The sequence below is a fragment of the Streptomyces sp. NPDC003691 genome, assembly GCF_053981115.1.
Genome location: NZ_JBSFNQ010000048.1, coordinates 1 through 57671, shown reverse-complemented (window position 1 = coordinate 57671; position 57671 = coordinate 1). Strand labels below are relative to the sequence as shown.

The 57671-nt window shown below is 73.4% G+C and carries 49 protein-coding genes; 38 read left to right on the top strand and 11 right to left on the bottom strand.

The window, feature by feature from the left end; all coding sequences use genetic code 11:
- Window positions 1–87: 87 nt before the first annotated feature.
- Window positions 88–927 (top strand): ABC transporter ATP-binding protein, encoded by an 840-nt coding sequence (locus ACWDR0_RS22305; RefSeq protein WP_456353478.1) that lies wholly within the window; start codon window positions 88–90, stop codon window positions 925–927.
- An 87-nt stretch (window positions 928–1014) separates the two neighbouring features.
- Here the strand turns inward: ACWDR0_RS22305 and ACWDR0_RS22300 are convergent, their stop codons facing one another.
- On the bottom strand, window positions 1015–1362 hold the full coding sequence (locus tag ACWDR0_RS22300) for an alkyl sulfatase C-terminal domain-containing protein (protein WP_456353477.1): 348 nt from the start codon (window positions 1360–1362) through the stop codon (window positions 1015–1017).
- Window positions 1363–1404: 42 nt separating this feature from the next.
- Here ACWDR0_RS22300 and ACWDR0_RS22295 point away from each other — a divergent pair, with 42 nt between their 5' ends.
- From ACWDR0_RS22295 to ACWDR0_RS22285, 3 genes are read left to right on the top strand one after another with little or no spacing between them, the layout of a single operon-like run.
- Window positions 1405–1791, top strand: a complete 387-nt coding sequence (locus tag ACWDR0_RS22295; protein ID WP_456353476.1) for a hypothetical protein — start codon at window positions 1405–1407, stop codon at window positions 1789–1791.
- 7 nt (window positions 1792–1798) lie between these two features.
- Entirely contained in the window at window positions 1799–2614 is an 816-nt protein-coding gene (locus tag ACWDR0_RS22290) for a TlyA family RNA methyltransferase (RefSeq protein WP_456353475.1), read from the top strand.
- The gene (locus ACWDR0_RS22285) at window positions 2611–3606 is read left to right on the top strand and encodes an NAD kinase (protein WP_456353474.1); all 996 of its coding nucleotides are present in this window, start codon (window positions 2611–2613) and stop codon (window positions 3604–3606) included. Before ACWDR0_RS22290 ends, ACWDR0_RS22285 begins: the two co-directional genes overlap by 4 nt.
- Window positions 3607–3624: 18 nt before the next feature.
- Here the strand turns inward: ACWDR0_RS22285 and ACWDR0_RS22280 are convergent, their stop codons facing one another.
- Window positions 3625–4269: a hypothetical protein gene (locus ACWDR0_RS22280; RefSeq protein WP_456353473.1), complete on the bottom strand. Its 645-nt coding sequence runs from the start codon at window positions 4267–4269 to the stop codon at window positions 3625–3627.
- Window positions 4270–4601: 332 nt separating this feature from the next.
- Between ACWDR0_RS22280 and recN the strand changes: the two genes are divergently transcribed.
- The 3 genes from recN to ACWDR0_RS22265 all read left to right on the top strand — a co-directional run bounded on the left by recN (window position 4602) and on the right by ACWDR0_RS22265 (window position 8263).
- The gene (gene recN, locus ACWDR0_RS22275) at window positions 4602–6344 is read left to right on the top strand and encodes a DNA repair protein RecN (RefSeq protein ID WP_456353472.1); all 1743 of its coding nucleotides are present in this window, start codon (window positions 4602–4604) and stop codon (window positions 6342–6344) included.
- Window positions 6341–7105 (top strand): hypothetical protein, encoded by a 765-nt coding sequence (locus ACWDR0_RS22270; protein ID WP_456353471.1) that lies wholly within the window; start codon window positions 6341–6343, stop codon window positions 7103–7105. The genes recN and ACWDR0_RS22270 overlap by 4 nt, the downstream gene beginning before the upstream one ends.
- Window positions 7106–7183: 78 nt before the next feature.
- Window positions 7184–8263, top strand: coding sequence for a glycosyltransferase family 4 protein (locus ACWDR0_RS22265; RefSeq protein WP_456353470.1), 1080 nt, complete (start codon window positions 7184–7186; stop codon window positions 8261–8263).
- A 522-nt stretch (window positions 8264–8785) separates the two neighbouring features.
- On the opposite strand, the gene ACWDR0_RS22260 is transcribed toward ACWDR0_RS22265, so the two are convergent.
- Entirely contained in the window at window positions 8786–10414 is a 1629-nt protein-coding gene (locus tag ACWDR0_RS22260) for a PucR family transcriptional regulator (RefSeq protein WP_456353469.1), read from the bottom strand.
- Window positions 10415–10427: 13 nt separating this feature from the next.
- Window positions 10428–12236 carry a glycoside hydrolase family 15 protein gene (locus tag ACWDR0_RS22255; RefSeq protein WP_456353486.1) on the bottom strand — a complete coding sequence of 603 codons (1809 nt, stop codon included), beginning with the start codon at window positions 12234–12236 and terminating at the stop codon, window positions 10428–10430.
- 562 nt (window positions 12237–12798) lie between these two features.
- Here ACWDR0_RS22255 and ACWDR0_RS22250 point away from each other — a divergent pair.
- The 13 genes from ACWDR0_RS22250 to ACWDR0_RS22190 all read left to right on the top strand — a co-directional run bounded on the left by ACWDR0_RS22250 (window position 12799) and on the right by ACWDR0_RS22190 (window position 28264).
- Window positions 12799–14448, top strand: a complete 1650-nt coding sequence (locus tag ACWDR0_RS22250) for a CTP synthase (protein WP_456353485.1) — start codon at window positions 12799–12801, stop codon at window positions 14446–14448.
- An 81-nt stretch (window positions 14449–14529) separates the two neighbouring features.
- Window positions 14530–15186, top strand: a complete 657-nt coding sequence (locus tag ACWDR0_RS22245) for an NUDIX domain-containing protein (protein ID WP_456353468.1) — start codon at window positions 14530–14532, stop codon at window positions 15184–15186.
- A 266-nt stretch (window positions 15187–15452) separates the two neighbouring features.
- Complete coding sequence (locus ACWDR0_RS22240) at window positions 15453–17645, top strand: tetratricopeptide repeat protein (protein ID WP_456353467.1); 2193 nt, start codon at window positions 15453–15455, stop codon at window positions 17643–17645.
- A 144-nt stretch (window positions 17646–17789) separates the two neighbouring features.
- Window positions 17790–18905: an alanine dehydrogenase gene (gene ald / locus ACWDR0_RS22235; protein WP_456353484.1), complete on the top strand. Its 1116-nt coding sequence runs from the start codon at window positions 17790–17792 to the stop codon at window positions 18903–18905.
- Window positions 18906–19504: 599 nt separating this feature from the next.
- Window positions 19505–20548 carry a ParA family protein gene (locus ACWDR0_RS22230; protein WP_237547993.1) on the top strand — a complete coding sequence of 348 codons (1044 nt, stop codon included), beginning with the start codon at window positions 19505–19507 and terminating at the stop codon, window positions 20546–20548.
- Window positions 20545–21102, top strand: coding sequence for a hypothetical protein (locus ACWDR0_RS22225; protein ID WP_456353483.1), 558 nt, complete (start codon window positions 20545–20547; stop codon window positions 21100–21102). The genes ACWDR0_RS22230 and ACWDR0_RS22225 overlap by 4 nt, the downstream gene beginning before the upstream one ends.
- Before the next feature lie 48 nt (window positions 21103–21150).
- A complete protein-coding gene (locus tag ACWDR0_RS22220) occupies window positions 21151–22323 on the top strand; it encodes a segregation and condensation protein A (protein WP_456353466.1) in 1173 nt (390 codons plus the stop codon).
- Window positions 22320–22979 (top strand): SMC-Scp complex subunit ScpB, encoded by a 660-nt coding sequence (scpB, locus tag ACWDR0_RS22215; protein ID WP_456353465.1) that lies wholly within the window; start codon window positions 22320–22322, stop codon window positions 22977–22979. Before ACWDR0_RS22220 ends, scpB begins: the two co-directional genes overlap by 4 nt.
- Window positions 22979–24127, top strand: a complete 1149-nt coding sequence (locus ACWDR0_RS22210) for a pseudouridine synthase (RefSeq protein ID WP_456353464.1) — start codon at window positions 22979–22981, stop codon at window positions 24125–24127. Before scpB ends, ACWDR0_RS22210 begins: the two co-directional genes overlap by 1 nt.
- A gap of 335 nt (window positions 24128–24462) precedes the next feature.
- Window positions 24463–25593: an AAA family ATPase gene (locus ACWDR0_RS22205; RefSeq protein WP_456353463.1), complete on the top strand. Its 1131-nt coding sequence runs from the start codon at window positions 24463–24465 to the stop codon at window positions 25591–25593.
- Entirely contained in the window at window positions 25593–26342 is a 750-nt protein-coding gene (locus ACWDR0_RS22200) for an NUDIX hydrolase (protein WP_456353462.1), read from the top strand. Before ACWDR0_RS22205 ends, ACWDR0_RS22200 begins: the two co-directional genes overlap by 1 nt.
- Window positions 26339–27400 carry an ADP-ribosylglycohydrolase family protein gene (locus ACWDR0_RS22195; RefSeq protein ID WP_456353461.1) on the top strand — a complete coding sequence of 354 codons (1062 nt, stop codon included), beginning with the start codon at window positions 26339–26341 and terminating at the stop codon, window positions 27398–27400. Before ACWDR0_RS22200 ends, ACWDR0_RS22195 begins: the two co-directional genes overlap by 4 nt.
- Before the next feature lie 114 nt (window positions 27401–27514).
- Window positions 27515–28264, top strand: coding sequence for a nucleotidyltransferase domain-containing protein (locus tag ACWDR0_RS22190; protein WP_456353460.1), 750 nt, complete (start codon window positions 27515–27517; stop codon window positions 28262–28264).
- On the opposite strand, the gene ACWDR0_RS22185 is transcribed toward ACWDR0_RS22190, so the two are convergent.
- Together ACWDR0_RS22185 and ACWDR0_RS22180 are read right to left on the bottom strand one after the other, a co-directional pair.
- Window positions 28211–28945, bottom strand: a complete 735-nt coding sequence (locus tag ACWDR0_RS22185; protein WP_456353459.1) for a nucleotidyltransferase domain-containing protein — start codon at window positions 28943–28945, stop codon at window positions 28211–28213. The genes ACWDR0_RS22190 and ACWDR0_RS22185 overlap by 54 nt on opposite strands.
- A gap of 44 nt (window positions 28946–28989) precedes the next feature.
- Window positions 28990–29457 carry a Rieske (2Fe-2S) protein gene (locus ACWDR0_RS22180; RefSeq protein WP_456353458.1) on the bottom strand — a complete coding sequence of 156 codons (468 nt, stop codon included), beginning with the start codon at window positions 29455–29457 and terminating at the stop codon, window positions 28990–28992.
- Window positions 29458–29993: 536 nt separating this feature from the next.
- On the opposite strand from ACWDR0_RS22180, the gene aroH reads away from it, so the two are divergent.
- The 5 genes from aroH to der all read left to right on the top strand — a co-directional run bounded on the left by aroH (window position 29994) and on the right by der (window position 34505).
- Window positions 29994–30356 carry a chorismate mutase gene (aroH, locus tag ACWDR0_RS22175; protein ID WP_456353457.1) on the top strand — a complete coding sequence of 121 codons (363 nt, stop codon included), beginning with the start codon at window positions 29994–29996 and terminating at the stop codon, window positions 30354–30356.
- On the top strand, window positions 30353–31438 hold the full coding sequence (locus ACWDR0_RS22170) for a prephenate dehydrogenase (protein WP_456353456.1): 1086 nt from the start codon (window positions 30353–30355) through the stop codon (window positions 31436–31438). The genes aroH and ACWDR0_RS22170 overlap by 4 nt, the downstream gene beginning before the upstream one ends.
- Before the next feature lie 216 nt (window positions 31439–31654).
- On the top strand, window positions 31655–32344 hold the full coding sequence (gene cmk / locus ACWDR0_RS22165) for a (d)CMP kinase (RefSeq protein ID WP_456353455.1): 690 nt from the start codon (window positions 31655–31657) through the stop codon (window positions 32342–32344).
- 53 nt (window positions 32345–32397) lie between these two features.
- Window positions 32398–32991, top strand: a complete 594-nt coding sequence (locus ACWDR0_RS22160; RefSeq protein ID WP_456353482.1) for a lysophospholipid acyltransferase family protein — start codon at window positions 32398–32400, stop codon at window positions 32989–32991.
- Between the two features lie 65 nt (window positions 32992–33056).
- Window positions 33057–34505 (top strand): ribosome biogenesis GTPase Der, encoded by a 1449-nt coding sequence (gene der, locus ACWDR0_RS22155; RefSeq protein WP_456353454.1) that lies wholly within the window; start codon window positions 33057–33059, stop codon window positions 34503–34505.
- A gap of 86 nt (window positions 34506–34591) precedes the next feature.
- Here der and ACWDR0_RS22150 read toward each other — a convergent pair whose 3' ends face one another.
- Window positions 34592–34897, bottom strand: a complete 306-nt coding sequence (locus tag ACWDR0_RS22150) for a hypothetical protein (protein WP_456353453.1) — start codon at window positions 34895–34897, stop codon at window positions 34592–34594.
- Between the two features lie 143 nt (window positions 34898–35040).
- Complete coding sequence (locus ACWDR0_RS22145; protein WP_456353481.1) at window positions 35041–35826, bottom strand: hypothetical protein; 786 nt, start codon at window positions 35824–35826, stop codon at window positions 35041–35043.
- A 231-nt stretch (window positions 35827–36057) separates the two neighbouring features.
- Between ACWDR0_RS22145 and ACWDR0_RS22140 the strand changes: the two genes are divergently transcribed.
- From ACWDR0_RS22140 to ACWDR0_RS22130, 3 genes are all read left to right on the top strand, one after another.
- The gene (locus ACWDR0_RS22140; protein WP_456353452.1) at window positions 36058–37341 is read left to right on the top strand and encodes a glycosyltransferase family 4 protein; all 1284 of its coding nucleotides are present in this window, start codon (window positions 36058–36060) and stop codon (window positions 37339–37341) included.
- 88 nt (window positions 37342–37429) lie between these two features.
- Window positions 37430–38422, top strand: coding sequence for a helix-turn-helix transcriptional regulator (locus ACWDR0_RS22135; protein WP_456353451.1), 993 nt, complete (start codon window positions 37430–37432; stop codon window positions 38420–38422).
- 500 nt (window positions 38423–38922) lie between these two features.
- Window positions 38923–39138 (top strand): I78 family peptidase inhibitor, encoded by a 216-nt coding sequence (locus ACWDR0_RS22130; protein ID WP_456353450.1) that lies wholly within the window; start codon window positions 38923–38925, stop codon window positions 39136–39138.
- A 69-nt stretch (window positions 39139–39207) separates the two neighbouring features.
- Here the strand turns inward: ACWDR0_RS22130 and ACWDR0_RS22125 are convergent, their stop codons facing one another.
- The gene (locus ACWDR0_RS22125; RefSeq protein ID WP_456353449.1) at window positions 39208–40206 is read right to left on the bottom strand and encodes a phosphatase PAP2 family protein; all 999 of its coding nucleotides are present in this window, start codon (window positions 40204–40206) and stop codon (window positions 39208–39210) included.
- A gap of 471 nt (window positions 40207–40677) precedes the next feature.
- Here ACWDR0_RS22125 and ACWDR0_RS22120 point away from each other — a divergent pair, with 471 nt between their 5' ends.
- A complete protein-coding gene (locus tag ACWDR0_RS22120) occupies window positions 40678–42345 on the top strand; it encodes an MFS transporter (RefSeq protein WP_456353448.1) in 1668 nt (555 codons plus the stop codon).
- Window positions 42346–42476: 131 nt separating this feature from the next.
- The gene (locus ACWDR0_RS22115) at window positions 42477–43667 is read left to right on the top strand and encodes an acyl-CoA dehydrogenase family protein (RefSeq protein WP_456353447.1); all 1191 of its coding nucleotides are present in this window, start codon (window positions 42477–42479) and stop codon (window positions 43665–43667) included.
- A 126-nt stretch (window positions 43668–43793) separates the two neighbouring features.
- Here ACWDR0_RS22115 and ACWDR0_RS22110 read toward each other — a convergent pair whose 3' ends face one another.
- Window positions 43794–44243: a cell division protein SepF gene (locus ACWDR0_RS22110; protein WP_456353446.1), complete on the bottom strand. Its 450-nt coding sequence runs from the start codon at window positions 44241–44243 to the stop codon at window positions 43794–43796.
- Window positions 44244–44549: 306 nt separating this feature from the next.
- Between ACWDR0_RS22110 and ACWDR0_RS22105 the strand changes: the two genes are divergently transcribed.
- From ACWDR0_RS22105 to ACWDR0_RS22095, 3 genes are all read left to right on the top strand, one after another.
- Window positions 44550–45860, top strand: a complete 1311-nt coding sequence (locus ACWDR0_RS22105; RefSeq protein WP_456353445.1) for a DUF5685 family protein — start codon at window positions 44550–44552, stop codon at window positions 45858–45860.
- A 119-nt stretch (window positions 45861–45979) separates the two neighbouring features.
- Window positions 45980–46930, top strand: coding sequence for a DUF1684 domain-containing protein (locus ACWDR0_RS22100; RefSeq protein ID WP_456353444.1), 951 nt, complete (start codon window positions 45980–45982; stop codon window positions 46928–46930).
- Between the two features lie 228 nt (window positions 46931–47158).
- On the top strand, window positions 47159–47635 hold the full coding sequence (locus ACWDR0_RS22095; RefSeq protein ID WP_456353443.1) for a hypothetical protein: 477 nt from the start codon (window positions 47159–47161) through the stop codon (window positions 47633–47635).
- Window positions 47636–47778: 143 nt separating this feature from the next.
- On the opposite strand, the gene ACWDR0_RS22090 is transcribed toward ACWDR0_RS22095, so the two are convergent.
- Window positions 47779–48708, bottom strand: a complete 930-nt coding sequence (locus ACWDR0_RS22090) for a DUF4231 domain-containing protein (protein ID WP_456353442.1) — start codon at window positions 48706–48708, stop codon at window positions 47779–47781.
- A 237-nt stretch (window positions 48709–48945) separates the two neighbouring features.
- Here ACWDR0_RS22090 and ACWDR0_RS22085 point away from each other — a divergent pair, with 237 nt between their 5' ends.
- From ACWDR0_RS22085 to fxsT, 5 genes are all read left to right on the top strand, one after another.
- The gene (locus tag ACWDR0_RS22085) at window positions 48946–49089 is read left to right on the top strand and encodes a hypothetical protein (protein ID WP_456353441.1); all 144 of its coding nucleotides are present in this window, start codon (window positions 48946–48948) and stop codon (window positions 49087–49089) included.
- 56 nt (window positions 49090–49145) lie between these two features.
- Window positions 49146–51452, top strand: coding sequence for a radical SAM/SPASM protein FxsBH, inactivated beta-hydroxylase extension form (fxsBH, locus tag ACWDR0_RS22080; protein WP_456353440.1), 2307 nt, complete (start codon window positions 49146–49148; stop codon window positions 51450–51452).
- Window positions 51445–52209, top strand: a complete 765-nt coding sequence (locus ACWDR0_RS22075) for an aminoglycoside N(3)-acetyltransferase (protein WP_456353439.1) — start codon at window positions 51445–51447, stop codon at window positions 52207–52209. The genes fxsBH and ACWDR0_RS22075 overlap by 8 nt, the downstream gene beginning before the upstream one ends.
- A gap of 112 nt (window positions 52210–52321) precedes the next feature.
- Entirely contained in the window at window positions 52322–53656 is a 1335-nt protein-coding gene (locus ACWDR0_RS22070; protein ID WP_456353438.1) for a TIR-like protein FxsC, read from the top strand.
- Window positions 53640–57581 (top strand): FxSxx-COOH system tetratricopeptide repeat protein, encoded by a 3942-nt coding sequence (gene fxsT / locus ACWDR0_RS22065; protein WP_456353437.1) that lies wholly within the window; start codon window positions 53640–53642, stop codon window positions 57579–57581. Before ACWDR0_RS22070 ends, fxsT begins: the two co-directional genes overlap by 17 nt.
- The last annotated feature ends 90 nt before the right edge of the window (window positions 57582–57671 follow it).

The window sequence follows — 57671 nt, the reverse complement described above, 5'->3', positions numbered from 1 at the left end:
TCCCGCCGCCGGTGGCGGCACGCCGGGCGGGTCCGGGCCGGCCGCCGGATCCCGAGCCCTCGGACGCGACCCAGGAGTACGACCCCCATGCAGCGACTCACCGCGGAATCGGTCACGCTCGGCTATGACCGGCGGGTGATCGCCGAGGGTCTGACGGTGGCGATTCCGGACAATTCGTTCACGGTGATCGTCGGCCCCAACGCCTGCGGCAAGTCGACCCTGTTGCGGGCCCTGGCGCGGATGCTCAAGCCCACCGAGGGGCGGGTGCTGCTCGACGGGCAGACGATCCACTCCCTGCCCGCGAAGAAGGTGGCGCGGATCCTCGGCCTGCTGCCGCAGACGTCCATCGCACCCGACGGGATCACGGTCGCCGACCTGGTCGCCCGGGGCCGCTATCCGCATCAGGGGCTGCTGCGGCAGTGGTCCCCCGAGGACGAGCGGATCGTCCGGGAGTCGATGGCCGCGACCGGGGTCGCGGAGCTGGCCGAGCGCTATGTCGACGAACTCTCCGGCGGGCAGCGGCAGCGGGTGTGGATCGCGATGGCGCTCGCCCAGCAGACCCCGCTGCTGCTGCTCGACGAGCCCACCACCTTCCTCGACATCCAGCACCAGCTGGAGGTCCTGGACCTCTGCGCCGAGCTCCACGAGACCCAGGGGCGGACGCTGGTCGCGGTGCTCCACGACCTCAACCAGGCCGCGCGGTACGCCACCCATCTGATCGCCCTGCGGGACGGCCGGGTCGTCGCCGAGGGAGCGCCGTCGGACGTGGTCACGGCGGAGCTGGTGGAGGAGGTGTTCGGGGTACGGAGCCGGGTGATCGACGATCCGGAGTCCGGGACGCCGCTGGTGGTCCCGGTGGCCCGGCGGCGCGCCGGGACGGTGCCCGCGGACCGGGCGGACCGGGCGGAGACGGCGAAGGCCCTCTGAGAGACGCCCTGTTCACCCCCCCCGCCCGCAGCCGCCCCGGTTCTTCGCCCCGGGGCCGGTCGGCCCGGGGCCGGTTCCGCGGGCCGGTCAGAGCAGGGAGCGCAGGCGCATCAGATCGCGGAAGCCGGCCTCCAGCTTCACCCGGCCCGAGGCCCAGGCCTTCCCGAAGTTCAGCCCGCCGTCGACCATCGCCACGAGATCGTCGCCGGTCATCGCCAGCCTGATCTCGGCCTTCTCGCGCGGCGGACCCTGATGGTCCCCCGCGACCTCGATCACACCCTGCCGCAGCCGCCCGGTGAACGTCACATCCAGATCCCTGATGTGGCAGCTCATGGAGCGGTCGAGCGCGGTCGCGCCGCGGACGCCGTCGTCCGCGCGCGAGAGATTGTCACTGAGTCTGCCGAGCGCCTCACGGCACTCTTCCTTCGTCGCCATCGTGATCGACCGTACCCCAGTCCTTCGGGGTAGCGTCGGGGCATGAACGACGTGATGCCCGGCCGTCCGGGCCCGGAGGCCGCTCCCGGTCACGCTGCCGACTCCGAGGGCGGCGCGGACCTCGTGGACGGAACGAGTGCCACCGGGGCCACCGGTGAGCCCGCCGGACCGGACGGGGCGGCCCCGCCGACCGCGTACGAACCGGCCGCGCCCGCGCCCCTGGGCGTGGTCCGGAACCCGACCGGGGACGCCGCGGTCGACGCCGTACTGGACCGGCTCGCCGACGCCGACCACCTGACGGCCGACGGACACCTGGACGTGTACGAGGATGTACACGAGGGCCTGCGTACGGTGCTGAGCGCGCTGGACGCGCCCGGCCCCGCCGCGCAGCACCCCCCGCACCCCGTACCGCACGACCACAGGAGCTGAACCGAACGTGGCAGGAGCCGCCCGTCGCCGTCTCGACGCAGAGCTGGTACGCCGCAGTCTCGCGCGCTCGCGCGAGCACGCGAGCCAGCTGATCGCCGCCGGGCGGGTCACCGTCGGCGGCGCCACCGCGACCAAAGCCGCCACCCAGGTCGAGACGGCTGCCGCGATCGTGGTGGCCGACGACGGCGGGGACCCGGACTACGTCTCCCGCGGCGGCCACAAGCTCGCGGGCGCGCTGGCCGCGTTCGGCCCCCTCGGGCTGGTCGTGGCGGGGCGGCGGGCGCTCGACGCCGGGGCGTCGACCGGAGGCTTCACGGATGTCCTGCTGCGGGCGGGCGCGGCCCATGTCTTCGCCGTCGACGTCGGCTACGGGCAGCTCGCCTGGTCGTTGCAGAGCGACGACCGGGTCACCGTCAAGGACCGCACCAACGTCCGCGAACTGACCCCGGAGGACCTCGGCGGCGAACGCGCCGACCTGGTCGTCGGGGATCTCTCGTTCATTCCCCTCGGGCTGGTCCTGCCCGCCCTGGTCCGCTGCACCGCCCCGGACGCGGATCTGGTGCTGATGGTGAAACCGCAGTTCGAAGTGGGCAAGGAGCGGCTCGGCAGCGGCGGTGTCGTCCGCAGCACCGAACTGCGCAAGGAGGCCGTGCGGACCGTGGCGGGACAGGCCGCGGCCCTCGGACTGGGCGTGCTGGGCGTCACCGCCAGCCCGCTGCCCGGCCCCTCCGGGAACGTCGAGTACTTCCTCTGGCTGCGGGCCGGGGCGCCCGAGCTGGACCCGGCGGACGTCGATCGAGCAGTGGCGGAGGGGCCTCGTTGACCACAGCAGGAGCGACCACAGCAGCAGCGACCGCGGCCGGAGCGGCCGGGACGGACCCGGCAGCGGCGGGGACGGCCGGGCCCGCGGCCCCCGCCGAACGGACCGTCTTCCTCCTCGCGCACACCGGCCGCAAGGCCGCCGTCCGCAGCGCCGAACTCGTCGTCGAGGGCCTGCTCCGCAGCGGGCTCCGGGTCCGGGTGCTGGAGGCGGAGGCGGCCGATCTGCCGCTGCCCCCGGCCGTCGAGACCGTCCCCGAGGCCACCCCGTGCGCCCTCGACGGCTGCGAACTGATCGTCGTCCTCGGCGGTGACGGCACCCTGCTGCGCGGCGCCGAGTTCGCCCGCGCCTCCGGGGTGCCGATGCTCGGGGTGAACCTGGGGCGGGTGGGTTTCCTCGCCGAGGCCGAACGCGACGACCTCGACCGGGTCGTCAACCGGGTCGTCGACCGGGCCTACGAGGTCGAGGAGCGGATGACCGTCGATGTCGTCGTGCACCGTAACGGCGATGTGGTGCACCGCGACTGGGCGCTGAACGAGGCCGCCGTCCAGAAGGTCTCCCCGGACCGGATGCTGGAGGTCGTCCTGGAGATCGACGGCCGCCCGGTGACCGCCTTCGGCTGCGACGGCATCGTCTGCGCCACCCCCACCGGTTCCACCGCCTACGCCTTCTCGGCGGGCGGTCCGGTGGTGTGGCCCGAGGTGGAGGCGCTGCTGATGGTCCCGATCAGCGCCCACGCCCTGTTCGCCAAGCCGCTGGTGACCTCGCCCACCTCGGTGCTCGCGGTCGAGGTGCAGGAGCACACCCCGCACGGGGTGCTCTGGTGCGACGGGCGCCGCACGGTGGAACTGCCGCCGGGGGCGCGGGTCGAGGTGCGCCGGGGGGCCGTCCCGGTCCGGCTGGCCCGGCTGCACCACGCGTCGTTCACGGACCGGCTGGTGGCGAAGTTCGCGCTGCCGGTCGCGGGATGGCGGGGGGCGCCGCCCGCGCAGTAGGGGTAAGGAGGGGCCGACTCAGATACCCGTGCCGCCCACCAGCATCCCGACGGACACCGCCAGCATGACCAGCCCGAGTACGACGGCGAAGCCCGCGAAGGACTCCCTGGGGCCGGTGACCGAGGCGAGGGCGGGGTCGTCCCGGTCGTAGACGACAAGGGTGAACCCGGGGAGCCTCTCCTTCTCCCAGACGATCCGGAGGGAGACCACGCCTTCGAACTCCCGCCCGTCGGCCGTTGTGAAGTCGAGCACGGGGAAGTACTGCTTGTCGTAGCGGGCCGAGTGGTAGCCGGTGATGCGGCCCCCGACCGTGATGCCGTTCCGGCGCAGCCGCCGCAGATAGCGGGGCCGCCGGGGGCGGCTGCGCGCCGGTATCCCCATGCCGATGATCCAGCATCCGAGCGGGGCGATCCAGAGGGACTGGAAGGTGAGCACGGCGGCCGCCCAGGGAGTCTCCGCCCGGAGTGTCACCGTCAGGACGGCCGCGAACCAGACCAGCCAGGCCGCGCCGCACAGGATCCGGGTCCGGTCGGCCGACTGACGTATCCGGTCCAGCCGCGACGGCCGCACGACCACCGTGACCAGGACCTCCGCCGCGTCCACCACCGGGGCCGCGGCCACCGCCCCGGCCACTCCCGCCCGGAACGCCTCGGCGGCATGCACGTTCTCCGCCGGCAGGAAGAGGAACGGTGGAGTGTCTTCCGGAAGGGGTACGCCGGGGCGGAAGCGGAGTGTGACCCCCGGCCGGGGACCCGGCCCGCCCGTCTCCGCCGTCCGGATCGCCGCCGCCGGGATCCGCCAGGTAGTCCGCCCGTGTACGAATGTCAGAGCGAGGCCGTGGAGACGCGCCGACGCTCCCGAAGACGCGATCACCAGTTCCGGTGAAGTGTTTTCCGGCATCTGCGGAGCATAAGGGCGTACGGGCCCGGTAGTACCAGGTGATGAGGGGGATATCCGCACGGGGTCCGCGTCGCGCGCGGCCCGGGAAACCTCGTATGGTCGTGTCCGTGTTGGAGGAGATGAGGATACGGTCCCTCGGGGTCATCGACGACGCCGTCGTCGAGCTGTCCCCCGGGTTCACCGCGGTGACCGGCGAGACCGGAGCTGGCAAGACCATGGTCGTCACCAGCCTGGGGCTGCTGCTCGGCGGGCGTGCCGACCCCGCGCTGGTACGGATCGGCGCGAAGTCGGCCGTCGTCGAGGGGCGGATCGCGGTCGGCGCGGACGCCTCCGCCGCCCGGCGGGCCGAGGAGGCCGGCGCCGAACTGGAGGACGGCTCCCTGCTGATCAGCCGGACCGTTTCCGCGGAGGGCCGTTCCCGGGCCCACCTCGGCGGCCGCTCGGTGCCCGTAGGACTGCTGTCGGAGCTGGCGGACGAGCTCGTCGCCGTCCACGGCCAGACCGACCAGCAGGGCCTGCTGCGGCCCGCCCGGCAGCGGGCGGCGCTCGACCGGTACGCGGGTGCCGCCGTGTCGGGGCCGCTGGCCGACTACACCGCCGCCTACCGCGGGCTGCGGGCGCTCACGGCCGAACTGGACGAGCTGACCACCCGGGCCCGGGAGCGGGCCCAGGAGGCCGATCTGCTCCGCTTCGGACTGAACGAGATCGCGGGTGTCGAACCCCGCCCCGGCGAGGACACCGAACTCGCCGCCGAGGCGGAGCGGCTCCGGCACGCCGAGGCGCTCGCCTCCGCCGCGTCCGCGGCGCACGCCGCCCTCGCGGGCATCCCCGAGGACCCCGAGGGCGTCGACGCGACGACCCTCGTCGCGGGCGCCGGCCGGGCGCTCGACGCCGTACGCGCCCACGATCCCGCCCTCGCCGCCCTCGCCGACCGCATGGGCGAGATCTCCATCCTGCTCTCCGACGTCTCCGGGGAACTCGCCGGATACGCGGACCGGCTGGAGGCCGACCCGCTGCGGCTCGCGGCCGTCGAGGAGCGCCGGGCCGTGCTCACCGGGCTCACCCGCAAGTACGGCGAGGACATCGCGGCCGTCGTCGACTGGGCCGAGGCGGGCGCCGTCCGGCTCACCGAACTCGACGGCGACGACGACCGCATCGGCGAACTCACCGCCGAACGCGACGCGCTCCGTGCCGAACTCGGCGGGCTCGCCCGGCGGCTCACCGCCGCCAGGACCGAGGCCGCCGACCGGTTCGCCGCCGCCGTCACCGAGGAGCTGGCGTCCCTGGCGATGCCGCACGCCCGGGTCTCCTTCGCCGTCGGACAGCAGGACGACCCGGACGGTGTCGAGATCGACGGCCGGACCGTCGCCTGCGGCCCGTACGGCGTCGACGAGGTCGAACTGCTGCTGGCCCCGCACCCCGGGGCCCCGCCGCGGCCCATCGCCAAGGGCGCCTCCGGTGGTGAACTCTCCCGGGTGATGCTCGCCGTCGAGGTCGTCTTCGCGGGCACCGACCCGGTCCCCACCTACCTCTTCGACGAGGTCGACGCGGGCGTCGGCGGCAAGGCGGCCGTCGAGATCGGCCGCCGCCTCGCCAAGCTCGCCCGGTCCGCGCAGGTCGTCGTGGTCACCCATCTGCCCCAGGTGGCCGCCTTCGCCGACCGGCAGCTCCTCGTCGAGAAGACCAACGACGGCTCCGTCACCCGCAGCGGTGTGACCGTCCTGGAAGGCGAGGACCGGGTACGCGAACTCTCCCGGATGCTGGCCGGCCAGGAGGACTCCAGCACCGCCCGCGCCCACGCCGAGGAGCTGCTCGCGGCCGCCCGGAGCGACGGATGAGGGCCCGGGCGTTCGGGACCGCCTTCGTGGTCGGGGCCGGGGTGTACGCGGCGCTGCGCCGCGGCGGCCCGGCCGCGCCCGGCGGTCTCGGCGCCCGCTTCCGCCGCGAGAACCGCTACGGGCGGGCCGTCACCCTCTTCGCCGGTCCCGCCGTCGCCGCCGGGGCCGCCGCCGGGAGCGGCGGCATCACCGCGGTCACCGTTCTCGCGGCCGCCGCCTGCGGCGCCTTCGACGACCATGCCGCCGCGGGCGACCCCCGCCGCGGCTTCCGGGCCCATCTGGGCGCGCTGCGCGACGGCGAACTCACCGGCGGCGGTGTGAAACTCCTGGGCATCGGGGCCGCCGGGCTCGCCGCGGGCTGTCTCCTCAAGGAGCGCCCGGCCGACCGGGTCCTCGCCGGAGTGGTGATCGCCGGTACCGCGCATCTGGTCAATCTGGTCGACACGGCCCCCGGCCGGGCCGTTCTGACGGTCCTCGGCGTCGGCGCGCCCGGACTGCTGCGCGGCGGCACCGCGGGCGCCCGTACCGCGGCGGCGATGGGCGCGGCGGCCTCCGTCGCGGTCGCCGACCTCACCGAGGAGACCATGCTCGGCGACACCGGAGCGCATGCCCTGGGTGCGGCGCTCGGTACCGCGATCGTGGCCGCCAACGGGCGGGCCGGGCTCGTTCTGCATGCGGCGGGCGTCGTCGCGGCGGCCGTCTACGGGGACCGGACCGGTACGGCCGCCGCGGCCGGGAGCCCCGCCGCCTCACCCGTGTGAGTGACATACGGGTACGGGGGTAGCGGCCCCGTACATGCACATTGCCGTAACGGCCGTACGGGCTGGCATCCTTGGCGGGTGACACAGTTGCGTACGGTCCAGGTACTGGGCGGCGGCAGCGCGGGGAGCGGAGCGCACGTCCGGTCACTGGCCTCGGGGCTGGTCGCGCGGGGCGTGCGGGTGACCGTCTGCGCCCCGGCGGGACTGGAACACGACTACGACTTTCCCGGCGCCGGTGCCGACTTCGCGCCCGTCCCGCGGCGCGGTGACCCCCTCTCCGTCGCCGCGCTCCGATCGGTGTGCCGGGGCGCCGACCTGGTGCACGCGCACGGGCTGCACGCCGGGGCACGCGCCGCGGCGGCGCTCCGCGGGCTGCGGGTCCCGCTCGTCGTCACCTGGCACACCCGGGCGGCCCGGTCCGGGGGCGCCCGGGGCAGCGCGGCGGGACTGCTGGAGCGCCGGGCCGCTCGGGCGGCCACCGTCCTCCTCGGCACCTGCTCCGAACTTGTCGACCGGGCCCGCGGCCGGGGCGCCCGCGATGCCCGGCTGGCGCCCGTCGCCGTACCGCTGCCGGCCTTGCGCACCGGGGACGAGATCCTCACACCCGACAAGGCCCGGGCCGAACTCGGCGCCGTCGGACGGCCCCTGGTGATGTCCGTGGGGCCCCTGCTGCCCCGGCAGGGGTACGACGTCCTCCTCGACGCGGCGGCCCGGCTGCGGGAGCCCGGAGCGCTGGTGCTGATCGCGGGCGAGGGGCGGGAGCGCGGCGCCCTCCAGCGGCGTATCGACACCGAACAGCTGCCGGTCCGGCTGCTGGGGCACCGGGACGGCATCGGCGACCTGCTGTGCGCCGCGGATGTCGCCGTGCTGCCCAGCCGCTGGGAGGCCCGGCCGGTGCTCGCCCAGGAGGCGCTGCGGCGCGGGATCCCGCTGGTCGCCACGGCCGTCGGGGGCGTCCCGGAACTCGTCGGCGACGCGGCGCGCCTGGTGCCGTACGGCGACCCCGGGGCCCTCGCGGACGCGCTGCGCGAGCTGCTCACCGACCCCGCCGGGCGGGCCGGCCTGGCCCGGGCGGGGCGGGCCCAGGCGGCGACCTGGCAGACGGAGGACGACACGGTGGCGCACGTCCTGAGCATCTACGACGAACTCACCGCCTAGGCCTCCCGCCGGGCCGCGGACTCCCAAGGCCCTTGCCCCTTGAGGCCTCTCCGGGTGCGTGCCCCGGGAGCCCGTCGGGCGCGTCGAGCCCAAGGCCCCGTGGCCCGGGCTCTCCACGGGGCCGCGTTCCCCCGTGGGCCGCGGGATTTCCGTAGAGCGCCGTTCCCCTCTCGGGGCAGCGGGCGACCGCCGTACCGGAGGGGTGTTTCTTCCGACTGCGGAGCGTCGTGGCTTGTCGCGCAGTTCCCCGCGCCCCTTCTTGCTCGTACCCGCCCCGGATTCGTACCCGCCTTGGGGGCTGCCATTTCCTGTGGGGTGCGCGCAAGGCCTTTAGGGGCGCGGGGAACTGCGCGAACAGCCCACGACGGGCTCGCGGTCGGCGAACACGCCCCTAAGAGCACGGCCCTTCCCCGAGGGGAACGCGCCCCGGCCGGGCCCAGGGCCCCGCAAGGCACGGCCCTTCCCCGAGGGAAACGCGCCCTCGCCCGGGGGCGGCGCGCCCCGGAGTCCCGGAAGACCCCGTCAGGGAAGGTGGCGGCGGGCGCGGAGGGCCAGGCTCAGGGTGAGGACCGACTGGGGGTCGTCCAGGTCCGTGCCCAGCAGGTCCGAGATCCGGGCCAGGCGGTTGTACAGGGTCTGGCGGTTCAGGTGCAGTTCCCGCGCCGTCTCCGCCTTGCGGCCCGCGTGCGAGAGGTACGTCTCCAGGGTCGGCAGCAACGGCGGGCGGGCCGTCGCGTCATGGGCGGTCAGCGGGCCCAGCGCGCGGTCCACGAACGCCACCAGGTCCGGATCGTCCCGCAGCCGCCACAGCAGCAGTTCGATATCGAGGCGGCGCGCGTCGTACCAGGGCCGGTCGGTCAGCCCCTGCGCGGCGGTCGCGGTCTCCGCGGCGTGCCGCAGGCTCGCGGGGACCGCGCTCCAGCCGCCCGCCCGGCCCACCACCACGACCGGTGGCCGGGCGCCCGCCCGGTCCGCCCCGGCGCGGGCCGTACCGGCCCGCAGCGCCGCGGCGACCCGGTCGGCGACCGGCTCCCGTTCCTCGTCGGAGCGGAGCCCCAGCAGCAGCGGGACCCGGCCTTCCACGGGGCGTACCCCCAGCAGGACGGGCACCCCGACCGCCGACAGCTCCTCCAGGACGGCGTGCGCCAGCGGCGCCCAGGTGCCGCCGGCGGGGGAGAGCCGCATCACGACCGGCAACAGGGGGCCCGGCCCCGGGCGGAAACCGAGGACCTTCGCCTGGGCGGGCGCGTCCGCGGCCGCGATCCGGCCCTCGGCGAGATCGGTGAGGAAGTCGCCCCGGCCCCGGGCGGCCAGCTCCTCCTCCTGGCGGGCCTGCATCAGGGCGACCGCCAGCAGCCCGGCGGCCCGCTCGGCCGCCATGCGGTGGACCGTGTGCGGCGGGCCGCCGACCGCGGGCAGCACCAGCCGGGCCCGGACCGAGGGGCTGCCCTGGCCGCCGCCGGGGACATCGACGAGGACCGTGCCCGCGGGCGGGGAGAGCCGGGTCTCCCGGGGGCCGCGCAGTCCCTCCCAGACCTGGAGCGGATCGGCCGCGGCGTCGGCGGCGCCCGGCCCGGCCGCGTACAGCAGCTCGCCGTCGGCGGTCTCCAGGAAGACCGGCCGGGCCGCGAAGTCGGCGAGGATCCGCAGCACCCGGGGGATCCCGCCGCCGCCGAGCAGGGCCTCCGTACAGCGGCGGTGGACCTCGTCGGCGCGGCGCAGCAGCGTGTAGTGCCCGTTGACGATCTCGGTGTGGATCTCCTCGGTCACCGAGACGAAGGGCACCTCGCGGTGGAGCTGCACCAGCGGCAGGCCGCTGGAGCGGGCGGTGTCGACGATCGCCGACGGCAGCCTGCTGAACCGCGGCCCCAGCTCCACCACGAGCGCGGCGATGCCGCGTTCGGCGAGCTGCCGGACGAAGGCGCGCTGCTCGACGGGTCTGGTGCCCAGGCCCAGACCCGTCGTCAGCAGCAGCTCGCCGCCCTTGAGCAGCGAGGCGATGTTCGGTACCTCGCCCGCGTGGACCCAGCGCACGGTGCGGTTCAGCTTCTCGGCCCCGGTGACGACCTCCGGGAGGCCGGACCGCAGTCCGGGCAGGTCGAGGGCCCGGCGGACGGTGATCCCGCCCTGGGCCTCTCCGCGGATTTCCACGGTGGTGCCGTTCCTATCCGCCGTAGGCGCCGGAGGCGGTGAGCCGGAGCGCCGTGTCGATCAGCGGGACATGGCTGAAGGCCTGCGGGAAGTTCCCGACCTGGCGGCCGTTCTTGGAGTCCCACTCCTCGGCGAGGAGCCCGAGGTCGTTGCGGAGGGCCAGCAGCTTCTCGAAGAGCTTCCGGGCCTCGTCGACCCGGCCGATCATGGCCAGGTCGTCGGCGAGCCAGAAGGAGCAGGCGAGGAACGCGCCCTCGTCGCCCTCCAGACCGTCGACTCCGGCGTCCTCGCCGGCCGTCGGGTAGCGGAGGACGAAGCCGTCCTCGGTGGACAGCTCGCGCTGGATGGCCTCGATGGTGCCGATGACCCGCTTGTCGTCCGGCGGCAGGAAGCCCATCTGGGGGATGAGCAGCAGGGAGGCGTCCAGCTCCTTGGAGCCGTAGGACTGGGTGAAGGTGTTGCGCTCCCGGTCGTAGCCCTTTTCGCAGACGTCCCGGTGGATGTCGTCGCGCATCTGCCGCCAGCGCTCCAGCGGTCCGTCGACGTCGCCCGCCTCGATCAGCTTGATGGTGCGGTCGACCGCGACCCACGCCATGACCTTGGAGTGGACGAAGTGGCGGCGGGGCCCGCGGACCTCCCAGATGCCCTCGTCCGGCTCCATCCAGTGCTTCTCCAGGTACTCGATCAGCTTGAGCTGGAGGAGGGAGGCGTAGTCGTTGCGGGCCAGGCCGGTCATATGGGCCAGGTGCAGGGCCTCGGTGACCTCGCCGTAGACATCGAGCTGGAGCTGGTGGGCGGCGCCGTTGCCGACGCGTACGGGGGTGGAGTTCTCGTACCCCGGCAGCCAGTCCAGCTCCGCCTCGCCCAGCTCCCGCTCGCCCGCGATGCCGTACATGATCTGGAGGTTCTCCGGGTCTCCGGCGACGGCCCGCAGCAGCCACTCGCGCCAGGCGCGGGCCTCCTCGCGGTAGCCGGTGCGGAGCAGGGAGGAGAGGGTGATCGCGGCGTCGCGGAGCCAGGTGTAGCGGTAGTCCCAGTTCCGTACGCCGCCGATCTCCTCCGGCAGGGAGGTGGTGGGCGCGGCGACGATACCGCCGGTGGGGGCGTAGGTGAGGGCCTTCAGGGTGATCAGCGAACGGATCACGGCCTCGCGGTAGGGGCCGTGGTACGTACAGTGCTCGACCCACTCGCGCCAGAACTCTGCGGTGGCCTCCAGCGCGGTCTCCGGCTCGGGGAGCGCGGGCGGCCGGTGGTGGGAGGGCTGCCAGGAGATGGTGAAGGCGATCCGCTCGCCGGGGCCGACGGTGAAGTCGGAGTAGGTGGTGAGGTCCTTGCCGTAGGTGTCGGTGGGGGAGTCGAACCAGACCGAGTCGGGGCCGGCCACGGCGACCGTACGGCCGTCGACCTTGTGGACCCAGGGCACGATCCGCCCGTAGGAGAACCGCATCCGCAGGGCGGAGCGCATCGGCACCCGGCCGCTGACGCCCTCCACGATCCGGATGAGCTGGGGGGCGCCGTCGCGGGGCGGCATGAAGTCCGTCACCCGGACCGTGCCGCGCGGGGTGTCCCACTCGGACTCCAGGATCAGGGAGTCCCCCTGGTAGCGGCGGCGGTCGGCGGCCGGGGGCTCGGCGCCGGCGGCGGGGACGGGCCCCAGCCTCCAGAAACCGTGCTCCTCGGTGCCGAGCAGTCCCGCGAAGACGGCATGCGAGTCGAAGCGGGGAAGGCACAGCCAGTCCGCTGTGCCGTCCCGGCAGACCAGGGCGGCGGTCTGCATGTCTCCGATGAGTGCGTAATCCTCGATGCGCCCGGCCACGTGCATCTCCAGTCGAACGGCCACGTCCGCCCCGTAGGGCGCTTGCTGTGGTCGGGGCCGCGTACACCACCGGGACGGGGCCGGGACGAGCTGCGGAAACACGGCTGTGAACCGTCCCGACGCCATCGTCGCCACCCTGCTCCGATGCGCTTCGCGCGCCCCTCGGCATCGCTCAGAAGAGCGAGTGTCCGAGCAGGATACGACGCGACACAGCCATCCGCGTGGCGCTCTCGACAACGTGAGTCATCCGAACGAGTGAGCCATGGGTGAACCGCTGGTGAGGGGTGGTGTCAGCGAGGTGTAAGAGGTGAGACAGGGGTGGCGGGACGGCCGGGACAGGGGCGCCGGGGACGGGTCCGGGGGAGAGGAGAGAGGGAAGGGAGCGCGCGTGGCCGGAAGCGGTCTCCCCCTGTCGCTGATACCCTGGTACCCCGTGGACCGGTGGCAGGCCTGTCGAGAACAGGCACCCCGAAACCGCAGCGACGGCACCCCCCGAACCCCTTCCGGGCCTCGGTACGGGCCGCCGGTACGCACCTCACCTCGCGACCACGGGAGCCCCCTCTTGGCGATGCCGCCCAACACCATGACGACCAAGCACATCTTCGTCACCGGGGGTGTCGCCTCCTCCCTCGGAAAGGGCCTGACGGCCTCCAGCCTGGGTGCGCTGCTCAAGGCCCGTGGACTGCGGGTCACGATGCAGAAGCTCGACCCCTATCTGAACGTCGACCCCGGCACGATGAACCCCTTCCAGCACGGCGAGGTGTTCGTCACCAACGACGGCGCCGAGACCGACCTGGACATCGGCCACTACGAGCGCTTCCTCGACGTCGACCTCGACGGCTCGGCCAACGTCACCACCGGCCAGGTGTACTCGCAGGTCATCGCCAGGGAGCGGCGCGGCGAGTACCTGGGCGACACCGTGCAGGTCATCCCGCACATCACCAACGAGATCAAGAGCCGGATCCGGCGGATGGCGACCGACGACGTCGACGTCGTCATCACCGAGGTCGGCGGCACGGTCGGCGACATCGAGTCGCTGCCGTTCCTGGAGACCGTCCGCCAGGTCCGCCACGAGGTCGGCCGGGACAACGTCTTCGTCGTCCATATCTCGCTGCTGCCCTACATCGGCCCGTCCGGCGAGCTGAAGACCAAGCCCACCCAGCACTCGGTCGCCGCGCTGCGCAGCATCGGCATCCAGCCCGACGCGATCGTGCTCCGCGCCGACCGGGAGGTGCCGACCGCCATCAAGCGGAAGATCTCCCTGATGTGCGACGTCGACGAGGCCGCGGTGGTGGCCGCGATCGACGCCAAGTCGATCTACGACATCCCGAAGGTGCTGCACACCGAGGGTCTCGACGCCTATGTGGTGCGCAAGCTCGACCTGCCGTTCCGCGATGTCGACTGGTCGACCTGGGACGATCTGCTGGACCGCGTCCACAACCCGGCCCACGAGGTCACCGTCGCCCTGGTCGGCAAGTACATCGACCTGCCCGACGCCTATCTCTCGGTGACCGAGGCGCTGCGCGCCGGCGGCTTCGCCAACCGGGCCCGGGTGAAGGTCAAGTGGGTCACCTCCGACGACTGCAAGACCCCGGCCGGGGCGAAGAAGCAGCTGGAGGACGTGGACGCGATCTGCATCCCCGGCGGCTTCGGCGACCGCGGTGTCAGCGGCAAGGTCGGCGCCATCCAGTACGCCCGGGAGAACCGCGTCCCGCTGCTGGGCCTCTGCCTCGGCCTCCAGTGCATCGTGATCGAGGCGGCCCGTAATCTCGCCGCGATTCCCGAGGCCAACTCCACCGAGTTCGACGCCGCCACCGCCCACCCGGTGATCTCCACCATGGAGGAGCAGCTGGCGTACGTGGAGGGCGCGGGCGACCTGGGCGGCACCATGCGGCTCGGGCTCTACCCGGCGAAGCTGGCCGAGGGCTCCATCGTCCGCGAGGTCTACGGCGACCAGCCGTACGTGGAGGAGCGCCACCGCCACCGCTACGAGGTGAACAACGCCTACCGCGCCGAGCTGGAGAAGAAGGCCGGCATCGTGTTCTCCGGCACCAGCCCGGACAACCGTCTCGTCGAGTACGTCGAGTACCCGCGCGATGTGCACCCCTACCTGGTCGCCACCCAGGCGCACCCGGAGCTGCGGTCCCGGCCGACCCGGCCGCACCCCCTCTTCGCGGGCCTGGTGAAGGCCGCCGTCGAGCGCAAGTCCGGCGCCTGACGATCAAGGCATTACGGTGGACCGGGGTACGGGCCCGAGAGGCGGCCCGTACCCCGATCGACTTTCTGCGGGAGGGCCGGGATGAGTGAGGAAGCGACCGGGACGGCGGCCGGTGCCGTCGTGGACACGCCGGAGGAGTGGCGGGTCACGGCGACGGCCACCCCGTTCCGGGGCAACAAGACCAGCGTGCGCACCGACGAGGTGGTGATGCCCGACGGCTCGGTGGTCCGCCGCGACTACCAGGTCCACCCGGGCTCGGTGGCGGTGCTCGCCCTGGACGCCGAGGACCGGGTGGTGGTGCTGCGCCAGTACCGCCACCCCGTACGGCAGAAGCTGTGGGAGATCCCGGCCGGGCTGCTGGACGTGCCGGGGGAGAACCCGCTGCACGCGGCGCAGCGCGAGCTGTACGAGGAGGCCCACGTCAAGGCCGGGGACTGGCGGGTGCTCACGGACGTGTACACCACTCCCGGCGGCTGCGACGAGGCGGTGCGGATCTTCCTCGCCCGTGATCTCGCGACGGCCGAGGGGCAGCGGTACGACGTCTCCGAGGAGGAGGCGGACATTGAGCTGGCCCGGGTGCCGCTGACCGAGCTGGTCCGCGGGGTGCTCGCCGGTGAGCTGCACAACAACTGCCTCGTGGTGGGAGTGCTGTCGGCGGTCGCGGCCCGGGCCGGGGAGGGCTTCGACGCGCTGCGTCCGGCCGGGGCGCCCTGGCCCGCCCGCCCCTTCGAGGCGTAGCAGCCGCACGGCCCGGGACCGGCTCCGGCCGGATTCCCGGGCCTGCGGCACGTCCGGACCCCGCCGCCGGGTTCCCCCGCCGGAACGCTCCACCAACGGAGTCATTCATCATCCAGTCTGATGATCCGTCGATATTACTGATCCGATCAGGTGATATATCGGGGCTGCGGGCACCGGATCGTCGCAGAGAGTGAACTACGCTCGGAACGCCCGTGCGGATTCCCTGCGGGCTCGGCGAGTGCACGGACTGGACGGGAGCGTGGCCCGTGACGGATCAGGCGACGGATCAGGCGGTGGGCCCGGTCGGCCCGACCGGAGCGTCCCAGGGATCCGGAGGGCTCTTCTCCGGCCGCCAGCGGGAGCTGAAGACCCTGCTGGCCGATGTGGAGCGGGCCGGACTCGACACCATCGCGGGCCGCTCGGCGCCCCGCGCCCGGGTCCTGCTGATCGCCGGACGACCCGGCTCCGGACGGACCGCGCTGGCCGCCCGGCTCGTGGACGGGCTCGCCGCGCGGTACCCCGGCGGAGTGCTGCGGGCCGCCCTCACCGAACCGGGCGGCCGCGCGGTCCCCACCGAGGAGACCGCCCGGGAGCTGCTCGACGCCCTCGGGGTGCCGTCGCCCCCCGGGGCCGACGGCGACGAACTCTCCCAGCTGCTCCGCGAGAGCCTCGCCGGGCGCCGGGTCCTGCTGCTGCTCGACGACGCCGCCGACGCGGAACAGGTCGACGCGCTGCTGCCGGACGACCCCGAATGCCTGCTGGTGGCCGTCGGCTCCGGCCCGCTGACCGGAATCCCCGGGGTGCGGCCCTGCACGGTCGGCGGCCTCGACCCCAAGGCGGCCATCGAACTGCTCACCGCCTTCACCGGCTCCGTCCGGATCACCGTCGACCCGCAGGCCGCGGAATCCGTCGCCGAGGAGTGCGCCGGACAGCCCGCGGCGCTGGTCATGGTCGGCGGCTGGCTGGCCGCCCGGCCCCAGATCTCCGTCGCGGACGCGCTCCGGCAGCTCCGGGCCCTGCCCGAGGACGACGAGGTCCCGCAGGCGCTGCGCCCGGTGTCCCGGGCGTTCCGGCTGGTGCACGGATCGCTGCCGCCGGGCGCCGCCCGGCTGCTGCGGCTGCTGCCGCTGGCCCCCGCCGGGATCGTCGACCCGCACACCGCGTCGGCGCTCGGGGGCTGCTCGCCCGAAGAGGCCCACCGCGCGCTGGAAGGCTGTGTCGCCCTGGGGGTGCTGCACCGGCGGGGCGACGGACAGTACGGCGTCCCGGGCGCGCTGGTCCCGCTGATGCGAGCGCTCTCCGACGAGCACGACAAACCGGCCGAGGTCCAGCTCGCCAGGGCCCGGATGCTGGAGCGCGCGGTCCGGCAGCTCCAGTCGTGCCGGGCGGCGACCGAACCCGAGGACTCGCCCGCCCGCACCGCCGTGGAGTCCCTGCCGCGCGCCCTCCGCTTCCCCGACGCCCCCGCCGCGGCCGGCTGGCTGCGGATCCGCCGCCCCGGGCTGCTGGCCGCGGCCCGGCTGGCGGTCGGCGACGGCGAGCTGGACACCCTGGCCAGACGGCTGGTCGCGGCCCTGGTCCGGGCCCTGGCCGCGCACCGGGGCACCGAGGCGGCGGCCCCCGATCTCTACGGTCTGCATCAGCTCGTCCTCGATGTGGCCGAGCGCCGGGGGCTGCACCGGGAGGCCGCGGCCGCCCTGCTGAACCTCGGCGATCTGGACGCCAGGACCGGCCGTACCGAGGACGCCCTCGCCCGCTACCGGGCCGCGCTGGACGCCGGTCGGGCCGCCGACGACCCGTATGCCATCAGCCGCGCGATGGAATCCGTAGGCGGTGCCTGGCAGGAGCTGGACGACTGGCAGCGGGCCGCCGACTGGTACGGCCGGGCGCTGGCCCGGCGGCAGACCCGGGGGGAGCGGGCGGACGAGGCCCGTCTCTACGGACGCCTGGGCACCGCCCACACCTACGCCGGACGGTACGGGGAGGCCCTGCGCTGCTGGCGTGCCGCGGTCGCCGGGCACCGGCGGCTGGGCGATCTGCCGGCCCAGGCCCGGGCGCTGAGCGAGGCGGCCCGGGTGCAGGAGTACGCGGGGCGGCCCGAGGAGTCGCTCCGGACCTGCCGGGAGGCGGTCGAATGGGCGCGGCAGGCCGGTGACGTACGGCTCCAGGCCGCCCTGCGGCTGCGGCTGGCCGACACCCTGGACCGGCTGGGCGACCCGGCGGCCGCCCGGCTGCAGCGGTCCGGCGCCGAACGGCTGCTGGAGACGGTGGACGACCCCACCGGGGAATCCGCGGCGCCCGAGGCTGCGCGGCCTCAGGGGTCTCAGAGGCGGCCTCAGGGGCCGGAGGCCGGTCCCGGGGCGGGAGAGGCTGCCGCGGCGGTGGCCGCGGCGGGCGCCACCGAAGGCAACAAGGCGGGTTCTGCCTACGAAATCCGTAGTGGCGCCAGACGAGAATAAAGGTTTGCAAGGCTAGACAGCGGGAAACCCTTCATTAATACTGGCTCCATCGCGTTATCTCGCGGTGTGTACCCCTGCGCCCCGTGCATCCGGGTTCACTGGCATTTACCCTCCTTTTCCCCTGAGCCAAGGACCGTGATCGACGTGAAGGTCGGCATCCCCCGCGAGGTCAAGAACAACGAGTTCCGGGTGGCGATCACCCCCGCCGGCGTGCACGAGCTGGTGCGCAACGGCCACCAGGTCTTCATCGAGCAGAACGCCGGTGCCGGCTCCTCCATCACCGACGAGGAGTTCGCCGCCGCGGGTGCCGCGATCCTGCCGACCGCCGACGAGGTCTGGGCCACCGCCGACCTGCTGCTCAAGGTCAAGGAGCCGGTCGCCGAGGAGTACCACCGCCTCCGCAAGGACCAGACCCTCTTCACGTACCTCCACCTGGCCGCCTCCCGCGAGTGCACCGACGCGCTGCTGGAGTCCGGCACCACGGCCATCGCCTACGAGACGGTCGAGACCGCCAACCGCCAGCTGCCGCTGCTCGCCCCGATGTCCGAGGTGGCCGGCCGGCTGGCCCCGCAGGTCGGCGCCTACCACCTGATGCGTTCGGCCGGCGGCCGCGGTGTGCTGCCGGGCGGCGTCCCGGGCACCCACGCGGGCCGCGCGGTCGTCATCGGCGGCGGCGTCTCCGGCTGGAACGCCACCCAGATCGCCGTCGGCATGGGCTTCCACGTCACCCTGCTCGACCGCGACATCAACAAGCTCCGCGAGGCCGACAAGGTCTTCGGCACCAGGGTGCAGACCGTCGTCTCCAACGCCTACGAGCTGGAGAAGGCCGTCGTCGAGGCCGACCTGGTCATCGGTGCCGTCCTCATCCCGGGCGCCAAGGCCCCGAAGCTGGTCACCAACGAGCTGGTCGCCAAGATGAAGCCCGGAAGTGTCCTTGTCGACATCGCCATCGACCAGGGCGGCTGCTTCGAGGACTCCCGGCCGACCACTCACGCCGAGCCGACCTTCCCGGTCCACAACTCGGTCTTCTACTGCGTCGCCAACATGCCGGGCGCCGTCCCCAACACCTCGACGTACGCCCTCACCAACGCGACGCTGCCGTACATCGTCGAACTGGCCAACCGCGGCTGGGCCGACGCGCTGCGCCGTGACCCCGCTCTCGCGCTCGGCCTCAACACCCATGACGGACAGGTCGTCTACGGCCCCGTCGCCGAGGCGCACGGACTGCCGCACACCGAGCTGAGCACGCTCATCGGCTGACCTCCCGCCCCGCCGCCGGGAACCCCGCGGACCCCCGGCACGCCCGCCGGGACACGGGTTCCGGCGGGTCAACGGAGGCCGTCAACTTCGCACCCCCGGCCGGACCTTGCCCAGCGAGGTCCGGCCGGCGGCGTCCGGGGCCGCGCCGCCGGGCGGCGGTCCGGCACGAGGTCGTTCAACGCGGCACCAACGCCGCTCGTCAGCGGACGCGGCTCTTCCGAAACCAGTGGGACGGATCACACTCCGGTGGCCGTGCGCTCTTGACACCGCGGTGTTCGGTTGCCGACACATCGGGCCGGGTCCGGTGGATTGTGTTGCTGCGGAGCGGTGACACGCCATAGAGTCGCCAACCGTCGGCATGATGCCACGCTGACCTATCGATAAAGCCAGATGAAGCCCCGACCGCGGCCGAGGAGGTAAGACGACTTGTGAATGAGTCGACATTTACTCCCGGGGGCGGTTACTCGGGAACGCCTTCGACGCTCCCGGCCCCGCCCTCCGGGCGGGAGACTGTCGGCTTCGCCGGAACCTCCGGCACCGCCGGTCCCGTCGCTGCGCGGACCGCCACGGCACACCGCGGCGCCCCGCACACCACGCACATGACGACAGCCCACACGATGACGATGACGGACGGCCTACACGTGAACGCCACGGCAGGCGACGAGAGTGGCCGAGAGTCCACGCACTTCGCCGCCTACGAGGAACTCCCCGAGGGGCACTTCTACGACCCCGACGCCGAATACGAGCCCGACCCCGAGTACGCGGCGACCCTCGCGCCGGACGCGGCGCGCCAGCGCCGCGAGCGGATCGGCCCCACCGGCCGCCCGCTGCCGTACTTCCCGATCCCGGGCCCGCTGACCGACCACGGCCCCGCGAAGATCATCGCGATGTGCAACCAGAAGGGCGGCGTCGGCAAGACCACGTCGACCATCAATCTGGGCGCCGCACTCGCGGAGTACGGACGGCGCGTGCTGCTCGTCGACTTCGACCCCCAGGGCGCCCTCTCGGTCGGCCTCGGCGTCAACCCGATGGAGCTGGACCTGACGGTCTACAACCTGCTCATGGAGCGGGGCATGTCGGCCGACGAGGTGCTGCTGAAGACGGCCGTGCCCAATATGGACCTGCTGCCGAGCAACATCGACCTGTCGGCCGCGGAAGTGCAGTTGGTGAGCGAGGTCGCCCGGGAGTCCACGCTCCAGCGGGCGCTGAAGCCGCTGCTGCCCGACTACGACTACATCGTGATCGACTGTCAGCCGTCCCTCGGTCTGCTCACCGTGAACGCGCTGACCGCGGCGCACAAGGTGATCGTCCCGCTGGAGTGCGAGTTCTTCGCGCTGCGCGGTGTCGCCCTGCTGACCGAGACCATCGAGAAGGTCCAGGAGCGGCTCAACCCCGAACTGGAACTGGACGGCATCCTCGCCACGATGTACGACTCGCGGACCGTGCACAGCCGTGAGGTGCTCGCGCGGGTGGTCGAGGCGTTCGACGACCACGTCTACCACACCGTCATCGGGCGGACGGTCCGCTTCCCGGAGACCACGGTCGCCGGTGAGCCGATCACCACCTACGCGTCGAACTCCGTCGGCGCCGCCGCCTACCGCCAGTTGGCCAGGGAGGTGCTCGCCCGGTGTCACGCCGAGTGAGTCTGCCCGGAGCCGACGAACTGTTCCGTACGACGGGGGGCACGGCCCTCCAGCCGTCCTCGCCGCGGCGCGCGGCGAACGGCGAACCGAGGGTTCCCGCGCCCGCGGGCGAGAGCGACCCGCTGGACACCGCGCTCGCCCCGGCCCCGTCGCAGGAGCATGCGACGGCCGGGGCGGAGGCGGGCCCGGAGGGGCGCAGCCGGGCCGAGGAGCCCGATACGCCCGTCCCCGGGGTGTCGGGCCGGGCCCGGCGTTCCCAGGCCGCCCAGGAGGCTCCTGGAGGCGCCGCCGGTGCCGCCGCGGCGCCCCGGCGGCGGGGCAGGGCCGCTAACCGCCGGCCCAGCGGCCGTGAGCGCCACGACGAGAAGATCACCGTCTATGTCTCCGCCGAGGAACTGATGGACCTCGAACACGCGCGGCTGGTGCTGCGCGGCGAGCACGGTCTGGCCGTCGACCGCGGCCGGATCGTCCGTGAGGCCGTCGCCGTGGTCCTGGCCGACCTCGAACAACGCGGCGAGGCGAGCATCCTCGTCCGCCGTCTGCGCGGCCGCTGACGGTAGCCTCGCGCTGCCCCGCACGTGTCCCACCCTCCTGGACCGCCCATGCCCCCGGCCCCTCCGCAGCCCCGCCGCCCGTCCCGCCGCCCCCTGGGCGGGGGCCCGGGCGCGCCACCGCCTCCGGCGGACCGCGCGGGGGAGCAGCTCCCCGATACGGCCGCGGCTCCCCCGGCCCCCGCCCGGGATGCGCACGAACCCGTGCCGGGCATCGCTGCGGATCCCGGCGCACCGCCGGCGGGCCCCGCGGAGCCCGCCCGTGCGGTCCGGGAGCCGGACACCGCACCGCCGCGGGGATCCGGCGGCCCCGAAGCCCCGCCGGAGGCGGAGCCCCCGGCGGACGGGCGGTTCACGGTCCGGCTCACCAACTTCGAGGGCCCCTTCGATCTGCTGCTCCAGCTGATCTCCCGACACAAGCTGGATGTCACCGAGGTCGCGCTGTCGAAGGTCACCGACGAGTTCATGGCCCATATCCGGGGCATGGGCGACGACTGGGACCTCGACCAGACGACCGAGTTCCTGGTGGTCGCCGCGACCCTGCTGGACCTCAAGGCCGCCCGGCTGCTGCCCGCCGCCGAAGTGGAGGACGAGGCGGACCTCGCCCTGCTGGAGGCGCGGGACCTGCTGTTCGCGCGGCTGCTCCAGTACCGGGCGTACAAACGGATCGCGGACATCTTCAGCGAGCGGCTGGCGGCGGAGGCGCTGCGCTACCCGAGGACCGTGGGCCTGGAGGAGCGCTACGCCGAACTGCTGCCCGACGTGGTGATCAGCATCGGTCCCGAGGGCTTCGCGAAGCTGGCGGTGAAGGCGATGCAGCCCAGACCGCGGCCGCAGGTGTACGTCGACCATATCCACGCGCCGCTGGTGAGCGTGCGGGAGCAGGGCGAATACGTGGTGGCCCTGCTGCGGGAGCGCGGCGAGGCGAGCTTCCGGGAGCTGACCCGCGACACCGGGGACACCCTGACGGTCGTGGCGCGCTTCCTCGCCCTGCTGGAGCTGTACCGCGACAAGGCGGTCGCGCTGGAGCAGGCGGAGGCGCTCGGCGAGCTGCTGGTCCGCTGGACGGGCGGCGACGCGGCCGCGGCGGTCACCGACGAGTTCGACCGGCCCGCGGAGGCCGCGGGCACCACGAACCGCGCGAGCACCACGAACGCCACGAGCACCACGAACGCGAGCGCCGCGGACCGGCGGTCCGGCACCGAGAAGGAGGTCACGGAGTGAACGACGGCGAGAGGGGCGCCGGGTCCGCCGCGGACCTGGCCCTCAGGCCCGCCCTGGAGGCCGTGCTGATGGTGGTCGACGAACCGGTCGCCGAGGAGCATCTGGCCAGGGTGCTGGAGCGGCCCCGCCGGGCGGTGGCCGACACCCTGCGGGAGCTGGCCGACGAGTACACCGCGCAGGGCCGCGGCTTCGAGCTGCGCCGGGTTGCGGGCGGCTGGCGGTTCTCCACCCGGGCCGACTGCGCGCCCGCCGTCGAGCGCTTCGTCCTCGACGGCCAGCACGCCCGGCTCACCCAGGCGGCCCTGGAGACCCTGGCGGTAGTCGCGTACCGCCAGCCGGTCAGCCGTTCCCGGGTCTCCGCGGTGCGCGGGGTGAACTGTGACGGCGTGATGCGGACCCTGCTCCAGCGGGGTCTGGTCGAGGAGGCGGGCACGGAACCCGAAACAGGTGCGATCCTGTACGGGACGACGAACTACTTCCTGGAGCGGATGGGCCTGCGCGGCCTGGACGAGCTGCCGGAGCTGGCGCCCTTCCTCCCCGAGGCCGAGGCGATCGAGGCCGAGACGCAGGAGGGCGTGCCGTCGTTCGATCCGGACGCTCCGGAACCGGACACGCCATCCGTGCCGGACGAAGATGACAAGACGACGGAAACGTGATGCGAAGCAGCGGCAGCGGCAGGAACAGCAGCGGTAGGACCGGCGGCAGCGGTAAGAGCGGCGGCAGCGGGAGGACCGGCGGCAGCGGCAGGACCGGCGGGCGCGGTGACTACCGCGGCGCGGGCGGCGGCCGCGACGACAACCAGAAGCGCGCGGGCAGGCCCCGTCCCGAAGAGCGCCGCTACGACGTCGGCGGTTCCGGCGGCGGTGCCGGTTCGGGCGAGGGGCCGAAGAAGGGCCGCGGCAGCACGGCGCGCGGCGGCGCCAAGGGCGGCCCCCGGCAGTCCCCGAAGCAGGACCCCCGCGCGGGCCGGAGCGGGCCCGCCCGCTCCCGCGAGTACGACGCCAGGACCGAGGAGCGCAACCGCGAGCGGTACGCCGACAAGCCGCAGGTCAAGACCCCGAAGACGTTCCCCGGCGCCGAGCAGGAGGGCGAGCGGCTCCAGAAGGTGCTGGCCCGGGCCGGTATGGGCTCCCGGCGGGCCTGCGAGGAGCTGATCGAGCAGGCCAGGGTCGAGGTCAACGGGAAGATCGTCGTCGAGCAGGGTCTCCGCGTCGACCCGCAGAAGGACGAGATCAAGGTCGACGGGCTGACCGTGGCCACCCAGTCGTACCTGTTCTTCGCGCTGAACAAGCCGGCCGGCGTGGTCTCCACCATGGAGGACCCCGACGGCCGCCAGTGCCTCGGCGACTACGTGACCAACCGGGAGACCCGGCTGTTCCACGTCGGCCGGCTGGACACCGAGACCGAGGGCATCATCCTGCTCACCAACCACGGCGAGCTGGCCCACCGGCTGACCCACCCCCGCTACGGCGTGAAGAAGACCTATCTGGCCGCCATCCAGGGCCCCCTCCCGCGCGAGCTGGGCAAGCGGCTCAAGGACGGCATCCCGCTGGAGGACGGCTACGCCCGCGCCGACCACTTCCGGGTCGTCGAGAACACCGGGAAGAACTACCTCGTCGAGGTCACCCTGCACGAGGGGCGCAAGCACATCGTCCGCCGGATGCTCGCCGAGGCCGGCTTCCCGGTCGACAAGCTGGTCCGTACGGCCTTCGGCCCGATCGCCCTGGGCGACCAGAAGTCGGGCTGGCTGCGGCGCCTGACCAACACCGAGGTCGGGATGCTGATGAACGAGGTGGGGCTGTAGCCCCCCGGAGAAAAGAGCACCCCCGGGCACGGCCCGGTGACGGAGGGGCCCGCGGCGCACGGCGCGCCGCGGGCCCCTCCGGCGTTTCCCGCCCCGGAAGCCTTGTGCCGTCTGCCCGCCGCCGTTTATAGTCAGGATGACTATAAAGAACAACGGGGGCTCATGGACGTACGGACGGTGGTGTACGGAGCAGGTGTACGGCAGCGCCGGGCGGCAGCACGCCCGGCCGGCCCGGACACCGCACCGGGACCGCCGCCGTACGCCCGGCCTCCGGCACTCCGTCCGAACGGGCCCGTCCCGGCCGCGCACCGGCCCCGGCCCGTGGAGGTGACCGTATGAGGCGCTACCGGCACGGACTGGTCCCCGGCAGGTTCTATCCGCCGCACGCCGGACACCACCATCTCGTCGCGACCGCCGCCGACCGCTGCGAGCGGCTGACCGTCCTGGTCCGCGCCGCCGCCGCGGAGTCCGTACCGCTCACCGACCGGGTGGCCTGGCTGCGGGAGGTCCACCCGGACCCCGGAATCCGGATCGTCGGCACCGTCGGCGACCCCGCGCGGCCCGCCCCGGACCGCCCGCCGCGGGACGCCTCCGGTGCGGCCGCCCTGCGCGCCGCCGTACCGGACTGCGGGACCGTCGACGCGGTCTTCACCTCCGGGGCGTACGGCGGTGAACTGGCCCGCCGTCTCGCCGCCGACCCGGTCAGCGTCGACCCGGACCGCAGCCTGTTCCCCGTCTCCGGAGCCGCGGTACGCGCCGACCCGGCCGCCCACTGGGACTATCTGCGGCCGCCGGTGCGCGCCGCGCTCACCCGCCGGGTCGTCGTCCTGGGCGCCGAGTCCACCGGCACCACCACCCTCTCGCGCGATCTGGCCGACCACTACCGGGCCCGCGGCGGACTGTGGGCACGGACCCGCTGGGTGCCCGAGTACGACCGGGAGTTCAGCGAACGGAAACTGGCCCGGCTCCGGCTGGAGCGGCCCGGCGCCGACTGGTCCGAGGTGGCCTTCGCCTCCGAGGAGTTCCCGCTGATCGCCCGCCGCCAGGCCGAACTGGAGGACGAGGCCGCCCGCCGCGGCTCGCCCCTGCTGATCTGCGACACCGACGCCTTCGCCACCACCGTCCGGCACGAGCTGCGCCTCGGCCGCCCCAGCTCGGCCGTGGCCGGGATCGCCGCCCGCAGCCGCCGTCAGCACCTCTGGCTGCTCACCGACCACGAGGACGTGCCCTACGAGGACGACGGACTCCGCGACGGCGAACGCCTCCGCCCCTGGGCGACCCGCCGGCTCGCCGCCGAACTGTCCCGCACCGGGCGGCGCACGGTCCGTCTCACCGGCTCCCGCACCGAGCGGCTCGCCACCGCCGTCGCCGCCGTCGACACCCTGCTCGCCGAGGGCTGGCACTTCGCCGACCCGCCGGCGGCCGCCTTCCGCACCCCCGTACCCGACCTCACGGAGCACCGCTGATGCCCCCCGCCGCCGACGGCGCCGCCCCCGACCCCGGCTACGACCCGTACGCCTTCCCGCCCTTCGCGGTCACCGTCGACCTCGCCGTCTTCACCGTCCGCGACTCCGCGCTGAACGTGCTGCTCGTGGAGCGCGGCGAAGCCCCCTACCGGGGCGACTGGGCCCTGCCCGGCGGTTTCGTGCGGCCCGGCGAATCCGCCGCACAGGCCGCCCGGCGGGAGCTGGCCGAGGAGACCGGGCTCTCCGCCGGGACCGTCCACGGCCTCCACCTCGAACAGCTCCGCACCTACAGCGACCCGGACCGCGACCCGAGGATGCGGGTGGTCTCCGTCGCCCACACCGCGCTGCTGCCCGATCTGCCCGAGCCCCGCGGCGGCGGCGACGCGGCCGCCGCCCGCTGGACCCCCTGCGCGGAGGTCACCCGGCTCGCCTTCGACCACGACCGGATCCTGGCCGACGCCTGCGACCGGATCCGCGCCAAATTCGAGTACACCGGCCTGGCCACCAGCTTCTGCCCGGCCGCCTTCACCCTCGGGGAGCTCCAGCAGGTCTACGAGACCGTCTGGGGCACCCCCCTCGACCGGCCCAACTTCCGGCGCAAGGTGCTCGCCACCCCCGGCTTCGTCGAGCCGGCCGAGGGCCCTCCCCGCCGCACCGGCGGCCGGGGCAAACCCGCCGCCCTCTACCGCGCGGGCACCGCCGCCACCCTCCATCCGCCCCTCCTGCGCCCGGAAGGACGCCAGCCATGACCACCCTCGGGACCACCCAGGCCGCCCCGCACCGCACTCCGCACCGGGCCCGCATCCGCCAGGCCGCCACCGGCTCGCTGATCGGACTCGCCCTCGGGGACGCCCTCGGCTTCCCCACGGAGTTCAACGACGTACCGCAGATCCTCGCCAAGTGCGGGCCCTGGCGCGAGATGCCGCTGCCCCGCCCGGCGTACGTCACCGACGACACCCAGATGGCCCTCGCCGTCGCCCGGGCCCTGCGCACCGCCATGGACCGGGGCGTCCTCGACGCGGCCCGGCTGGTGCCGCCGCTGCGGGCCGAGTTCACCGCCTGGTACCACTCGCCGGACAACAACCGCGCCCCCGGCCGCACCTGCCTGGACGCCTGCCGCCGTCTCGACGACCCCGGGCTGCGCTGGCAGCTCGCCGGAGCCGTCGATTCCAAGGGCTGCGGGGCCAATATGCGGGTCACCCCCATCGGGCTCGTCCCCGGCCTCAGCACCGAACAGCGCGCGGGCGCCGCCCAGCTCCAGGCCGCTCTCACCCACGCCCACCCCACCGCCCTGGCGGCCGCCGACCTCACCGCCCACGCCGTCCATCTGCTGGCCCGCGGCACCGAACCCCTGGGCCTGGTCGGCATGCTCCGCTCGTACGCCTACGAGAACCGCTCCCGCTACCACGACCGCTGGCTGGGCGACCTGTGGCAGCGCGCCGGGGACCCCACCCCCCAGGCGTACATCGCCCGCGGCTGGGACGAGTGCCAGGAGATCCTGCGGCGGCTCGCCGAAGTCCTGCCCGGCGCCGGACCGGCCGACGACCCCTGCCTGACCACCGGCGACGGCTGGATCGCCGAAGAGGCGCTGGCCACCGCCCTCCAGTGCTTCCTGCTCTTCCCCGAGGAGCCCCTCACCGCCCTGCGCCGCGCCGCCTGCACCCGCGGCGACTCCGACTCGATCGCCGCCCTCACCGGCGCCTTCGCCGGGGCCCACCTCGGCGCCGCGGCCTGGCCCAGCGCCTGGGCGGACCATGTCGAACACCGGGGCGACCTGATGACCCTGGGCGCCCTCTGGGACGCCTGAGACTCCCGGGCCGGGTTCGGGGGCCGGGCGGCCCCCCGGGCCCGCCCGGGCCCGCCCGGGGGAGCCCCGCGACCCGCCCGCCGGACCCCGGCGGGCGCCTGCGATGCTTCCGCCGTGGACCTCGAACAGTTCGATCTCGCCCCCGTCGTCGCCGACCAGCCCGACCCGCTTCTCTTCGCCACCGTCTCCGGCGCCCATCTCTACGGATTCCCGTCCCGCGACTCGGACGTGGACCTGCGCGGGGTGCATCTGCTGCCGGTGGCCGAGCTGATCGGGCTGGGCGAGCCGGACGAGACCCGGACCCGGATGTGGGTACGGGACGGAGTGGAACTGGACCTGGTCACCCACGACCTGCTCAAGTTCGTCCGGCTGATGCTCCGCCCCAACGGCTATGTCCTGGAGCAGCTGCTCTCCCCGCTGGTGGTCGGCACCTCCGCCGTCCACGCCGAGCTGACCGCCCTCGCGCCCGGCGTACTGACCGGCCGCCACGCCCACCACTACCGCGGCTTCGCCAAGACCCAGTGGGGGCTCTGGGAGAAGACCGGCGAGCTGAAGCCGCTGCTGTACACCTTCCGGGCCCTGCTCACCGGAATCCATCTGATGCGGAGCGGCCGGGTGCTGGCGAATCTGCCCGAACTGCTGGCGGAGGTCCCGGCCCCCGCCTTCCTGCCCGAGCTGATCGCCGCCAAGGCGGAGGCCGAGCACGGGACGGGCACCGGGCTGGTCCCGGACTCGGCCGCCGCCGACATCGCCGCGCTCCACGCCGTACTGGACGCCGCGCAGGCCGGCACGCACCTGCCGGAGGCCCCCTCAGCCCGCGACGCCCTCGCCGATCTGGTCGTACGGGTCAGGCTCCAGGGCTGAGGCCCGGCGGGTCCGGGCCAGGAAATCCGCCACCCGGGCCCGGTCCGGGGCGTCCGGCAGCGGGGTACGGCCGAGCGCCTCGTCCGCCTCCGCGACCAGCCCGGCCAGCCGGGATTCCACCCGCGGCCAGGGCACCTCGCCCCGCTTCACCGCCAGCAGCGCCTCCCGCTCCCCGCCGACGTCGAGCACCAGCTCACCGGTGCGGAGCAGATCCCGGCAGCTCAGCAGCAGGCGCAGCAGATGCATCGCCGGTTTCCAGCGCGGCTCCCGGCCCGGCCGCAGACTCGCGGCGAGCTTGCGGTGCTGATCCTGCGCGTACCCGACGAACGTCCGGTGGACCTCCCGGGACAGAAAGGCGCCGCGCAGTGCCACCAGCTCCCGGCCGGTGGCGTCGATCCGCTCCACCAGCGGCGAGTGCAGCACCTCCAGAATGTTCGGATTGGCCCGCAGACCCAGCTCGCAGAACCGTTCCAGCTCCCAGGAGAACTGCTCCGGCAGCGGCCCCTCCACATGCGTCGGGGGCTTCTCGAACCGCCAGAACAGCGGAGTGGGGGCGAGAAAGACGCCCCGGCGGTCGGTATCGCTCTCCCCGGTCGCCAGCCCGAAGGCCCGCGACCCCATCACACAGGAGTAGACCGTGTGGTCGCGGACGAGCTGCTCGGGGGTCGGGCCGGGGCGCATGGCGGCCAGAGTAGGCCGTCGCCCCGGCCGTCCCGGGCCCGGGGTCAGGGGAGCAGCACGGCGTCCCCGGTGACGGTGATGGTGGCGGGCGGCAGCGGGCGGAGTGCCGGACCCCGGGCCACCGATCCGTCCGCGATCCGGAACCGGCTGTCGTGGCAGGGGCAGTCGATCGTGCCGTCGGCGACCTTGTCCACCAGACAGCCCTGATGCGTGCAGACCGCCGAGAAGGCCCGGAACTCCCCGGCCGTCGGCTGGACCACCACCACCTTCTCGGCGGCGAACACCTTGCCCCCGCCGACCGGGATGTCCGGCTTCTTCGCCAGCTCCCTGCCGATGGACGGGCTCGCGGGCGGGGCCGCCGTCGCGGAGCCCGTCGCCGGACCGCTCGCCGCGGGCGTCCGGGCGGGCTCGGACGCCCCGCCGTTCCCGCCGTCCCCGCCGGAGCACCCCGCGGCCAGGCCCGCCGCCGCCGTCGCCCCCGCCACCAGCACCGTCCGCCGCCCAGTCCCCATCGCCGTACTCCCTCGAACGCGCCGCCGCCCGGCACCCGGCCGGGCACCGCGCGGCGGCATTCTGCCACCGCGGACCCCGTCCGGCGCCGGACACGCCGCACCGCACCGGTACGGCCGTCTCGCCCACCGGCCGCCCGTGCTGCCGCCGGCGCCGGGCTGACTCAGGCCGTGTCTGACAAATCCCGTCTGGCCCGCGACGCCCGGCACGCACACTCTCCCCCTGTGCCCTGCGGGCACGGGGGGACCCCCAGCGTTGTCGGGATTTCCCGAGTACTCCCCCGCAGCCCTCCGGGCGCAGGGGCACCCCCATGCGTACGAGGGAAACCGTCCCCTGGCTTCGCCGGGGGTACCCCCACCGCCTTGCGATTGCACGCACTGGGGGTACTCCCCCGCAGCCCTTCGGGCGCGGGGGTACCCCAACCCAGCCGCAGGGCTGGGGGAGCCGCAGGCCCCGCCCTCCGGGCGGACGACGCGATGTGTCAGACACGGCCTAGGCTTGTCACCCGGAGCAGCAGCGCATCAGGAGGGAGTCGGACGTGGCGGTACGAGCGGTACGCGGAGCCGTCCAGCTGGACCGGGACGATCCGGAACATATGGACGAACGGGTGGGCGAGCTGCTCACCGCCGTACTGGAGCGCAACGCCCTCACCGCCGACGAGCTGATCAGCGTCTGGTTCACCGCGACCCCCGATCTGCGCAGCGCCTTCCCGGCCGCCGCGGCCCGCCGCCTCGGCATCACGGACGTACCGCTCATCTGCGCCCGGGAGATGGACGTCGAGGGCGCCATGCCCCGGGTCGTCCGGATCCTCGCTCATATAGAGACCGCCCTCGACCGGTCCGCCGTCGCCCATGTGTACCTCGGTGCCGCCGCCGCCCTCCGCAAGGACATCGCCCAGTGAGAACCGCCGCCGTGATCGGAACCGGACTGATCGGCACCTCCGCCGCCCTCGCCCTCGCCGGCCGGGGCATCGCCGTCCATCTGATGGACCACGACGCCGAACGGGTCCGGACCGCCACCGCCCTCGGGGCGGGCACCGAGGAGCCCCCGGAGGGCCCCGTCGACCTCGCGATCGTCGCCGTGCCCCCCGCGCGGGTCGCCGGGGCACTGGCCGCGGCCATGGAGGCCGGGCTCGCCCGCGGCTACCTCGACGTCGCCAGCGTCAAGGGCGGGCCCCGCCGGGAGCTGGAGGCCCTGGGCACCGACCTGACCGCGTACATCGGCACCCATCCGATGGCGGGCAAGGAGCGCTCCGGTCCGCTCGCCGCCAGCGCCGACCTCTTCGAAGGCCGTCCCTGGGTGCTCACGCCCGGCCCGGAGACCGACACCGAGGTCCTCAACCTCGCCCTCGAACTGGTCGCCCTCTGCCGGGCGGTCCCCGTCGTGATGGACCCCGACGCCCACGACCGGGCCGTCGCCCTGGTCTCCCACACCCCCCAGCTGGTCTCCTCGATGGTCGCCGCCCGGCTCCGCGAGGCCGACGAGACCGCCGTACGGCTCTGCGGACAGGGCATCCGCGACGTCACCCGGATCGCCGCCTCCGACCCCCGGATGTGGGTGGACATCCTCTCCGCCAATCCCGGGCCGGTCGCCGGGGTCCTCGCGGCGATCGCCGCCGACCTCGACGAGACGGTACGGGCGCTGCGCGCGCTGGAGTCCGACGAAGCCGGTGAGCGGAGCGCGGGAGCCTCGGGCATCGAGGAGGTCCTGCGGCGCGGCAACGCCGGACGGGCCAGGGTCCCGGGCAAGCACGGCGCCGCCCCGGCCGCCTACGAGGTCGTCGCCGTACTGATCAGCGACCGGCCCGGCGAACTCGCCCGGATCTTCGCCGACGCCGGACGGGCCGGGGTCAATATCGAGGACGTCCGGATCGAGCACGCCACCGGCCAGCAGGCCGGTCTGGTGCAGCTGCTCGTGGAGCCCTCGGCGGTCGCTCCCCTCGGCGCCGCCCTGCGCGAACGCGGCTGGTCCATCCGGCCCTGACCGCCGCCGGCCCGTCACCGGCGGTTCCCGGACCCGGACGGCCGCGGAGCGCTCCGCGGCCGCCCCGGTCCCGGCGCAGGTCGGCGGGTCATGGGCAGGGCCCGGCAGTCGGTAACCTGGTACGGGACTCCCCTTCGGCGCAGTCCGCCGTCCCCGCCCCGCGGGAAGCCGTCCCCGCCCCCGCGGGAAACCCCGCGGGCGAATCCAGAGCGAAAGGTGTCCGACACCGTGGAATCCGCCGTGATCGTTGCCATCGACGGCCCCGCCGGCACCGGCAAGTCGAGCACGTCCAAGGCGGTGGCCGCCGCCCTGGGGCTGCGCTACCTCGACACCGGTGCGCAGTACCGCGCGATCACCTGGTGGATGATCACCAACGGAGTGGACACCGCCGACCCCGCCGCGATCGCCACGGCCTCGGCCAAGCCGGTGATCGTCTCCGGCACCGACCCCGCCGGTCCCACGATCGCGGTCGACGGCGAGGACGTCTCCGGGCCCATCCGCACCCCCGAGGTGTCCGCCGAGGTGAGCGCCGTGAGCGCGGTGCCCGAGGTCCGCACCCGGATCACCGCCCTCCAGCGGTCGATCGCCGCGGGCGCGGCGGCCGGCATCGTCGTCGAGGGCCGGGACATCGGCACCACCGTCCTCCCCGACGCCCACCTCAAGATCTTCCTCACCGCGTCGCCCGAGGCCCGCGCCGCCCGCCGCGCCGGCGAGCTGAAGGGCGCCGATGTCGAGGCCACCCGCCGGGCCCTGGTCAAGCGGGACGCCGCCGACTCCGGCCGGGCCACCTCCCCGCTGGCGATGGCCGCCGACGCGGTCGAGGTCGACACCACCGAGCTCACCCTCCAGCAGGTCGTCGACCGGGTGGTGGCCCTCGTCGAGGAGCGCCGGGCGGCCGTCCGGTGACCCTGCCCTCCGCCCCGGGCGCGGCCGTCGGCCGCCGGATCGGCATCGGCCTGATGAACGGGTTCTGGCACCCCCGGGTGCTGGGCGCCTGGCGGGTGCCCGCCGCCGGCCCGGTGATCATGGCCGTCAACCACTCCCATGCCATCGACGGCCCGATGCTGATGGGCACCGCGCCCCGGCCCGTGCACTTCCTGATCAAGAAGGAAGCGTTCGTCGGCCCCCTGGACCCCTTCCTGCTGGCCATCGGGCAGCTCAAGGTCGACCGGTCCGGCACCGACCGCGCCGCCGTCACCAACGCCCTCGGGATCCTGGAGCGCGGCGATGTCCTCGGGATCTTCCCGGAGGGCACCCGGGGCGAGGGCGACTTCGCGTCGCTCCGCGCCGGTCTGGCCTACTTCGCGGTACGGTCCGGAGCCCCGGTGGTTCCGGTGGCCGTCCTGGGAAGCACCGAGCGCCGCGGACGGCTGATCGGCGCGCTGCCCCCGCTGCGCGGCCGGGTGGACGTCGTCTTCGGCGACCCCTTCCAGGCGGGCGACGGATCGGGCCGCCGCACCCGTACGGCCCTGGACGAGGCCACCGTACGAATCCAGCAGCGGCTCACCGCCCATCTGGAAAACGCCAGGCGCCTCACCGGGCGCACCGGGTAAGACTTGACCATCCGGACCACCCGAACCAGGGAGCGGGTCCGGTCGAGACACGAGGAACGGACTTCATGAACGACCAGCACGACCACGGAGCGCTCGGCGATGCCGAGTACGCGGAGTTCATGGAGCTTGCCGCGGTCGAGGGCTTCGACGCCGAAGAGGTGGAAGAGGCCATCGACGAGGCCGGTCACGGCCCGCTGCCCGTCCTCGCCGTCGTCGGCCGCCCCAATGTCGGCAAGTCGACCCTGGTGAACCGGATCATCGGCCGCCGCGAAGCGGTCGTCGAGGACCGGCCCGGCGTCACCCGTGACCGGGTCACCTACGAGGCCGAGTGGGCGGGCCGCCGCTTCAAGCTCGTCGACACCGGCGGCTGGGAGCAGGACGTCCTCGGGATCGACGCCTCCGTCGCCGCCCAGGCCGAGTACGCCATCGAGGCCGCCGACGCGGTCGTCTTCGTCGTGGACGCCACCGTCGGCCCCACCGACACCGACGAGGCCGTGGTGAAGCTGCTGCGCCGGGCCGGGAAGCCGGTGGTGCTCTGCGCCAACAAGGTCGACGGTCCCAGCGGCGAGGCCGACGCGGCCATGCTCTGGTCCCTCGGCCTCGGCGAGCCGCACCCGGTCTCCGCGCTGCACGGCCGCGGTACCGGCGACATGCTCGACGCCGTCCTCGAGGTACTGCCCGACGCCCCCGCCCAGACCTTCGGCACGGCCGTCGGCGGACCGCGCCGGATCGCCCTCATCGGCCGTCCGAACGTCGGTAAGTCGTCCCTGCTCAACAAGGTCGCGGGCGAGGAGCGGGTGGTCGTCGACGAGCTGGCCGGCACCACCCGCGACCCGGTCGACGAGATGATCGAGCTGGGCGGGGTGACCTGGAAGTTCGTCGACACCGCCGGTATCCGCCGCCGGGTCCACCTCCAGGAGGGCGCGGACTACTACGCCTCCCTGCGCACCGCCGCCGCCGTGGAGAAGGCGGAGGTCGCGGTGGTCCTGATCGACGCCAGCGAGTCCATCAGCGTCCAGGACCAGCGGATCATCACCATGGCCGTCGAAGCGGGCCGCGCGATGGTGATCGCCTACAACAAGTGGGACACCCTCGACGAGGAGCGCCGCTACTACCTGGAGCGCGAGATCGAGACCGAGCTGGCCCAGATCGCCTGGGCGCCGCGGGTCAACGTCTCGGCCCGTACCGGCCGTCATATGGAGAAGCTGGTCCCGGCGATCGAGACCGCGCTCGCGGGCTGGGAGACCCGGGTCCCCACCGGACGGCTGAACGCCTTCCTCGGTGAGATCGTCTCCGCGCACCCCCACCCCATCCGGGGCGGCAAGCAGCCGCGGATCCTCTTCGGCACCCAGGCGGGCACCAAGCCGCCGCGGTTCGTGCTCTTCGCCTCCGGGTTCCTGGAGCACGGCTACCGCCGCTTCGTGGAGCGCAGGCTGCGGGAGGAGTTCGGCTTCGAAGGCACCCCGCTGCACATCTCGGTCCGGGTGCGGGAGAAGCGCAGCCGCAAGAAGTAGTCCGTACGGGCCCGGCCCGTACCGCGCGCCGCCTCCCGGCCGGGGGGCGGCGCGCTCTTTTTCCGTACTGCCGGTACCGCCGCGGCTCAGTGGCTGCGGCGCGGTGCGGGCGGCAGGGCCGCCGGGGGCTGCCTTACGGGATACGGCTGCCAGCCCGCGCCGGCGTACGGCAGCTGTCCGGCGCCGCGGGCCGACGCCTGGACGGAGAACGCGAGGAAGCCGAGGTGCTCCTCGCCCGACCGGTCCCCGGGCAGCGCCCGGAACGACCGGCGGTACTCCGAGTACAGCGCGTCGTAGATGGGCGTCAGGGAGAAGCCCGCCGCCTCGCGCGCGGGGCGCATACCGGGGATCGGGCTCGGATACGGCTGGCGGGTGGGGTCGTATGTCTGCACGTACCTGCAACGATCCACACCCCGCCCCGTCACTGCCGGGCGCCGGGAACCACCCGCCGCCGGACACCGGTGTCCCGGCCCCGGACGCCCCGCGGGGGCAGGGCACCGGTGTGCCCTGCCCCCGCCGGTGGACCGCCGGACGGTCAGGTGCCCGCCAGCGGCATCGCCGCGGCCACCAGACGGCCGCCGGCCGCGGCCTTCTCCAGCGCGTCCCGCAGCAGGTCCTCCCGCGGCTGCTGGCCGATCGAGCCGGCCGGCGCGCAGAACACCAGCACCGTGTGGGACTTGTTGACCGCGGACCGCCAGCCGTCGGTGACCTGGAGCGGCTGGTGCGCCTTCCACCAGGCGACCGCGCCCGGCTGGAGGATCGCGTGCAGCTGGCCCACGGCGAGCAGCACCGACCAGCCGTCGAGCGTGCCGGGCAGCGTGTTGACGTCGTGGACCGGGGCGAAGCCCTGCTCGATCAGCAGGGGCAGGAAGTCGTCCCCGCCGTTCCCGGTGGTGCCGGGACGGGCGATGGGCGCGGTCGGCTCCACCACCAGCGCGGGGTGCAGCTCCCCGTCGACCAGGATCAGACCGCTGGTGACGCCGAGCACCGCCTGACCGGGGGCGGCGTTCAGGGAGGTGGGGTCGGTGGTCATGGGCACAGCGGGCTCCTCGGTACCGGTGATGGATTCCACGGCTCCCGCGAGCTGGTCCTCGGCGAGCCGGACGACCTGCGAGGGAATGCAGGTCGCATGGGCGAAGGCGAGGACGGCCGTCTCCTCGCCGACGAACAGCACGGTGCTGGTCCGCTCCTGCGCGGGGTCGCCCGGGGTGCGGCAGGAGGCACAGTCGTAACTGGCCGGGGTCTCGGAGTCGCCGGCGACCAGCCGGTCGGCTTCTTCGTTGCCGAGCTCGGCGCGTACGTCCGCGCTGACGTCGAGCATGCGGGGCACGGATGGCTCCTCGTCCTGATGGTGCTTGATGCGTGATCGCACTGGGCCGGGCGGCTCCCGGCTCACACTGGTTCAACGGACGATTCCGGCCGGGGTCACGCGCGGAAGGCCACCGGAACGGGGGACGCGGAATCCCCAGAAACCTTTTCGTACGCGGTATCTGACGGCCAGTAGAGTCTGGTCCGACCACTTCATGATCCGACCATTCATGACGAGAGACGCATGCGCATCTCCTTCCTGCTCCACAACGCGTACGGCATCGGGGGAACGATCCGTACCACCTTCACCCTCGCCGAGGCCCTGGCCGAACGGCACGACGTCGAGATCGTCTCGGTCTTCCGCCACCGCGAGACACCACGGATGGGCGCGCCCCGGGGCGTCACCCTCCGGGCGCTCGTGGAACTCCGCAAGGACAGTCCGGAGTACGCGGGCGACCATCCCGAACATGCCAGGCCCGCACGGGTGTTCCCGCGCGGCGACGGCCGCCACCGGCAGTACAGCAGGCTCACCGACAGCCGGATCGGCGCCCATCTGCGAAGCCTCGAAGCGGATGTCGTCGTCGGTACCCGCCCCGGGCTCAACGTCCATATCGCCCGGCAGGCCCGCCGCGGCACGGTCCGCGTCGGCCAGGAGCACCTCACCCTCGACGGCCACGGCTACCGGCTCCGCCGCGAACTGGGCTACCGCTACGCGCGGCTGGACGCGATCACCACGGTCACCGAGGCCGACGCCCACTCCTACCGCACGCGGTTCAGGCTGCCCGGGGTACGGATCGACGCGGTGCCCAACGGGGTGCCCAGGCCGTCCGTGGCACCATCCGACGGCCGGGCGAAGGTCGTCGCGGCGGCCGGGCGCCTGACCCGGGTCAAACGGTACGACCTGCTGGTCGAGGCGTTCGCCGGGGTGGTCGCCGCCCGGCCCGACTGGCGGTTACGGATCTACGGCGGCGGCGATGCCACCGGTGACGAGCGCGAGGCGCTCACCCGGCTGATCGCCGACCGGGGCCTGCGCGAGCACGTTTTCCTGATGGGCAACGTCCATCCGCTGGAGCCCGAGTGGGCCAAAGCGTCGATCGCCGCGGTGACCTCCGCCAAGGAGGCCTTCGGCATGACGATCGTGGAGGCCATGCGGTGCGGGTTACCGGTGGTCTCCACCGACTGCCCCAACGGACCTCGGGAGATCATCGAGGACGGGGTCGACGGCAGGCTGGTGCCCGTCGGCGACCCGGCCGCCGTGACGGACGCCCTGCTGGAGCTGATCGGGGACGACGAGCGCCGCCGCCGGGCCGGTACCGCCGCACTGGCCGCCTCCGAACGCTTCGACCCGGCCGCGATCGCCGCCCGCCACGAGGCCGTTTTCACCGCACTGCTGGAGCACGCCCGGGCCCGGGGGACCGGCGGGATCGTACGGGAGCTGGGGTACCGGCTCCGCTGCCGCTGCTACGGCAGCCTCTACGCGCTGCGCCATCTGGCCGCGGCGGCCCTGCGCCGGGTCCGGCGCCGCTGAGCCCGCCGGGAGCGCCGCGGGTCCCCGCCGGGGATCACGGGGGGATCGCGGACCGGAACGGTCCGCGATCCTTGGCAGACTGCATGCCATGTTGGAGACCTCCGCACGTCTGCTGCGTCTGCTCTCGCTGCTCCAGGCCCACCGCGAGTGGTCCGGCGCCGACCTGGCCCGGCGGCTCGGCGTCACCTCGCGCACGGTCCGCCGGGACGTGGACCGGCTGCGCGAACTCGGCTACCCCGTCAACGCCAGCCCGGGCACCGGCGGCGGCTACCAGCTGGGAGCCGGCGCCCAGCTGCCGCCGCTGCTCCTCGACGACGACGAGGCGGTGGCCGTCGCCGTCGGGCTGCGTACCGCCGCCGGCCAGGGCATCGAGGGCATCGGGGAGAGTTCCGTACGGGCCCTGGCCAAACTGGAGCAGGTGCTGCCCGGGCGGCTGCGGCGCCGGGTCGGGGCGCTCAACGCCTTCACGGTGCCGCTGCTGCGCACCCCCGGGGCCCGGCTCGACCCCTCGGTCCTCACCGAGCTGGCGAACGCCTGCCGGGACAGCGAGCGGCTGCGTTTCCGCTACGAGGACCACGGCGGCACCGCCACCCGGCGCACGGTGGAACCGCACCGCCTGGTCTGTACCGAGCGCCGCTGGTACCTCGTCGCCTGGGACGTCGACCGGGCGGACTGGCGTACCTTCCGGGCCGACCGGATCGTGCCCACTCCGCCGCACGGCCCGCGTTTCACCCCGCGCACCCCGCCCGCCGACGACCTGGCGGCCTATGTGTCGCGCGGGGTGTCGACCCGGGCCTATGCCACCCGGGCCGTGATCAGGCTGAAGATGTCCGCCGACCGCGCCCGGGAACAGCTCTCCCCCTCCGACGGTGTGGTGGAGCCGGACGGCGACGGGCAGTGCCTGCTGCACGCGGGGGCGACCAGCCTGGATGTGATGGTGATCCATGTGATGCTGATGGGCGTGGACTTCGAGGTCGTGGAGCCGGTGGAGCTGACCGACCACATCAGGGTCCTGCGGGACCGGCTGACACGGGCGGTCGGCCGAGGGGACGGGTTCCCGGATTCTGTGAGGAAATCGTGAACGCCACGGAGCGTCATGCAATTCGGCCCGGCCTGGCGGATCGGTAATTCCCTGCCGAATTCCCGGGTCGGCCGCCGGGCGGAATTTCCGTGGCCGCGGTGTCGAACGTCCCGTTCGGAGCGGCCCGGTTTCCGTCGAACACCTGTCGCGGGAGAGCGTGGGAGAGAGGGCGGGCGGGCCGTGAGCACAGTCGGTGAAGAGCCCCGGGGAACGTCCGCCGGAGAACGGGCGGGGCCCGGCCCCGGCCGGCTGGGGAACACCCTGGGAAGACCCCGGGAAGAACCCGGTAAGGCGCCGGTAAGACGGTCCGGCGGACTGCCCGGACCATCACCGGGCGACCCGGGCGGCCGATCCGGAGCGGTATCGGAGAAGGCCGCCCGGAGCCGTACCGGAGATGTGCGGAAAAGTGCCGCCGGGGGTGGCCGGTGACGGACCCGGCGGCCGTGGAAGCCGTCCCGCCCGGGCTTTTGTTCTCGCCCGCGGCCTCCTACGGTGGAGGCATGGCACCTGATCCGCATGCGTCCGGTGAGCCGGACGATTCCACCGGGGCGTACGTCGGCATGAGCGGGGGAGCCGCCGAGCGGCGCGCCCGGTCACGCGGCTGGAGCACCGTACGGTCCCTGCCGCCGGGCGCGATCATCACCCTCGAGTACCAGCGCGGCCGGCTCAACTTCGAGGTCGAGCACGACACCGTGATCCGCTGCTGGCGCGGCTGACCCGGCCGCCGGACGGCGGAGAGGCCCCGGCCGGTCCGGCCGGGGCCCCTCACCGCAGACTCCGTGACCTCAGGTCATCGTGCGGCCGCCGCCCGAGGGCGTCACCGCCTCCCGCCCGGACCTGCGGGCCGGCGCGGGCACCCCGTCCGGCGCCCCCGGGTGCTGCGCGGACCGGGCCCGGGAGGGGCCGGGCAGCGAGGCGCTCAGGCCCACCACGGACGCCCGGGAGCCGTGCGCCCGCTTGGCCGCGGGTACCCCGTGACCGGGAGCGCTCTCCCGCAGGGCGGGGCCGGGCCGGGGCCCGCCGGTGGCCACCGGAAGCGACGGCAGCGGCAGCCGGCCGGCCCGCCAGCGGTCGCGCAGGCCGAGGATCCGGGCCTCGGCCCGGGTGATCAGCGGCTCGCACCACGGCAGGGCCAGCAGGATCAGCAGTCCGGCGGCCCAGCCGAGAAGAACGTCGCTCAGCCAGTGCGTGCCGAGATAGACCGTGGTGAGGCCGACGCCCAGCGAGACCGTCGCCGACAGCGCCGACAGATTGCGGCGGGTCCGCGGGGTGGTCGCCATATAGGCGAGGATTCCCCAGGTCACCACGGCGTTGGCGGTATGACCGGAGGGAAATATATCCCCGCCGGCGAACATCTCGGTCGAACCGATCTGCGTCGCGTAGTGGGGGCCGAGCCGGCCCAGGCCGAGCTTGACCGAGCCGACCGTCACATTGAGCAGCAGCAGCGCGGCGCCGAGCACCAGCAGCGGCCGCAGGGTGTGCATGCGCCAGGAGCGCCAGCCCAGCCAGGCGGCGACCATGACCGCCGTGGGACCGCGCTGGCCGAGGACGACGAAGTAGTCGAGGAAGGCATGGAGCTCGGGCCACTGCTGGTAGGGCCGGAAGAGCATGACCTTCCAGTCGACGGTCACCAGCCAGGTGGGCACCAGCACGGCCACGACGATGGCCGTGTAGAAGGCAGCCGTCCCGCCGAAGAGGGCGAGACGGGTGCGGCTCATCCGCGGGATCTCTATCTTCGGTGGTTCCGGCTCCCGGTCCAGTCGGGCGAAGATGTCGGTACGCACCCTATCGACGTTACAGGGAGTGAGTGTGCGACCCGGCCGATCCGGCGGGTTTGTGATGACCATGTGATGTGGACTATGTCTCCTGACGCCGAATTTAAGACGGCTCATTCGGGAAATCCAGGAGCAGCCGTGGCGTAATGCCCGGGAACGGTCCGCCGTTTGCCCGCCCCGGCCCGCCCGGTTTCGCCGGGACAGGGCGACCGGAAAGCCCTTTCGATCCCGGCCGTACCTCAATTGCCGTTCATCGCATGCCCGTATGAATTTTTTCTCATACGGGAACCGAAGGGCAGGGTGGCGTACGCCACACCCCGGCGCGCCCCCGGTCGGGAGGTCGGCCACGCGCCGGTGACCTGAACTCGCGTACGCTTGCGGCTCACTCGTACGCCGATGCCGGAACGCCGCTGGGATCGTCCCCGTCCTCCCACACGGCCGGGTCCGCCGGGTGCGAGGGAACCACTGGAGGTAGCAGGCATGGCAGGGACGACCGGTGCCGTGGCGCGGCTGCGCGCCGCGGACGGCGGGACCAACCGCTGGGTCGTCCTCCTCGTCCTCTGCGTCAGTCTGCTGCTGGTCGCCGTGGACGCCACCGTGCTCCATGTCGCCGTTCCGGCGGTCACCGAGGACCTGCGCCCCACCGGCGTCCAGCTGCTCTGGATCGTCGACGCCTACCCCCTGGTCTGCGCCGCGCTCCTGATCCTCTTCGGCACCCTCGGCGACCGCGTCGGACGGCGGCGGGTGCTGCTCATCGGCTACGGGGTCTTCGGGGCGGCCTCCGCGCTGGCGGCCTGGGCGAGCACCCCCGAGGTGCTGATCGCGGCCCGCGCCCTGCTGGGCGTCGGCGGCGCAATGATCATGCCGGCCACGCTCTCCGTGCTCCGCTCCGTCTTCCCCGACCGGCGCGAGCGGGCCACCGCCATCGGTATCTGGACGGCGGTCGCCGCCGTCGGCGCGGCGGCCGGCCCCGTCCTCGGCGGCTTTCTGATCGAACACTTCTGGTGGGGCTCGGTCTTTCTGATCAACATCCCGCTGATGGCGGTGATCCTGCCGCTGGGCGCCGGTCTCCTGCCGGAGTCCCGGGGCGCGTCCGACGGGCCGTGGGACGTCCTCGGCGCCCTGACGGCCGCGGGCGGTGTGCTCGGACTGGTGCTCGGGGTGAAGCGGCTCGGGGTCGGCCACCACCCCTTCGAACCCGCCACCGCGCTGCCGCTGCTGACGGGCGCCGCGCTGCTGGTGCTCTTCGTCCGGCGGCAGCGCCGCCGCACCCATCCGCTGATCGACGTCCGGCTGTTCGCCACCCCCACCTTCGCCACGGCCGTGGGCTGCATCGTGCTCTGCATGCTGGCCCTGGTCGGCCTGGAGCTGATCGCGGTCCAGTACCTCCAGCTGGTGCTCGGGCTGAGTCCGCTGGAGACCGGGCTCCGGCTGCTGCCGCTGACCTTCGCGGCGATGGCCGCCGGTGCCACCGGCTCGTACACCCTGCGGTACATCGGCCCGCGGCGGATGGCGGGCGGCGGGTTCGTCCTGACCGCGGGCGCGGTGCTGCTGCTGACCCTGATGGGCGAGCACGACCGGCCGGCCCTGCTCGCCACCGGCTTCGTCCTGCTCGGCTTCGGCCTCCAGACGACGCTGTTCGCGGCGTACGAGTCGATGCTCAGCGAGGCCCCCGCGGAGCATGCGGGCGGCGCCGCCGCCATCGGCGAGACCTCCTACCAGCTCGGCGCCGGGATGGGCATCGCACTGCTGGGCAGCGTGATGAACGCGGCGTACGCCCCCGGTTTCGGCGGCCTGTCCGGGGTGCCCCGGTCCGCCGCCGAGGACGCGGCGCACTCCCTGGGCGAGGCCCAGCAGGTCGCCGAACGGCTCGGCGGGGCCGCGGGGGAGCTGCTGCGGGCCACCGCGCGGGAGTCCTTCGTCCGCGGACTGCATGTGACCCTCGTGGTCAGCGCCGGGCTGCTGCTCCTCGGCGCGCTGGCCGCGCTCCGGCTGCCGAAGTCCGCCGACGACCGGGCCGCCGCCGGGCCCCGCTGCCCGGACCCGGGCGGCGAGTCCGGCGAGCGCACCGGCTCCGGCCCCCGGGCCCGTGCCGTATCGGTCCCCCCGAGCCGCGGCCCGGGCCGCGAGGTGGTGCACCGCGGCTGAGCAACCCCTCCGGACCGTACGGAATGTGGCGGGACCGACACCTCCCGTTCGGCCTATCGCTGCTAGTTTTCGGTGCGGCGGCCGCCCGTCCCGGGCCCCGCCCCGCCGACCAGCGCCCGGAGGTTGCCGCCATGACCGTGTCCGCCAAGCCCGCGCCCTTCGATCCGGACGATCCGCTGGGCCTCGACGAGCTGCTCGCCCCGGACGAACTGGCCGTCCGAGACACCGTGCGCGGCTGGGCGGCCGACCGGATCGCCCCGTACATCGCCGAGTGGTACGAGCAGGGGCGGCTGCCCGGTATCCGGGAGCTGGCCCGGGAGCTGGGGGCGCTCGGCGCCCTGGGCATGACGCTCACCGGCTACGGCTGCACCGGCGCGAGCGCCGTTCAGTACGGACTGGCCTGTCTGGAGCTGGAGGCCGCCGACTCCGGTATCCGCTCCCTGGTCTCGGTCCAGGGTTCGCTGGCGATGTACGCGATCCACCGCTACGGCTCCGAGGAGCAGCGCGAGCGCTGGCTGCCGGGCATGGCGTCCGGCGAGATCATCGGCTGCTTCGGGCTCACCGAGCCCGACCAGGGCTCCGACCCGGCGGGGATGCGCACCCGGGCCCGGCGGGACGGCTCCGACTGGGTCCTCGACGGGCGCAAGATGTGGATCACCAACGGCTCCGTCGCCGGGGTCGCCGTCGTCTGGGCGCGTACGGACGAGGGCGTCCGCGGCTTTCTGGTCCCCGCCGGGACACCGGGCTTCACCGCGCCGGAGATCCACCACAAGTGGTCGCTGCGGGCCAGTGTCACCAGCGAGCTGGTGCTCGACGGGGTGCGTCTGCCCGCCGATGCCGTACTGCCCGGGGCGGACGGGCTGCGGGCGCCGCTGAGCTGCCTCAACCACGCCCGTTACGGGATCGTCTGGGGCTCGATGGGCGCGGCGCGGTCGAGTTTCGCCGCCGCGCTCGCGTACTCCCGTACCCGGGAGCAGTTCGGCCGTCCCATCGGGGGCTTCCAGCTCACCCAGGCCAAGCTCGCCGATATGGCCCTGGAACTGCACAAGGGGATCCTCCTCGCCCACCATCTGGGGCGCCGGATGGACGCGGGCAGGCTCCGGCCCGAGCAGGTCAGCTTCGGAAAGCTCAACAATGTGCGCGAGGCCATCGAGATCTGCCGTACCGCGCGCACGATCCTGGGCGCGAACGGCATCTCCCTGGAGTACCCGGTGATGCGGCACGCGACCAATCTGGAGTCCGTGCTCACCTACGAGGGCACCGTGGAGATGCACCAGCTCGTGCTGGGCAAGGCGCTCACCGGGCAGGACGCGTTCCGCTGACGGTGGTGACGGTGAGGGCGGCTTCGCCGGTGGTTCCGGCGGCGGGCGTACGGGTGACGGGGGCGGGGGAGGAGCGGAGAAAGCCGGCCGGGCGGGCGCGGCGGCCGTGAGGCGCGCCGCACCCGCTCAGCTCTGGTTGAAGAAGCCGTCCCGGGCGTTCGGGCCCTCACCGCTGACGACCCGGGTGTCCGCGGGGCTCAGCAGGAAGACCCGGGTCGCGACCCGGTCGATGGAACCGCGGAGCCCGAACGTCAGCCCGGCGGCGAAGTCCACCACGCGCTTGGCGTCGGCGGGCTCCAGCGACGTCAGATTGACGATCACGGGGACACCGTCACGGAACAGCTCGCCGATACCCCGGGCGTCCCGGAAGCAGGTGGGGGAGACGGTCGCGATCCGGCGGCCGTCCTCCTGGGCGGCGGATTCGGAGGCGACCCTGACCCGCGGGTCGGTGGCCCACACCTCGCCGGTGTCGGCGGCCTCGGCGTACTCGCCGTCGTAGCCGCCGTCGGCGTAGTAGCGGTCGTCGCTGTCCTCGACGAGTCCCAGCCAGGCGCTCGCCTTGCGAACAGATCCCATCGACGCCTCCTTTCTCCGTGTTCCGCCGTCCCGGCGGTCTGTTGTCGTCCCTGCCCCTATGGTCGTCCATCATGCGGACCGGGTGCCAAGTGGATTGCCGTCGCGCAGGGGATTCGTGACGTTACTGGTGCAGAACTTGTGGTGGTTCGTCAGCTTCCTTCCCGAATAAGGCGCATGATCTGCTCAAAATATGAAAGTCGAGCCGGATGGGTGATGTGAGGAACCGTCCGGTGCCGCACTGGTGTCTGATCACCATGCCCGAGCGGTGTGACAATCACCGTCTGAACGGTCGTGCGGGGGGACGTTTTGTTCGGAATAGTCAGGCCTTGTGCCCATCGGCTGACCGATGGGCTCAAGACCGAGTGGATGGCTCATCTGTGCGGGCTCTGTCTGGCGCTCCGCGCCGACCACGGCCAGTTCGCCCGGGTGGTGACCAACTACGACGGGTTGATCATCTCGGTCCTGACGGAGGCTCAGTCCGAACGTGCGCCCGGCGCACGCCGTACCGCGGGGCCCTGCCCGCTGCGCGGTATGCGCACCGCGCCGGTGGCCCGGGGCGAGGGAGCCAGGCTGGCCGCGGCCGTCTCGCTGGTGCTGGCGTCGGCGAAGATGCGCGACCACGTCGCCGACCGGGACGGAGTACTGGCCCGCCGTCCGCTGGCCGGGGCCGCCCGCCGGGTGGCCGCGGGCTGGGACCGGGCGGGCGCCCGTACCGGCGCCGAACTGGGCTTCGACACGGCCGTCCTGCTGGACGCCGTCGACCGGCAGTCCGGAGTGGAGGCCGCGGCCGGGCCCGGGACCTCCCTGCTCGCCGTCACCGAGCCCACCGAGACCGCGACCGCGGCCGCCTTCGCCCATACCGCGGTCCTCGCCGGACGCCCCGGCAACATCGCCCCGCTGGCCGAGGCCGGGCGGCTCTTCGGCCGCCTCGCGCATCTGCTGGACGCGGTGGAGGACCGGACGGCGGACGCGGCGGCCGGCGCCTGGAATCCGCTGACCGCCACGGCCACTCCGCTCACCGAGGCGCGCAGGCTCGCCGACGACGCGGTGCACGGGGTCCGGCTCGCCCTGCGCGACGCGGAGTTCACCGACGACAAGCTGGTCCATGCGCTGCTCGCCCACGAGCTGCGGGCGGCCGTCGACCGGACCTTCGGCACCGTCTCCTGCACCCACCGCCACGAGGGGCGGACATCGGCGTCCGGTTCCGGCCGGGGCACCGGGAACCCGTACGGCGGGGGAAGTCCGGAGGGCGGGGGAGGCCTGTACGGCGGACGCCTGAGCGCGGGCTCCGGAAGCGCCGACGGGGGAAGTCCGGACGGTGGGGGAAGCCTCTACGGCGGGCGCCTGAGCGGAGGCTCCGGAAGCGGCGGCGGATGGGGGGACGGCGACCCGCCGTCCGGACCGGACGGCGACCCGGGCTCCGGCGGCCGGCCCCGGCCCCGCAGCTTCCTCGGCGGCTGCGGCGCCGCCCTCGTGGTCTGGGGCACCTGCCGGCCCTGCTGCCGCAAGAGCTACGAAGGCCCCTGGTCCCGCAGAAGGCGCAAGGGCCTCGGCGGCGACTGCTGCGACTGCTGTGACTGCTGCGAATGCGAGTGCTGCTGCCCCTGCGACGGCTGACGGCACCGGCTTCCGGGGCCCACCGGCCGTACCGGAGCACGGAAGCATCCACGGGCGCCCGGCGCGCGGCGCCCGAGCGGTCCTGTGCCCACGCGCCCCCGCATGGCAGGCTGACCGGCATGGCCGACTCCGTACAGCACCGCACCGGGACCGGCGACGGTCCGTCCGGCGACGGCCGGGCCGCGGCGGACTGGCAGCTCTGGCACGAGCGCCGGGCCGCGACCGTCGCCGGGCCCTACGGACCGCTCTCCCTCACCGGCACCCACTGGCTCGACGACCACCCGGACGGACAGGTCTCCGGCGTCCCCGGGCGGTGGACCGCCGACGGCGACGCGGTACGGCTCACGGCCTCCGCCGACGACGGACTCACCCTCGACGGCGCGCCGTTCGCCGGGGAGGTCCGGCTCACCGCCGACCACGGCCCGGTCCCCGCGGCCCGTACCGGCCACGGCGAACGCCGTCTGGTGGTCCTGCGGCGCGAAGGGCTCTGGGCGGTCCGCGACTTCGACCCGGCCGCCCCCGCGCGGCGGGCCTTCGACGGCATCGAGGCGACGCCGTACGACGCCCGCTGGGTACTGCCCGGGCGCTATCTGCCGTACGAGCGGCGGACCGGGCTCCGGGTCGCGAACGCGGACGGCGCGGCCCGGAGCCTCGGCCTCGACGGCGAGATCGCCTTCCGGCTCGGCGGCGCCGAACGGACCCTGCGGGTCGCCGTCGAGGACGACGGCTCCCTGTGGGCGGTCTTCACCGATCCGACCGGTGCCGTTCCCACCGGCACCGGCACCGGCACCGCCACCGAGCCGGCCGGCCCCGGTACCGGTACCGGCCCCGGCGGCGAGGACGGGCCGGGAACCAGCTACCGCTTCCGCTTTCTGCGGCCCCGGCCCCCGGCGGCGGACGGCTCGGTCACGGTCGACTTCAACCGGGCCCTGCTGCCGCCCTGCGCCTTCGCGGACCACTTCATCTGCCCGTTCCCGCCACCGGGCAACACCCTCGCCGTCCCGGTGGCCGCGGGGGAGCGCCGGGTGCGGACCCGCCGACGCCCGGCGGCCGGTGGCGGCAGTCCGTAGCCGGTCCCGGCCGGTCGTACCGGCCGGGCGGTTCGGTACACCAAACCCCCGGCCGGGGGCGCTCCGTGGCCCGCGCGGGGGCTCCGGGAGCACCGCGGTGCCGCCCGCCGGTCAACCCGCGGCCCCGTGCGCCCGTCCTCCATCCGGACGGGGTCTCGACGACGGGCCGCGTTCTGGGACCATGTCGGAGCACAGGGCACGCCGCAGGACACGGGGGGTCGCACGGCAGTGAAGCGCATCGGTATCACCGGCCACCGCATCATTCCCCCGGAAGGCCACGCGGACATCCGGGCCGGGCTGCTGGCGGCCTTCCGCCGGTGCGAGGAGGGCTTCGAGGCCTATTCGAGCCTGGCCATCGGCGCGGACCAGCTCTTCGCCGGACTCGCCCTGGACTGCGGCGGAACACTGACCGCCGTCATCCCCAGCGAGGACTACGAGGACGGGTTCGCCCCCGGCGAGCTGGACTCCTTCCGGGCCTACCGGCGCCGGGCCACCAGGGAGGTGCGGCTCGGCTTCCGGCACTCCACCGACGAGGCCTACTACGCGGCCGGCGCCTATATCGCCGACAACTGCGACCGGCTGCTCGCGGTCTGGGACGGCGGGCCCTCCCGGGGCCTCGGCGGCACGGCCGACATCGTCCACTACGCGCGTGACCTCGGGAAACCCGTCACCGTCATCTGGCAGGACGGCCTGCTGCGCCCCTGACCCCCGGGCCCGCCGCGCGGACGGTGTTCAACGGCGGCGGGCGTACCGCGGGCCGGGCCCGGCCGCGCCCGGCATTCAGCCGCGCCCGGCGCCCGGCGTTCGGCCGCGTTCGGACGGGCGCTGCCCGCCTTCCGCGGAGGTGTTCAACTGCGGTGCCGCACCAGCCAGTCCGTATGCTGCGGCGACACGATGCGCTCCGTCTCGTAGACCGCGGACGGCCACTGTGCCTCCGTCACCGAGGTCTCCATCGCCGAGTGCATCGCCGCGAGGTCCTCCTCGACCAGCGAGTGGGCGGCGATCAGCGGACGGCGGCGGCGGATCTCGCTCCAGGCCAGACAGGCCGCGGCGGCGGCGGAGAGCGTCCCCAGGGCGTCGACCGACTCGGCCACCGAGAACGTGTGCAGCAGCGAAAGGGCGAGCGCCAGCAGAGTGAGGACGGCGATGGTGCCCGACCACACCAGAGTGGCCCGGCGGGAGTTCTCCGCACTGCGGTGGTACCAGTTCCGCTGTTCGATCAGCCGGTCGCGGATGTAGGTCTCCCGGCGCAGCCCGAACTCCTGTTCCCGGAGTCTTCGCATGGCCGGGGTGATCAGTTCTCCCGAGGCCACCCCGGGAATGTCCGGACGGGGATCCCGCCAGCCCACTTTCGACAGCTCCCGGAGTCCTTCTTCGAGACGCTGGGCGAACAATTCGTCCGGGTCGGCGGAGCGCGCGTCAAAGGGTGCTCCATGCACGGAATACCGCCAGCACATGGACTTGATGTACTCGGCGGCGGAACGGTTCAGTTGCCAGTGCGACGTCGCCCCGCTGCGGGACGCGCGGGCACCGATCAACAGGACTCCCGCATACGCCAACACGCTGATCGCCGACGCGAGTTGGAACGTGTCACCGAGCTTCCAGGCGGGCAGCGCGGCGGCCGCGGCGCCCACCACGAGCAGCAGCAGCCGGCGGCGTACGGAGCCGACCGCCTGGCGCTGGCGGGTGATGGCCACGGCATCCGTGTGATGGAAAAGCGCAGGTAGATCGGTATTGCGGAACACGATGCCGTCCGCCGGGCCGGGATTGCCGGACATGCCTCCCCCTGTCTGCAGTTATGCCGTCAGCCTCACCCGAGAGGTGGAATCGCTTCCTCCGCGCCTTCCTGACAGAATATGAAGCAACTCTAACTGTTACGTCTTCACTAGCTGAGTTGCTCCGGGTGAACTTGAGAGTAGAGTCGTGCCGCCGGGCGCCGCAATGGTGCCTGGTTATCCGTGCTGTACAGCCAGATCGTGCGCGATCATGTACACAGATCAATAAGGACGGCCCCCATGACGAACTCCGCATCCTTCGCCGCGGCGAAGCGCAACCGAGTCTCCCTGCCGCAGTCCGAGCGCGGCGCGGTGAAGAAGACGGGGGCCGCCCCGGCAGCCGAACGCCCCGTGCGCATCGCCACGTTCAACTCGTCGCTCTAGTCTGCTTGGTCTGCGTTTCGGCTACTTTGCCGCCTCCGGACCACTAGACTGGTGGAATGACAGGACCGCTGGTCCCATTCCGCGAGATCGTTCTCAAGGTGCACAGCCGGTGCGATCTCGCCTGCGACCACTGCTATATCTATGAACACGCTGATCAGAGCTGGCGAACCCGCCCGAAGGCAATCTCTGACGAAGCGATTACCTGGACAGCTCTGCGACTGGCCGAGCATGCCAAAAATCATGCCCTGCCCTCCGTGTCAGTGATCCTGCACGGAGGGGAGCCACTGCTGGCAGGGCCCGTGCGACTGCGCCGCGTCTGCGAGGAACTCACCCGCGCGCTGGACGGTATCGCCGAACTGGATCTCCGGATCCACACCAACGGCTTACAGCTGAGCCCCCGGTATCTCGACCTCTTCGCCGAATACGGGCTCAAGGTCGGCATCTCCCTCGACGGAGACCGGTCCGCCAACGACCGGCACCGCCGCTTCGCCGACGGCCGTACCAGCCACCCCCTCGTACTGAAGGCCGTGGAGCTGCTCCGGCAGGACCGCTACCGCCATCTCTACCTCGGACTGCTGTGCACGGTCGACGTGGCCAACGACCCCGTCGCCGTCTACGACGCACTGGCCGAGCTGGCGCCGCCGCGGATCGACTTCCTGCTGCCGCACGCGACCTGGGACCAGCCCCCGGCCCGCCCGGACGGCTCGCCCACCGCGTACGCCGACTGGCTGCTCAAGATCTTCGACCGCTGGGACGCCGCCGGGCGCCCGGTCCCGGTCCGGCTCTTCGAATCGCTCTTCTCCACCCTCGCGGGCGGCCCCAGCCTCACCGAGTCCCTCGGTCTGGCCCCGACCGATCTGGTGGTCGTCGAGACGGACGGCGCCCTCGAACAGGTCGACTCGCTCAAGAGCGCCTACGAAGGTGCCGCGGCGACCGGGTTCGACGTGCTGCGGCACTCGTTCGACGAGGTCGCCGCGCATCCCGGGGTCAGGGCCCGGCAGTTGGGGCTCGCCTCGGTGAGCGACACCTGCCGCGACTGCCCCGTGGTGCGCTCCTGCGGCGGCGGGCTCTATACCCACCGCTACCGCACCGAGAACGAGTTCGACAACACCTCCGTCTACTGCGCCGACCTGGAAGCCCTCGTCCGCGGGGTCGAACGGCGGATCGGCGGAGAGCTGGTGCCCCTCGCCGTCACCGAGCCCGGCGCCCTCCTCGCCGACGACCAGGACGTCACCCGGATGCTCAGCGGCACCCTCACCGGCGAACTCGCCGGGCGCGGCGGCGCCGTCTGGGAGGACGCCTGGGAGCTGTTGCTCGCGCTGGACGAGAGCGGTGACGTCCTCGACCGGCTCTGGGACCACCCGTACACCCGGAACTGGCTCGACGACACCCTCGCCGCGCTGCGGGAGGGCCGTCCCGGCGTCCCGGCGCTCGCCGGGAGGCTGCCCGCCCATCTCGCCGCCGCCTCCGTCCGGGACGGCTCCGGCCCCGAGGTCCGGGTGCCCTGCCCCGACGGGGTGCTGAGGCTGCCCGCGCTCGGGGAGCTGGAACTCGGCGGCCCGGCCGAGGCCGCCGTCCGCCCGGACGGCGACGGCTTCACCGTGGCGGTCGCCGGCCGGCCGGTGCTGCGGATCCCGCTCGGCGCGGGCGCCGGGGTGCCCGGCTGGCGGCCCGTACGGACCATCGGCGGACACGACGGGATCCCGGTCCTCCGCCTGGACGACCTCGACCCCTACCGCGACTGCCACTCCGCCCCCGCCGCACCCCGGCTCGGGGACGACGAGGTCGCCGCATGGGACGCCCTGCTCACGGCGGCCTGGCCGCTGCTGCGGGCCGCCGCGCCCCGGCAGGCCGCCGAGGCCGCCTTCGTCCTCACCACCCTCACCCCCCTGGCCGCCTCCGGCGTGCCCGGACCGCGCGCGCCCAGACTCCCCGGCGCGGCCGGACCGGGTTACGGCGTGCTCGGGCTGGCCCGGCCCGCGACACCCGCGGCGTTCGCCGGGGAACTGCTCCGCGGAGTACGGCGCGCCACGTTCCGCGCCCTGTACCGGGTGGGCGGGCTGCTGGCCCAGGACGGCCAGTGGCGGCACCCCTCGCCCTGGGCCCCCGGGCCGGTGTCCGCCGCCGTACTGCTGGAGGAGGCGTACGTACGCATCGGGCTCGCGGCGCTCGACCCCCGGGCGGCCGACGGGACCGGTAAGGCCCTGGACACGCTGGCGCGGGCCCCGGAACCCACCGCGGCCGGACACGCCCTGCTGGCCGCGCTGCGCGCCGAACACCGGACACTGCGGGAAGGCCGGGACGGGCCGGAGGCGGGTGATCCGCGGGAGCGGGCCGCCGGGGAGGGCGGCGGACATGGCTGACCGGGCGGTGGCCGGGCAACTCGCCGCGCTGGGCGTCGAGCCCGGTGGCGTGCTGCTGGTGCACGCCGCCCTGCGCGGCACCGGCCTGGCCGCCGACGGACTGCGGGACGCGCTCCTCGAAGCGCTCGGCCCCGGCGGCACCCTGGTCGCCCCCGCCTTCACCCCGGCCAACTCCACCACCTCCCAGGCGCATCTGGACCGGATCCGGGGGATGCCGGACGACCGGGTGCGGGACTTCAGGGAGCGGATGCCTGCCTTCGATCCGGCCACCACCCCGAGCGAGGGGATGGGCAGTCTGGCCGAGTCCGTACGCACCGCGCCGGGTGCGGTACGGAGCGGCCATCCGCAGACCTCGTTCACCGCGATCGGGGCCCGGGCGGCCGAACTGCTCGCCCGGCATCCCCTCACATCCCATCTGGGCTGGGACTCTCCGCTCGGCGCTCTGCACGAAGCCGGTGCCGTGGTCCTGATGATCAATGTGGATTTCTCGGTGTGCACCGCCTTCCATCTCGCCGAGTACCACCCGAGTGCGCCCCGAAGGTCCTACTCCTGTGTGGTTCGGCAGCCCGATGGGGGTAAGAAATGGACAACGTACGAGGATGTCGTCCTCGACGACACGGAATTTGACACGATCGGTGCTGATTTCCCTCTCCGGCTGGTGCGTATGGGGCAGTTGGGGGGGCGACGGGCCCGGTTGTTTCCGATCAAGGAGGCGGTTCGCCATGCGGACCGCTGGATGTCTCAAAAGCGGCGTTGATTTGACTGAACCACGGGGGGAAGGAGTGTCCGGGCTCCGGAATGATTAATTCGCCCGCATCTCCCCTCGAGGTCGGGCGCGAGGGCGGGCGTTCACACAGGACGGGGGTCGTGTGTCGGAAACAGCGCAACGTACGGCGGACCATCGGCCGTACTTCTTCTTGAGTTATGCCCACACACCGCGGTACGGAGCGGGGGGCCCCGACCCGGACATGTGGGTCGAGCGGCTCTTCCGCGATCTCTGCGGTCATGTGATGGCCATGACCGACCTGCCCGCCGGGGCTCCGGCGGGCTTCATGGACCGGGAGATCCGCTCCGGCGAGGGGTGGTCCGAACGGCTGGGCGAAGTACTGGCGAACTGCCGGGTCTTCGTTCCGCTCTTCTCTCCCCGCTATTTCGCCAGCGAGATGTGCGGAAAGGAGTGGTACGCATTCGCCCAGCGGGCGATCTATCACCAGGCGAAGAGCAACCGCTCGGCCGAGGCGATCGTGCCCGCGCTCTGGGTGCCGATGCCGCCCGAACAACTGCCGGGACCGGCGGAACGTCTCCAGTTCAACCACCGGGCCTTCGGCGACCGATATGTGACGGACGGACTCTACGGCCTGATCAAACTCCGCATATTCGCCGAGGAGTACGAGGCGGCGGTCTATGAACTCGCCAAACGCATTGTCGCCGTCGCCGACTCCACCCGTGTCACACCCGGCAGTCCCGTCGACTACCGTCACGCGCCCAGCGCTTTCGGCAGGCCCGGCGGACCGCGGCCCATGCATCTGACGGTGGCCGCACCCACGCACCACGATCTCCCCGAGGGCCGCGCCCCGGACTGCTACGGCAAACTGTCGCAGGACTGGAACCCGTACCATCCGGACTCCGCGCGGCCCCTGGCGTTCGTCGCCCAGGACCTGGTCCGCTCGCTGGACTACCAGGCGACGGTCTCCTCCTTCGACCACGAGACGCTGCCCGATCCGACGCAGCCACCGGCCCGGCCGGAGATCCTGGTCATCGACCGCTGGGCGCTCGTCGACGACCGGCGCTGCGCCCGGCTGGCCGCCTTCGACGCCACGCCCCGGCCGTGGGTCACGGTGGTCGTCCCCTGGAACCGCGACGATCCCCAGAGCCGCCACTCCGAGGCGGAACTCGCCGAACGTCTGGAACGGACCATGCCGCACGCGATGAACCACGGCCGGCCCGCCTGCCGGGCCGCCGCCCGAGGGGTTTTCAGCATCGAGGCGTTCGGCCAGATCCTGCCCCAGGTGGTGGAGGCCTCGGCGCAGGAGTATCTGCGCCACGCCGAGGTCTATCCGCCCGCACCACCCCCCGGCGCCGCCCGCGGCGAACGGCCCAGGCTCCGCGGCCCCATGGCCGACTACGGCACCACCCAGTACGTCCCGGACACGTTGCGTGGAACTGCCCCCGATGCGGAGGACACGGATGACAGCCAGTCGTGACGGACGCATCGTCACCTTCTACTCGTACAAGGGCGGTACGGGCCGCACCATGGCCCTGGCCAACACGGCCTGGATCCTGGCGGCCAACGGCAAGCGGGTGCTCGCCGTCGACTGGGACCTCGAAGCGCCCGGGCTCCACCGCTTCTTCCACCCCTTTCTGGACCCCTCCACCCTCGGGGCCACCACCGGTGTCATCGACCTGATCACGGAGTACGCCTGGGCCGCGATCACCCCGGACACCGCGCGGCGCGACGACTGGCACCGGGACTACGCCCGGATCCAGCCGCACGCGGTGTCGCTCACCCCCGAGATCCTCGGCTGGGAGTTCCCCGACGGCGGCACCCTCGACTTCGTCTCGGCGGGCAAGCAGAACCGGGAGTACTCGGCGACCGTCTCCACCTTCGACTGGGACAACTTCTACGACCGGCTCGGCGGCGGGCTCTTCTTCGACGCCCTGCGCGACGATATGAAGGCCAACTACGACTACGTCCTCATCGACAGCCGGACCGGCCTCTCCGACATCGCGGACATCTGCACCGTCCACCTCCCGGACGTCCTGGTCGACTGCTTCACCCTCAGCGACCAGTCCATCGACGGCGCGGCCTCCGTCGCCCGCCAGATCGACGAGCGCTACGGCGGCCGGAACATCAAGATCTATCCGGTGCCGATGCGGATCGACGAGGGAGAGAAGGAGAAGGCCGACGCCGGCCGGGCGCTGGCCCGGGTCAAGTTCGACCGGCTGCCCAGCGGGCTGGCCGGCGAGGAGCTGACCGCCTACTGGGGCGCGGTGGAGATCCCGTACCGCCCGTACTACGCCTACGAGGAGACCCTGGCCACCTTCGGCGACGAGGCCGGTCTGACCAACTCGCTGCTCTCCGCCTTCGAACGGCTCACCTCGGTGATCACCGAGCACACCGTCACCGCCATGCCGACCGTCGGCGAGGACACCCGGCTGCGGATCAAGGACGCCTTCACCCGGCGCCGTCCCGCCCTGCCCGCCGATCTCTTCCTGAGCTATGTGGCGGAGAACCGGATGTGGGCGGACTGGATCGAGGCGCTGCTGACCCGGGCCGGATTCCGGGTCGTGCCGCGGGACGTCTCGGTGGAGCGGGAGCCCGGCGAGGCCGGGATCACCCCGGAGACCGCGGCGCGCACGGTGGTCCTGCTCTCCTCCGCCTATATGAAGTCGAACCGCGCGGTGGAGGTCTGGTCCCGGGCCGTGGCCGAGGACCCCGGGGGCGGCCGGCAGCATCTGCTGCCCATCCGGGTCGGCGACGTCCGGCTGACCACCCCGTACATCGACCGGAACCCCGTCGACCTGTTCCGGCTCGACGAGGTCCAGGCGACCAGTGCGCTGCTGCGGGCGCTGGACCGGCCGGTGCAGCTGCCGGACAGTTCGGCCCCGGGCCCGCGGTTCCCCGGCACCGTACCGAAGATCTGGAACGCCCCGCCGCGGAACCCCGGCTTCACCGGCCGGGCCGTCGTCCTGGAGCGGATGCGGGACCAGCTGGGCGGCGGGATGTCGGTGGCCGCGGTGCTGCCGCAGCCGCAGACGATCTACGGTCTGGGCGGGGTCGGCAAGACCCAGGTGGCCATCGAGTACGTACACCGCTTCATGGCCGACTACGACCTGGTCTGGTGGATCTCCGCGGAGCAGGTCGACGATGTCGTCGCCAGCCTCGCCGAACTCGCCAGCCGGCTCGGCGCACAGTCCGGGGAGGACATGGCGGCCGCCTCCCGCGAGGCGATCGACCTGCTCCGCCGGGGGGTGCCGTCCACCCGCTGGCTGCTGGTCTTCGACAACGCGGACGACCCCGAGCAGCTGAAGCGGTTCTTCCCGCCGCAGGGCCCGGGGCACATCCTGGTCACCTCCCGCAACCAGACCTGGTCGCAGTACGGCGACGCGCTGCCGATCGACGTCTTCACCCGTGAGGAGTCCATCGAGCACCTCCAGCGCCGGGCCCGCGGGCTGAGCATCGACGACGCCGACCAGGTCGCCATGGCCGTCGGCGACCTGCCGCTCGCCGTGGAGCAGGCGGCGGCCTGGATCGCGGAGACCGCGACCCCGGTGGCCGAGTATCTGGAGCAGCTGAAGGAACAGACCACCAGTGTGCTGGCGCTCAACCAGCCGCCGGGCTATCCCGAGCCGGTCGCCGCGACCTGGAACGTCTCCATCGAGCGGCTCAAGGAGCGCTCGCCGGCCGCGGTGCGGCTGCTCCAGCTCTGCGCCTTCTTCGCGCCCGAGCCGATCTCGGCGAATCTGCTGTACAGCAAGGAGATGATCGACGCCCTCAAGCCGTACGACGCCTCCCTCCAGGAGAAGCTGGTGCTGGGCCGGGTGATCCGCGAGATCGGACGGTTCGCCCTGGCCAAGGTCGACCAGGTCAACAACAGCATCCAGGTGCACCGGCTGGTGCAGGCGGTGATCAGGGCCCAGCTGAGCGACGAGGAGCAGCAGAAGGCGCGGCACGCCGTCCACCAGGTGCTGGCCGGGGCCCGGCCGGACGACGACGAGCCCATCGACAACCCCTCCACCTGGCCGCAGTTCGCCACGATCTGGCCGCACCTGTCCACCTCCGAGGCACGGAACTGCCGTGAGCCGGAGACCCGCAGGCTGCTGATCGACCGGGTCCGCTACCTCTGGAAGCGCGGTGACTGGGAGTCCGCCGCGGCCATCGCCAACGAAGTCCGCGAGACCTGGCGCGAGATGCTGGGCAACAACGACTACCAGTACCTCTACCTCCGCTTCCATCTCTCCAACATCCTTCGCTCCCAGGGCCGTTATGTGGAGGCCAAGGAGCTGGACGAGGTGACGCTGGAGCGGCAGCGGGTGGTGCTGGGCGAGACCCATCCGCATACGTACATGACCACCAGCGGTCTCGCGATGGACCTCGGGACGCTGGGGCAGTACGCGCAGGCGATGGAGCTGGCGACCGAGGCCCACGAAGGCTTCAGCCAGATCTTCCACGAGTCGCATCCGCGGACCCTGGCCGCGGCGAACAACCTGGCGCTCAACCTCCGGATGGTCGGCCAGTACGCCCGGGCCCGCGAGCTGGACCAGGACGTTTTCGACCGGCGGACCGAGGTCCTCGGGCCGGTGCACCCGTACACCCTGTCGTCGGCGACCTCGCTCGCCCGCGATCTGCGGGAGGTCGGGCGGTACGAGGATTCGGTGGTGCTGCTGGCGCGGACCTACGAACTGCTGAAGAACCAGCTGGGGCGGACCTTCCCGGGCACCCTGGCGGCGGCCAAATCGCTCGCGGTGTCGCTGCGCAGGGCCGGGCAGCTGGAGGACGCGCGGCGGCTCACCACGGCCACCCGGAACCGCTACCGCTCGCAGTACTCCTCGGCCAACCCCGACTCCCTGGCCTGCGATCTCAACCTGGCGGCGGACCTGTTCGCCGCGGGCGAGCCGGTCGCGGCCCGGGATCTGGCCCAGGAAGTGGTCGACCAGTACATGGTGGTGCCGGGCGAGAAGCATCCGTACACCCTGGCGGCCATCAACAATCTGGGCATCTTCCACTGGGGCTGCGGCGATCCGGAGACGGCGGAGCAACTGCTGGTGCAGGTGGTGCGGAGGATGAGCGCCATCCTCGGCGACAGCCATCCGCACGCCCTGTTCAGCACCATCAACCTCGCCAACGCGCTGGCGGACCTCGGCAATCTGGAGGAGGCCCTGCAGATCGAGCAGCGGACGGTGAGCCGGCTGCGGGAGGTCCTCGGGCCGCACCATCCGGAGGTGCTGGCGGTCGCCTCGAACCTGTCGGTCACGCTCGGCATGCTGGGCCGCAAGGACGAGTCCGCCGCGCTGCGGGCGGAGACCGTGGAGGAGCTGGGCCGTCAGCTCGGGGACGACCATGCGCTGACCCGGCTGGCCCGGGACGAGCGGCGGGCGCACCGGGATCTGGAGCCGCTGGCGGTGTGAGCGGCGGTACGGACGGCGGGCACCGTCCCGGTTCCGTGCGGAGACCGTGCACCAGCGGGACGACGACGGGCTGATAGCCGAGATCAAAGC

Bases quoted from the DNA above. Each gene is read 5' to 3' on its own strand.
- ACWDR0_RS22090 (WP_456353442.1), bottom strand. From the start codon at position 48,708: ATGTCCGGCAATCCCGGCCCGGCGGACGGCATCGTGTTCCGCAATACC.
- der (WP_456353454.1), top strand. From the start codon at position 33,057: ATGAACGACCAGCACGACCACGGAGCGCTCGGCGATGCCGAGTACGCG.
- ACWDR0_RS22205 (WP_456353463.1), top strand. From the start codon at position 24,463: ATGAGGCGCTACCGGCACGGACTGGTCCCCGGCAGGTTCTATCCGCCG.
- ACWDR0_RS22250 (WP_456353485.1), top strand. From the start codon at position 12,799: ATGCCGCCCAACACCATGACGACCAAGCACATCTTCGTCACCGGGGGT.
- ACWDR0_RS22130 (WP_456353450.1), top strand. From the start codon at position 38,923: ATGGCACCTGATCCGCATGCGTCCGGTGAGCCGGACGATTCCACCGGG.
- ACWDR0_RS22160 (WP_456353482.1), top strand. From the start codon at position 32,398: ATGAACGGGTTCTGGCACCCCCGGGTGCTGGGCGCCTGGCGGGTGCCC.
- ACWDR0_RS22115 (WP_456353447.1), top strand. From the start codon at position 42,477: ATGACCGTGTCCGCCAAGCCCGCGCCCTTCGATCCGGACGATCCGCTG.
- fxsT (WP_456353437.1), top strand. From the start codon at position 53,640: ATGACAGCCAGTCGTGACGGACGCATCGTCACCTTCTACTCGTACAAG.
- ACWDR0_RS22120 (WP_456353448.1), top strand. From the start codon at position 40,678: ATGGCAGGGACGACCGGTGCCGTGGCGCGGCTGCGCGCCGCGGACGGC.
- ACWDR0_RS22145 (WP_456353481.1), bottom strand. From the start codon at position 35,826: ATGCTCGACGTCAGCGCGGACGTACGCGCCGAGCTCGGCAACGAAGAA.
- ACWDR0_RS22180 (WP_456353458.1), bottom strand. From the start codon at position 29,457: ATGGGGACTGGGCGGCGGACGGTGCTGGTGGCGGGGGCGACGGCGGCG.
- ACWDR0_RS22140 (WP_456353452.1), top strand. From the start codon at position 36,058: ATGCGCATCTCCTTCCTGCTCCACAACGCGTACGGCATCGGGGGAACG.
- ACWDR0_RS22305 (WP_456353478.1), top strand. From the start codon at position 88: ATGCAGCGACTCACCGCGGAATCGGTCACGCTCGGCTATGACCGGCGG.
- ACWDR0_RS22135 (WP_456353451.1), top strand. From the start codon at position 37,430: ATGTTGGAGACCTCCGCACGTCTGCTGCGTCTGCTCTCGCTGCTCCAG.
- ACWDR0_RS22255 (WP_456353486.1), bottom strand. From the start codon at position 12,236: ATGCACGTGGCCGGGCGCATCGAGGATTACGCACTCATCGGAGACATG.
- ACWDR0_RS22075 (WP_456353439.1), top strand. From the start codon at position 51,445: ATGGCTGACCGGGCGGTGGCCGGGCAACTCGCCGCGCTGGGCGTCGAG.
- ACWDR0_RS22085 (WP_456353441.1), top strand. From the start codon at position 48,946: ATGACGAACTCCGCATCCTTCGCCGCGGCGAAGCGCAACCGAGTCTCC.
- ACWDR0_RS22200 (WP_456353462.1), top strand. From the start codon at position 25,593: ATGCCCCCCGCCGCCGACGGCGCCGCCCCCGACCCCGGCTACGACCCG.
- ACWDR0_RS22210 (WP_456353464.1), top strand. From the start codon at position 22,979: ATGCGAAGCAGCGGCAGCGGCAGGAACAGCAGCGGTAGGACCGGCGGC.
- ACWDR0_RS22110 (WP_456353446.1), bottom strand. From the start codon at position 44,243: ATGGGATCTGTTCGCAAGGCGAGCGCCTGGCTGGGACTCGTCGAGGAC.
- ACWDR0_RS22295 (WP_456353476.1), top strand. From the start codon at position 1,405: ATGAACGACGTGATGCCCGGCCGTCCGGGCCCGGAGGCCGCTCCCGGT.
- recN (WP_456353472.1), top strand. From the start codon at position 4,602: ATGGTCGTGTCCGTGTTGGAGGAGATGAGGATACGGTCCCTCGGGGTC.
- ACWDR0_RS22100 (WP_456353444.1), top strand. From the start codon at position 45,980: ATGGCCGACTCCGTACAGCACCGCACCGGGACCGGCGACGGTCCGTCC.
- ACWDR0_RS22300 (WP_456353477.1), bottom strand. From the start codon at position 1,362: ATGGCGACGAAGGAAGAGTGCCGTGAGGCGCTCGGCAGACTCAGTGAC.
- ACWDR0_RS22185 (WP_456353459.1), bottom strand. From the start codon at position 28,945: ATGCGCCCCGGCCCGACCCCCGAGCAGCTCGTCCGCGACCACACGGTC.
- fxsBH (WP_456353440.1), top strand. From the start codon at position 49,146: ATGACAGGACCGCTGGTCCCATTCCGCGAGATCGTTCTCAAGGTGCAC.
- ACWDR0_RS22270 (WP_456353471.1), top strand. From the start codon at position 6,341: ATGAGGGCCCGGGCGTTCGGGACCGCCTTCGTGGTCGGGGCCGGGGTG.
- ACWDR0_RS22195 (WP_456353461.1), top strand. From the start codon at position 26,339: ATGACCACCCTCGGGACCACCCAGGCCGCCCCGCACCGCACTCCGCAC.
- ACWDR0_RS22245 (WP_456353468.1), top strand. From the start codon at position 14,530: ATGAGTGAGGAAGCGACCGGGACGGCGGCCGGTGCCGTCGTGGACACG.
- ACWDR0_RS22230 (WP_237547993.1), top strand. From the start codon at position 19,505: ATGACGACAGCCCACACGATGACGATGACGGACGGCCTACACGTGAAC.
- ACWDR0_RS22220 (WP_456353466.1), top strand. From the start codon at position 21,151: ATGCCCCCGGCCCCTCCGCAGCCCCGCCGCCCGTCCCGCCGCCCCCTG.